The sequence below is a fragment of the Streptomyces sp. Ru72 genome, from assembly GCF_002920635.1.
Taxonomy (GTDB): Bacteria; Actinomycetota; Actinomycetes; order Streptomycetales; family Streptomycetaceae; genus Streptomyces.
On the sequence record NZ_PQSR01000021.1, the window covers coordinates 57,672 to 100,138 of the forward strand.

General features: G+C 68.7%; 36 protein-coding genes and 8 pseudogenes (1 of these 44 only partly in view). 30 read left to right on the forward strand and 14 right to left on the reverse strand.

All coding sequences use genetic code 11. The features are described 5' to 3' along the window. A protein-coding gene (locus C3488_RS13170; RefSeq protein WP_103839582.1) for a LuxR family transcriptional regulator crosses the window boundary here: on the reverse strand, window positions 1–2,782 show its 5' portion. Its footprint begins 65 nt before the window's first position; 2,782 of the gene's 2,847 nt are visible here — the first part of the coding sequence; its start codon is at window positions 2,780–2,782; its stop codon lies beyond the left edge, outside the window. 494 nt (window positions 2,783–3,276) lie between these two features. Here C3488_RS13170 and C3488_RS13175 point away from each other — a divergent pair, with 494 nt between their 5' ends. The 3 genes from C3488_RS13175 (at window position 3,277) to C3488_RS13185 (ending at window position 6,522) form a co-directional block, all read left to right on the forward strand. Continuing rightward, window positions 3,277–4,659 (forward strand): SMI1/KNR4 family protein, encoded by a 1,383-nt coding sequence (locus C3488_RS13175; RefSeq protein WP_103839583.1) that lies wholly within the window; start codon window positions 3,277–3,279, stop codon window positions 4,657–4,659. A 503-nt stretch (window positions 4,660–5,162) separates the two neighbouring features. Further along, window positions 5,163–5,840, forward strand: coding sequence for an AAA family ATPase (locus tag C3488_RS13180; protein ID WP_181138997.1), 678 nt, complete (start codon window positions 5,163–5,165; stop codon window positions 5,838–5,840). A 214-nt stretch (window positions 5,841–6,054) separates the two neighbouring features. Continuing rightward, window positions 6,055–6,522, forward strand: coding sequence for an SUKH-3 domain-containing protein (locus C3488_RS13185; protein ID WP_181138998.1), 468 nt, complete (start codon window positions 6,055–6,057; stop codon window positions 6,520–6,522). 295 nt (window positions 6,523–6,817) lie between these two features. Here the strand turns inward: C3488_RS13185 and C3488_RS13190 are convergent. Continuing rightward, window positions 6,818–6,958, reverse strand: a pseudogene (locus C3488_RS13190) (IS701 family transposase); the annotation flags it as partial. Window positions 6,959–6,966: 8 nt separating this feature from the next. On the opposite strand from C3488_RS13190, the pseudogene C3488_RS13195 reads away from it, so the two are divergent. The 3 pseudogenes from C3488_RS13195 to C3488_RS13205 all read left to right on the forward strand — a co-directional run. Beyond that, a pseudogene (locus C3488_RS13195) lies at window positions 6,967–7,178 on the forward strand (IS5/IS1182 family transposase); the annotation flags it as partial. Between the two features lie 327 nt (window positions 7,179–7,505). After that, window positions 7,506–8,300: pseudogene (locus tag C3488_RS13200) on the forward strand (IS110 family transposase); the annotation flags it as partial. Then, window positions 8,249–8,758, forward strand: a pseudogene (locus tag C3488_RS13205) (IS5 family transposase); the annotation flags it as partial. The pseudogenes C3488_RS13200 and C3488_RS13205, both read left to right, overlap by 52 nt. Before the next feature lie 127 nt (window positions 8,759–8,885). On the opposite strand, the gene C3488_RS13210 reads toward C3488_RS13205, so the two are convergent. Then, window positions 8,886–9,536 (reverse strand): MOSC domain-containing protein, encoded by a 651-nt coding sequence (locus tag C3488_RS13210; protein ID WP_103839585.1) that lies wholly within the window; start codon window positions 9,534–9,536, stop codon window positions 8,886–8,888. Between the two features lie 134 nt (window positions 9,537–9,670). Here C3488_RS13210 and C3488_RS13215 point away from each other — a divergent pair, with 134 nt between their 5' ends. From C3488_RS13215 to C3488_RS13245, 6 genes are all read left to right on the forward strand, one after another. After that, window positions 9,671–9,925 (forward strand): hypothetical protein, encoded by a 255-nt coding sequence (locus tag C3488_RS13215; RefSeq protein WP_146067858.1) that lies wholly within the window; start codon window positions 9,671–9,673, stop codon window positions 9,923–9,925. Between the two features lie 476 nt (window positions 9,926–10,401). Then, window positions 10,402–11,694 carry a hypothetical protein gene (locus C3488_RS13220; RefSeq protein ID WP_258053396.1) on the forward strand — a complete coding sequence of 431 codons (1,293 nt, stop codon included), beginning with the start codon at window positions 10,402–10,404 and terminating at the stop codon, window positions 11,692–11,694. 299 nt (window positions 11,695–11,993) lie between these two features. Continuing rightward, window positions 11,994–12,221, forward strand: a complete 228-nt coding sequence (locus C3488_RS13230) for a transposase (RefSeq protein ID WP_181138999.1) — start codon at window positions 11,994–11,996, stop codon at window positions 12,219–12,221. Beyond that, window positions 12,194–12,394 (forward strand): hypothetical protein, encoded by a 201-nt coding sequence (locus C3488_RS42555; protein ID WP_103839589.1) that lies wholly within the window; start codon window positions 12,194–12,196, stop codon window positions 12,392–12,394. Before C3488_RS13230 ends, C3488_RS42555 begins: the two co-directional genes overlap by 28 nt. Before the next feature lie 162 nt (window positions 12,395–12,556). Then, entirely contained in the window at window positions 12,557–13,315 is a 759-nt protein-coding gene (locus tag C3488_RS13240; RefSeq protein WP_103839615.1) for a PIG-L family deacetylase, read from the forward strand. A 199-nt stretch (window positions 13,316–13,514) separates the two neighbouring features. Further along, window positions 13,515–14,717, forward strand: a complete 1,203-nt coding sequence (locus C3488_RS13245; protein ID WP_103839590.1) for a serpin family protein — start codon at window positions 13,515–13,517, stop codon at window positions 14,715–14,717. Window positions 14,718–14,932: 215 nt separating this feature from the next. On the opposite strand, the gene C3488_RS13250 is transcribed toward C3488_RS13245, so the two are convergent. After that, on the reverse strand, window positions 14,933–15,868 hold the full coding sequence (locus C3488_RS13250; RefSeq protein WP_103839591.1) for an ADP-ribosylglycohydrolase family protein: 936 nt from the start codon (window positions 15,866–15,868) through the stop codon (window positions 14,933–14,935). Window positions 15,869–16,299: 431 nt separating this feature from the next. Here C3488_RS13250 and C3488_RS13255 point away from each other — a divergent pair, with 431 nt between their 5' ends. Next, complete coding sequence (locus C3488_RS13255; protein ID WP_103839616.1) at window positions 16,300–16,827, forward strand: DinB family protein; 528 nt, start codon at window positions 16,300–16,302, stop codon at window positions 16,825–16,827. A 654-nt stretch (window positions 16,828–17,481) separates the two neighbouring features. Continuing rightward, a complete protein-coding gene (locus C3488_RS13260; RefSeq protein WP_146067859.1) occupies window positions 17,482–18,048 on the forward strand; it encodes a hypothetical protein in 567 nt (188 codons plus the stop codon). A 297-nt stretch (window positions 18,049–18,345) separates the two neighbouring features. On the opposite strand, the gene C3488_RS13265 is transcribed toward C3488_RS13260, so the two are convergent. Further along, a complete protein-coding gene (locus C3488_RS13265; RefSeq protein ID WP_146067860.1) occupies window positions 18,346–18,774 on the reverse strand; it encodes a hypothetical protein in 429 nt (142 codons plus the stop codon). Between the two features lie 202 nt (window positions 18,775–18,976). Between C3488_RS13265 and C3488_RS13270 the strand changes: the two genes are divergently transcribed. From C3488_RS13270 to C3488_RS13295, 5 genes are all read left to right on the forward strand, one after another. Next, window positions 18,977–20,521, forward strand: a complete 1,545-nt coding sequence (locus tag C3488_RS13270; RefSeq protein WP_103839594.1) for an SMI1/KNR4 family protein — start codon at window positions 18,977–18,979, stop codon at window positions 20,519–20,521. An 87-nt stretch (window positions 20,522–20,608) separates the two neighbouring features. After that, complete coding sequence (locus tag C3488_RS40480) at window positions 20,609–20,875, forward strand: hypothetical protein (RefSeq protein ID WP_181139000.1); 267 nt, start codon at window positions 20,609–20,611, stop codon at window positions 20,873–20,875. Window positions 20,876–20,902: 27 nt separating this feature from the next. After that, entirely contained in the window at window positions 20,903–21,673 is a 771-nt protein-coding gene (locus C3488_RS13280) for an SDR family NAD(P)-dependent oxidoreductase (protein WP_103839595.1), read from the forward strand. A 29-nt stretch (window positions 21,674–21,702) separates the two neighbouring features. Beyond that, window positions 21,703–22,074, forward strand: a complete 372-nt coding sequence (locus C3488_RS13285) for a MerR family transcriptional regulator (RefSeq protein ID WP_103839617.1) — start codon at window positions 21,703–21,705, stop codon at window positions 22,072–22,074. A gap of 1,120 nt (window positions 22,075–23,194) precedes the next feature. Continuing rightward, window positions 23,195–24,187 carry an aminoglycoside phosphotransferase family protein gene (locus tag C3488_RS13295; protein WP_103839597.1) on the forward strand — a complete coding sequence of 331 codons (993 nt, stop codon included), beginning with the start codon at window positions 23,195–23,197 and terminating at the stop codon, window positions 24,185–24,187. Here C3488_RS13295 and C3488_RS41525 read toward each other — a convergent pair. Continuing rightward, window positions 24,106–24,693 (reverse strand): DUF6193 family natural product biosynthesis protein, encoded by a 588-nt coding sequence (locus C3488_RS41525; RefSeq protein WP_258053397.1) that lies wholly within the window; start codon window positions 24,691–24,693, stop codon window positions 24,106–24,108. The genes C3488_RS13295 and C3488_RS41525 overlap by 82 nt on opposite strands. Before the next feature lie 541 nt (window positions 24,694–25,234). Continuing rightward, complete coding sequence (locus tag C3488_RS13305; RefSeq protein ID WP_258053398.1) at window positions 25,235–26,002, reverse strand: tetratricopeptide repeat protein; 768 nt, start codon at window positions 26,000–26,002, stop codon at window positions 25,235–25,237. A 315-nt stretch (window positions 26,003–26,317) separates the two neighbouring features. Between C3488_RS13305 and C3488_RS13310 the strand changes: the two genes are divergently transcribed. Next, window positions 26,318–26,548, forward strand: coding sequence for a hypothetical protein (locus C3488_RS13310; protein WP_103839599.1), 231 nt, complete (start codon window positions 26,318–26,320; stop codon window positions 26,546–26,548). After that, complete coding sequence (locus C3488_RS13315) at window positions 26,545–26,784, forward strand: hypothetical protein (protein WP_103839600.1); 240 nt, start codon at window positions 26,545–26,547, stop codon at window positions 26,782–26,784. The genes C3488_RS13310 and C3488_RS13315 overlap by 4 nt, the downstream gene beginning before the upstream one ends. Window positions 26,785–27,208: 424 nt before the next feature. Here the strand turns inward: C3488_RS13315 and C3488_RS13320 are convergent, their stop codons facing one another. Next, a complete protein-coding gene (locus C3488_RS13320) occupies window positions 27,209–28,114 on the reverse strand; it encodes an AraC family transcriptional regulator (RefSeq protein WP_103839601.1) in 906 nt (301 codons plus the stop codon). Window positions 28,115–28,233: 119 nt separating this feature from the next. Here C3488_RS13320 and C3488_RS13325 point away from each other — a divergent pair, with 119 nt between their 5' ends. Continuing rightward, window positions 28,234–29,250, forward strand: coding sequence for an aldo/keto reductase (locus C3488_RS13325; protein WP_258053399.1), 1,017 nt, complete (start codon window positions 28,234–28,236; stop codon window positions 29,248–29,250). Window positions 29,251–29,270: 20 nt separating this feature from the next. Further along, complete coding sequence (locus C3488_RS13330; protein WP_258053400.1) at window positions 29,271–29,780, forward strand: glycoside hydrolase family 97 C-terminal domain-containing protein; 510 nt, start codon at window positions 29,271–29,273, stop codon at window positions 29,778–29,780. Window positions 29,781–29,843: 63 nt separating this feature from the next. Here the strand turns inward: C3488_RS13330 and C3488_RS13335 are convergent, their stop codons facing one another. Then, window positions 29,844–31,274, reverse strand: a complete 1,431-nt coding sequence (locus C3488_RS13335) for a glycoside hydrolase family 43 protein (RefSeq protein ID WP_103839603.1) — start codon at window positions 31,272–31,274, stop codon at window positions 29,844–29,846. Between the two features lie 357 nt (window positions 31,275–31,631). Between C3488_RS13335 and C3488_RS13340 the strand changes: the two genes are divergently transcribed. Continuing rightward, window positions 31,632–33,947 (forward strand): family 43 glycosylhydrolase, encoded by a 2,316-nt coding sequence (locus tag C3488_RS13340; protein ID WP_374955414.1) that lies wholly within the window; start codon window positions 31,632–31,634, stop codon window positions 33,945–33,947. Between the two features lie 23 nt (window positions 33,948–33,970). On the opposite strand, the pseudogene C3488_RS13345 reads toward C3488_RS13340, so the two are convergent. Together C3488_RS13345 and C3488_RS13350 are read right to left on the reverse strand one after the other, a co-directional pair. Then, window positions 33,971–34,137: pseudogene (locus C3488_RS13345) on the reverse strand (transposase family protein); the annotation flags it as partial. A gap of 392 nt (window positions 34,138–34,529) precedes the next feature. Next, complete coding sequence (locus tag C3488_RS13350; RefSeq protein WP_181139001.1) at window positions 34,530–35,243, reverse strand: hypothetical protein; 714 nt, start codon at window positions 35,241–35,243, stop codon at window positions 34,530–34,532. 931 nt (window positions 35,244–36,174) lie between these two features. Between C3488_RS13350 and C3488_RS13355 the strand changes: the two genes are divergently transcribed. Both C3488_RS13355 and C3488_RS13360 read left to right on the forward strand, forming a co-directional pair. Next, window positions 36,175–37,212: a LacI family DNA-binding transcriptional regulator gene (locus C3488_RS13355; protein ID WP_374955415.1), complete on the forward strand. Its 1,038-nt coding sequence runs from the start codon at window positions 36,175–36,177 to the stop codon at window positions 37,210–37,212. A 341-nt stretch (window positions 37,213–37,553) separates the two neighbouring features. Next, a complete protein-coding gene (locus tag C3488_RS13360) occupies window positions 37,554–37,970 on the forward strand; it encodes a pyridoxamine 5'-phosphate oxidase family protein (protein ID WP_103839606.1) in 417 nt (138 codons plus the stop codon). On the opposite strand, the pseudogene C3488_RS42560 reads toward C3488_RS13360, so the two are convergent. Next, window positions 37,948–38,176 (reverse strand): annotated as a pseudogene (locus C3488_RS42560) (ATP-binding protein); the annotation flags it as partial. The gene C3488_RS13360 and the pseudogene C3488_RS42560 sit on opposite strands and share 23 nt — an antisense overlap. On the opposite strand from C3488_RS42560, the pseudogene C3488_RS42565 reads away from it, so the two are divergent. The 3 genes and pseudogenes from C3488_RS42565 to C3488_RS13375 all read left to right on the forward strand — a co-directional run. Then, window positions 38,163–38,351, forward strand: a pseudogene (locus tag C3488_RS42565) (transposase); the annotation flags it as partial. The pseudogenes C3488_RS42560 and C3488_RS42565 sit on opposite strands and share 14 nt — an antisense overlap. A gap of 156 nt (window positions 38,352–38,507) precedes the next feature. Continuing rightward, complete coding sequence (locus C3488_RS13370; RefSeq protein ID WP_103839608.1) at window positions 38,508–39,194, forward strand: response regulator transcription factor; 687 nt, start codon at window positions 38,508–38,510, stop codon at window positions 39,192–39,194. After that, on the forward strand, window positions 39,191–40,489 hold the full coding sequence (locus C3488_RS13375; RefSeq protein ID WP_103839609.1) for a HAMP domain-containing sensor histidine kinase: 1,299 nt from the start codon (window positions 39,191–39,193) through the stop codon (window positions 40,487–40,489). The genes C3488_RS13370 and C3488_RS13375 overlap by 4 nt, the downstream gene beginning before the upstream one ends. On the opposite strand, the gene C3488_RS13380 is transcribed toward C3488_RS13375, so the two are convergent. Further along, window positions 40,455–40,955, reverse strand: a complete 501-nt coding sequence (locus C3488_RS13380; RefSeq protein ID WP_103839610.1) for an SgcJ/EcaC family oxidoreductase — start codon at window positions 40,953–40,955, stop codon at window positions 40,455–40,457. The two genes, C3488_RS13375 and C3488_RS13380, sit on opposite strands and share 35 nt — an antisense overlap. 217 nt (window positions 40,956–41,172) lie before the next feature. Between C3488_RS13380 and C3488_RS13385 the strand changes: the two are divergent. Beyond that, window positions 41,173–41,344: pseudogene (locus C3488_RS13385) on the forward strand (IS5/IS1182 family transposase); the annotation flags it as partial. A 30-nt stretch (window positions 41,345–41,374) separates the two neighbouring features. Here the strand turns inward: C3488_RS13385 and C3488_RS13390 are convergent. Next, window positions 41,375–42,424 carry a LacI family DNA-binding transcriptional regulator gene (locus tag C3488_RS13390; protein ID WP_103839620.1) on the reverse strand — a complete coding sequence of 350 codons (1,050 nt, stop codon included), beginning with the start codon at window positions 42,422–42,424 and terminating at the stop codon, window positions 41,375–41,377. Window positions 42,425–42,467 lie beyond the last annotated feature (43 nt).

A 42,467-nucleotide genomic window follows, 5' to 3' on the forward strand; every position in this document is an offset into this window, starting at 1 on the left:
TGTTGAAGGCGTGCCGCAGGTGCGAACTGACCGTGTGCGGGGAGATGCCCAGGTGTTCGGCGGTCCGGCCGTTCGTCAGTCCTTGGGCCACCAGACGGACCACCGCCACCTCCGAAGCGGTCAGTTCGGGCCAGGCGGCGGCGAGCCTCTGGGACGATGTACGGCGCCGAGGGGCTCCGATGGCACGCAGGCGGCGGCGGACGCGCGCGGCATCCCGCTCTGCGCCCGCTCGCGTGTAGAGGTTGAGCGCGGCGTCCAGGTGCGGGACGGCCTCGGCGGTGTGCCGCGAGGCGAGCTTTCGGCCCGCGTCTTCGAGCGCGGAGGCTTTGGGCAGCAGCCGGGAAATGCCCTCGTACAGCTCGACAGCGCGCAACAGGGCGGCGAGGTCGTTGTCGAGCAACCCGCGGGCGTGCGTGGCGGCAGCAGCCAGGATCGGGAAGCGGGGATTGCGCTCCGCCCGGAGCTCGGCTGCCCGTACCGCTTCGGCGGCGGGCTCGGTCGCGCCTGCCCGCAGTGCCATGCGGACGAAGACGACCGTGTCGGCGGGATCGTCGGGACTCGCCAACGAGGGACCCACCACGCCGAACGTGCTGACCGCCTCGGACAGGACTTCCATGGCCTGATCGGGACGGCCCTCGTAGTCCGCGACCAGCGCCAGCAGCCAAGAGCCCACATTGCGCACCAGGAGAGCCGGATCGGCGATCATGCGGTGTCGCACCTGGGCGGCATGGGCCCGGACCGCCTCGTGGTCGTCGGTGTGCAGGGCGACACGCAGGAGCGTGTAGAGGACGGTCGCATCGGCGAAGTTGCCCAGGCCGAGGTCCTGGGCCATGGCCGCGGTCGCTTCGGCTTCTGCCCGTGCGTCCTCCAGCCGGCCGGCGTCCAGAAGGACCCGGCACCGGTTGCTCAGCCACAGGCTCATCGCTGCGGCCTGTCCCTGCCGCCGCGTCTCGCGGATGCCGGAAGCGGACTCCTCCAGTGCCTCCTCCACGCGGCCCGCCGCGTTCAGCAAGAACGCCTTCCACAGGGCCTCCGGCACCCACAACGAGTTCGCGATACCCACGTCGGCGGCCAGGGAAGCCGCCTCCTCGGCGAGGCCGAAGGCCCTGTCCCAGTCCATCCGGTAGAACCACACGACCGAATCGACCGCGACCGCAGTCGCCCGGGCAACCCGGTCCCCGGCCTCAGCGGCGGCGTCCAGGGCCTCGGCCACCGCGTCGGCGGTCGCCTGGAAGTCCCCGACCATCGAGAGGTTCAGGCACTCCAGAGCCAGCAGTTGGGCCCGCAACGTGGGTGCCACGCCGGGCAGCGAGGCTCCGGCACGCGCCTGCCGGACGGCCTCGGTGAAGTCGTACTGGCTGGACACCCGGGCGAGCCCCAGACGGACTTGTGCCTCGGCCTCCGGCAACATGGTTCCGGGCAGCGCGGCGGCGGCGAGTTCCCGGCCCTGAGCTGCCTGGCCGGCCTGCCAGGACAGCAGTACCGTCTCCGCGATGATCAGGGGACGCTCAGCGGCCGACCCGACCGTGAGTTCCAGGGCGCGGCGGCTGAGTTCCAGGGCCGACGACGCAGCAGACGCCGACAATTCCGCAGCGGCCTGCCGCAGCAGCTTCACAGCTGCCCAGTCGCCTGCCTCGGCACTGTCCGCGAGCAGGGCGGCCACCTCGGTCACCGGCGCGCCACGCTGCATCAGGGCGTCGGCCGCATGCCGCCGCACCGCTTTGCGCACCGCCACCGGAAGACCGGCCTCGACAGCTTCACGGAACAGGTCGTGACGGAACAGCAGTCGCTCGCCCTCTTCGACGAACAGCGACGCGTCCAGCGCTTCCTGAACCGGCTCGATCAGTGCCGCGGTCGGCGTGCCGAGCAACTCGGCCAGAAGACCGACGGTGACCGTACGGCCCACCGCGGCGGCGGCCCGTACGACCTCCCTGGCCGAAGGAGAGAGCTGATCGAGGTGCCGACGCACCGAACTCCGGAAACCCGTCGGCAGGGCCGGCCCCGTCAGCACCGCCAAGCCGTCCGTGACGGTCACAGCCTGCTCCTCGCGCATGCTGCGCAACAGCTCCACCACCAACAAGGGCACGCCACCGGCGCGCCGCACCACACCCAAGGTGGCCTCATCGGGCACGGCTCCCAGCACATCCTCGGCGATCCCCGCGACTGCGGTCTCCGGCAGCGGACCGAGCGGGAGCCGATGCCCCCCGATGCTCTCCAGGTGATCGATCAACGTACGGACGCCCGGCGCGACCGCGGCGCTGCGCACGGTCACCACCCACAGGATCGCGTGCGACGACAACCGGGCCGACAGGGTCCGCAGCGCCAGCAGTGTCACGTCGTCCAGCCATTGGACATCGTCCATCGTGACCACCAGTGGCGTGTCCAGCGCCACTTGCTCGAGCCGGTCCTGCAGCTCCTGCAGCAGCCAGAAACGCTGTTCGGGTGCCGCGGCCAGATGCCGCAGTCGGTCCACGTCGAACAACGAACCGGAGCCCGTCGACAGCCCCTCGAGCAGCGGTCCGAGCGGCACGAACTGGCCGTCGGGATCCGCGCCTCCCCGGAACAGGCGCAGCCTGCGGTCGACCGCCATGCGCTGCACTTCCGCGAGCAGACGCGTCTTGCCGCTCCCGGGGGGACCTTCGATGCACACGATGCCGCCACGGCCTTCGGCCAGCGCATCGAAACGTGCACTGAGGAAGGCGAGCTCCTCGTCACGGCCCAGTACACGTGGTTGCACCCCGACGGCACGAGTCGACATCAGCGGCTGCAGGAAGCGGTCCAACGCGGTCTCCGTTACACATCGAGGCAGGCACGACAACCGGCGCGCCGCACGGGTGCAGCATGCCATGCCATCACCCTGGGAAACCGTCCTGATCGGATTTCTGCCGGTTGCATCGCTGGCCGACCGCCACCAGGTGGCGGTCGTCGCCCAGGTACCGGGGTGCCGCACGAGCTGATCCGCCGGACTGCACGGCGCAGCGATCAGACAGCCGCCGGCCGGGACGAACGCCCGAACCGCCGGCCACGACCGCCGCGCACCTCTGAACGTCGCGCACCGTCAGCACTTCGACCGTTGCCCCAGACGACTCGGGCAGTGGTGCAGCGGCAGCACGCCGGATCCGGAGGGTCCAGCGGGCCGTGGTCGGCGGCTTCCGCAGGTTTCTCGCCGTTCAAGGCCACATGGTCGGCGAGGCCGAGCGCCGTTGGGGAAGGAGGCTGTCAGTGCCTCCCGTGATAATCGCCTCGCCACGTTACCGCGCCGATCGGAGGCACCTGTTGTCCACACTCCATGAGTTCACGACCTGGGAGCCTCTGCTGCACATCCTGCGATCCGCTCACACCGCGACGCCGGGCGCTCTGGGCGGTCACGTCGCCGGACGGATCGGCACCCACGCGTACAGCATGCCGATGCCACGGGGCACGATGTTCACCATGCACGGGCAGGCGTCCGGCGCGGCGGCCAGACGACCCGAGTTCGACGCCGTGCAGCGGGTGCAGGGCGCGCTGGTGGAGACCGACGCCGACGGCGCCTCCTTCGTGGCCCGGATGTCCCCGGACGGCCCGGCCGTACTGCACTTGCTCGACTTCGGGCCAGCCGTGGAGCCCGAGGTCAGCGGGCCGCTCCCGGGTGCGCTCATACTGGTCGAAGGCGCTGTACCCGAGCCCTGGCGCCGGCTGCCCGATCCGGTGCCCGACGCGAAGCCCTCGCCGGCCGCGGATCCGGCAGCACTGGAGAGCTTCCTGCGCGAACGCCTCCCCGACGCCATCGGCGCGACCGAGGAGGAGATCGCCACGGCGGAGGCGCGCCTCGGGATACCGCTGCCCGACGAGCTCAAGGCGCTCTACCGGGTGACGCGGGCCCGGTGGGACGACCCGGCCGACGACGAAGCGATGTGGCACCTCATGGAGACGGTGACCTGCGAACTGCTCCCCCTGGACGAGCTGTACGTCGCCGACGCGCCCTCCCGGCACTCCCCGTGGCGGTTCGCGGCGATGGAGACGGTCGGTACGCCGCCGGGTGCCGCGGTGCAGGGGCTGGTCGGATCGCCGGGCTGGATCGTCTTCGGCGACAGCGACGGCGACCGGCTCGCGGTCGACCTGACGCCGGGGCCAGCCGGGCACACGGGGCAGATCATCGTGCTCAGCCACGAGGAGAGCGTCGGCGCGGGCCTGGTCGCCGGCTCCCTCACAGAACTGATGCTCCGCCTGCCCGTGCAGCGCCGCGCCGCCCCGCGGACGGAGGAACCGCCTGCCGCGGCCCGGGTCAACATCCGCGGCCTGAAGAGCGTCGAGGCAGCCGCGCACCCCGCGCTGGAAGTCCTGAGCATCGGCGTTTGGGAGGGCGAACCGCTCAGCCTGGAGCCCGTCGTGGACCTGCCGCGTCTGCGGACCCTTAGCGCCTACCCGGGCACGCTCGCCGACCCGCTGGAGATCTCCCGGCTCACCGGCCTGGAGTTCCTGGCGCTCTGCCCGCAGGACTGGCGTGTGCTCCTGGACGCCGACATGGTCCCGCGCAGCCTGCTGGCCGCCGGCATCGAGGTGCGCAACGACGTCGATCCCCTGCCGGTCGTGGACCTCGCCAACGAGATCCTTGCCCGCTGGGACCGCCCCTTGATCACCCGCACCACCCTGGAGGGCGGCCTCGGCCCCGTGCCGTAGCCCATGCCGGCCGGGCCAGCGGGGGAACGGCGTCAGCCATGCGCGGGCTACACGGGCCAGTGTGCGCGGCAACCCCCGTTCTTCCGCTTCTCGCGCGCTAGCCGGTTGTAGCCCTGGCAGATCTTCGAGATCCGGCCGTGCGCGGCGATCACCGCTCGTTGCTTCTACGACGGATACCGCATCACGCGACCCGGGCGGGTTTGCTTACCTCTGCCGGCAACTACCAGTTACCGTCGAACATTCATGGGACGCCTTTTAGCGAACGACTATCTGCACTGTCTCTGAGCGAGAGCACATGTTGGTGGGTTCCGGCATAACTCGTCGTCCGGAGAGCGCGGGGATATCGGTGAGAAGTAAGAGCACTTGAAGCGGCGCGGTAGGCGACCCCGGATCGCAGCACCTATGGCCACCTCCTGCCGCCCACTCACTGAGTGGGTGGGCATGGCCCGGCACCACGGATAAGTCGGTGGCCACACAGTGCACCGTCCGCGTAGCTTCGGGTGATGGCCGAAGAATCCGTTGCCGTTCCCGCTGTTCCCACCCTTCTCTACATCGTCGGGCCGCCTGCCGTGGGCAAGATGACCGTCGGCCAGGAGATCGCCGGCCGCACGGGGCTTCGCTTGTTCCACAACCACATGGCCATCGAGCCGGTCCTGCGGTTCTTCGACTTCGGCAGCCCACCGTTCCGGAGGCTCGTCGGTGAGTTCCGGCGGAATCTGATCGAAGAGGTCGCCGCGAGCGATCTGCCTGGCCTGATCTTCACATTCGTATGGGCCTTCGACGACCCGGACGATCAGCGCACGCTTGAGGAGTACGCACAGCCGTTCCACCAGCGCGGTGGTCGAGTGATCTACCTTGAACTGGAGGCAGACCAAGAGGCGCGCCTGCAACGCAATGAGGGCGCCTCCCGGCTCGAGGAGAAGCCGTCCAAGCGGGACGTCGAGAGATCACGGCGCCTCCTGCTGGAGTTGGACGGCCAGCTCCGACTCAGCTCGGGCGGAGCGTTCGACCATCGCGCCGACTTCCTACGGATCAACAACACGCATGCGTCACCAGGGGCCGTTGCTGAACAAGCCATCGATTACTTCGGGCTCCAGCCGCAGCGGCCTGTGGGTTCCGATCCCGGTTCCGCTGGCACCGGAGGACCGATCGAGGTGACCGGCACCAAAGTGATCAACTGACACGATGGCACGGTACCTGTGCCGCCGGGGTCAGTGGCTGCCAGACGCATGCCCGGTGGTGTCAGATCTCAACGACATCTCACGGCCATGTGATCGACAAGTGATGCGCTCTCAGGCTCTGGTCCATTTTGTGGAGCGGTCACACGCTGTCTCTCTCGGCCCGGCCGCTGAGATGATCGCCCTCATACTTCAGTTGGCGGGAGCTGGGTCTGTCATGAGTGAATGGTCGCCGGAGGTGCTTGAGGTCTTGGAGGCTTCCGGGTGGACGACGGGCAGGCGGGTCGACACGACTGGCTGGCGGTCCATGTTCGAAGGGGTCGGCATCGTCATGCACGATGCTGCTGAGACGTTCCTCCAGGAGTTCGGGGGGCTGACCGTGAGCATCGGTGGCCCGGGAATCAGCTGCGCCCGCGAACCATTCGCACTGGACCCGGAGCTGGCTTGGGGAGAGGATGACCGGTTCTCCGAGTGGAGCGACTCCTTGGGAAGGCGTCTCTTCCCGCTCGGCGAGCTCGATCACGGCCGATTCTTTCTCGGCATCGATGAGGGCAGTGAGATCTGCCTTGTCGAGACCTGGGCCGCCAGCTTCGGGCCAATGCCGCACGCCCTCGAAAATCTGATCCTCGGCGTGAGGCCCCGCAGGATCGATGACGACCACAGGCAGGCTGACCAGGCCCGCTGACACGGTTGCTCGGCGAGCAGGACGCGCTTGCGGAGGAGTTCCAATCCCGCGCGAACATCTGGCGCTTGAGCATCTTGACCCGGTTGACATGAGGCCCGCGCAGCATCTACCGCAACCTTCAGCGCAACATCAAGCGCAACAGATGCCGCAGCCGCTGGGGACCTCGCCGTCCCGGTCCTCCCGCAGCACGTCAGCGCGGTTCTGGGTGCGTGCGACCCGATGAGGAAGAAGGTGGCGAGCCCTCTGGGGCTGAGTTCGCTACGCTGCGCCTACTGTTGCGCGACCCGGCGAAGAGTGCCCGGCCTTCGAGGTGGTCCGGGCCCAGGCCGTGCTTGAGTTCGCGGTAGTCCTGCTCGATGCGCCAGCGGATCTCTGCCAGGCGGACGAGGTCCGCGACCGGGGTGTCCTCGGGCAGGTCGGACAGCCAGAACCGGGTTGCTCCGGGTGAGGGCCTGGCGCCGACTGCGGGACGGGCCTGATGCGGGCGTCTGGCCATGGCTGCACACGGCCCTGCTCACCGAGTTGCGCCGCGCTGATCTGCTGGCCCTAGACGACTGCGCCGTGGACGGATCGCACGTCAGGGCCCTCAAAGGGGGGATCACGTCTGCCCTTCGCCCGTCGACCGCTCTCGGCCCGGCTCCAAGCACCACCTAATGGGGAGTTACGAGGCTGGTGAAGCCTGAAGCACCCCCGGGACCGGAGCCCTTTGATCAGACGGGTTCGCCAGCCTCGTGTCGTGGCGGCGGCGCGAACGCGATCGAGTCGAGGATGTTCGTGGTCTGAGCCGCTCGCGAGGAACACCTCCCAGATCACCGGGAGCCTTCAAGCTCCGGAAAAGACTGAGGACCTCGCGGGTAGCTGGAGTCACGAACGGCTAATCGGATGCTGGGCCGTCAGAGCCCTTCCATTAGGGAGTCGCGTGCCTCCACGGCTGTGACCAGCAAGCGAGAGGTGCAATCGGAGGAAGGACGCGAGACAACCCCATGAAGATCTTCTGCGGTATCGACGGGGCCAGCGACCACCACGACATCGCCCTCATCGATGCCGACGGCACGCTGGTGGCCCGGGCCAGGATCGCTGACGACGCCACCGGCCTTCAACAACTGCTGGATCTTCTGGCCGAACACGGGGACACCCCCGAAACCCGCATACCAGCCGCCATCGAGACGTCCCGAGGATTGGTGGTGGCCTGCCTGCGAGCCACCGGCCGCCCCGTCTATGCGATCAACCCGATGGCAGCGTCCCGATACCGTGAACGCCACACCATCGCACGCAAGAAGTCAGACCACCTCGATGCCATGGTCCTCGCCAACATTTTGCGCACCGACGCCGCGGCACACCGGACGCTGCCTGCCGACACCGAACTCGCCCAGGCCATCGCCGTCTTGGCACGCGCCCAGCAGGACGCGGTCTGGGATCGCACACAGGCTGCCAACAAACTGCGGTCCCACCTGCGCGAATACTTCCCCGGCTATCTCGCCGTCGTCCAGCCGCTGCTCGGTGGCCTATGCTCATCCGTCGCCCGCGCGCTGCTGGCAGCCGCCCCCACCCCGGCCCGAGCGGCCCGACTGACCAAGACCCAGCTGCGGGCCGCACTGAAGAAGCCGGACGCCAACGCAGGATCGAGGCCGACCAGCGCGGACGAGCTCGCCGAAGCCGCAGTGGCGGCTTTTGAGGCACACCCGGACGCCGACGTCATCACCAGCTTTCCAGGACTTGGCTCCCTCACCGGCGCCCGTGTGCTCGCCGAGATCGGAGACGACCGATCCCGCTTTGCCGACGCCCGGGCCCTCAAGTCCTACGCCGGAGCCGCACCGGTGACCCGGGCATCCGGCAAGGATGTCTGATCACCGACGGACACGGAACCCCGCTTGCCGTCACTCTCACCGGCGGCAACCGACACGACGTCACCCAGTTCCTGCCACGGCTGGACGCCGTCCCGCCCATCCGGGGACGGCGCGGACGCCCCCGTCGCAAGCCTCGCTGCCTCTACGCTGACCGAGGCTACGACTTCGACAAGTACCGCCGTCTGCTGTGGAAGCGCGGCATCAAGCCCGTGATCGCCCGCCGCGGCATCGCACACGGGGCCGGTCTTGGCGAAGTGCGTTGGGTGGTCGAGCGTGCCTTCGCCTGGCTGCACCAGTTCAGGCGACTACGTACCCGCTACGAGTGCCGGGCCGACCTCCACCAGGGCCTGCTCGAGCTCGCCTGCTCGATCATCTGCTTCCGACGACTTTGTAGATCATGTGAAACGATCAGTTACGTGAAGTGCGGTCGCGAGGGAGTCCAGCTCTGTCTTCACACACCGACGTTGCACTCCCTCGTCTCATGCGGGCAGACGATCTTCTGAAGAAATCGATCACTCACGTGGTCGAGCGCCTGCGAGCCAGTTCCCTTTCCCCCTCGGGCAGCGCGTCAGCGACCAGCAGCCGTGGCAGTAGGTCCGGCTCGAGTGTCATCGCGCGGAAGACGAGCGCGACGGTCACGTCGTGGTCGGGCCGGTACACGATCTCGACGGGGTCGGAAGCCCGGATGTCTCCCGGCTCGATCACGCGCAGATAGGCGCCCGGCACCGCGGCCTGGGTAAACCGCTTGATCCAACCCTCTCGCTCCAGCCATCCCTGGAACGTCGCACATGGGATCCTCGCGCACGACACCTCCAGGACCACATCCGGCCCGATGCGCCAACGCTCCCCGATCAGTGCGCCGTTGACATCGAGGCCGAGGGTCGTGAGGTTCTCCCCGAAGACGCCGTTGGCAAGCGGCCTCCCCAGCTCGGCCTCCCACTCGTCGAGATCCTCGCGGCCATAGGCGTAGACAGCCTGATCGGAACCGCCATGGTGCTTCACGTCGTAGACGCGGTCGCCTACGAGACCGACCTCGCCGGTGCCCTTGGGACCGGGGGCGATGACGGCGACCGGACCATCAACAGGCCGCTTGTCGATGCCTGTCGCGCTGAGGCCCTTCCAAGGGTTGGGTCGAGGCTTGCCGACATTGACGGAGAGCAGCTTCATGCGCGCGACGGTACGGACCTCTGCACGCGGGGGCCACTCATTTTCTGCCACCCCCTGGAATCGATCATCTAGTACTCCAGTGTGGCTTCGTGATCGCGGCGATGGTGTCAGAGGCGCCCCTTACTGTGACGGGCATGGGCTATGACGTGCACATCACCAGGCGTACGCCGTGGTGGGAGGATGAGGGCGAGCAGATCACGACGCAGGAGTGGGCGGCGGTGGTCGCTGCCGACCCGGAACTGGAGATGGTTCAGGTGGCCCGGGTTTCCCCGCGAGGCCAGGACGCGGTGTTGGAATACCGGCATGAGTGGCTGGCCCAGATGGTCACCACCCAGAACGGGACCCTCACGGCGCCTGGTTGGACTGGGGAGAGGGGCAGATCGTGGTGAAGCACCCGGATGAACTTCTTCTCAAGACGATGCGGGAGATAGCCGGGGCGCTGGGGGCGCGCGTCCAGGGCGACGACTGTGAGTACTACGACGAGTAAACGCTGTCCGCCCGCAGCAGGAACGGCCACCGCGTGATGCGTACCTGGGCACTGGAGACCCCCAGCGCTACTTCCTCATCTACGGCACACAAGTCCCCGGTAACCATCCTTCTCCGGACTGCGAGGGGTGGAAGGCGGCGGAGAGTAGATGGCGGATCTCCGGGACGGTCGGTGTTACGGGCTCGAGGCTGTGGAGACGTCCTGGGTACGGTCGTGGACGTGAACGTGTAGACCGGCCGGCAGAAACAGCCGTGTCGCGCCACGCAGTTGCTGCAGCAGCCGGGCCCCGGTTCCGCAACCCGGGCCGCCAGGAAGGAGCGGGCACACTCGTCCCCGCTCTGTCTGTTTCCTGTGGTTGCTGATGTAGCGTCAGCGCTCATGAACAGAATCATGTACGGGACAAACCCCCGGTGGATCGGGGCGGTCGGCGCGTTTCTGGCCCTGCTGCTCTCGGCGGTCACCCTCTCCGTGGCTCATCCGGCGGCGGCCGCCTCCGTCCTGGCCCCGATCGACCCCAGCGGGTTCACGATGCGGGCGGGAGACTTCACGAACCGCGGCGCCGCGATCCAGCAGATCGAGGCGTCGGGGAGCGTCTCCGTGCGCACCTCGCCCGACCAGGTGCTCGCCGACGGCGGTCACGCCGGTCGGGCGGCACTGTGCCACGACACCAACCTCGACGGCTCACTGAAGTACGACGGTTTCTGCTGGGACCAGGCCGACGACACCTCCGCCGTCTGGACGCCCCAGGGACTGACCGGTTCGCACGACGCCCAGCCGAGCGGCACCTGGAACGGGCACTATCTCTACATCGCCTCCTGGCACTACACCGACAACGACTATGCGCGGATCACCATCGCTGAGTCGACCGGCACCTCGGTCACCTACCAGCACGTGTTGCTGGTCGACCCGTACTCCACCGGCAGCGGCCACACCTTCCGCCCGGTGGGCGGGGCCGGCGACCGGTCCGGGATGGACGTGCTGAGCGGCCATGCGGACGGTGTCACCTGGTACGGCAACAAGCTCTTCGTCGCCACCGGGCACCAGATGCAGGTCTACGACCTGCGGCACCTGTGGAAGATGAGCGACACCTCCACCGACCAGGTCGGCATCCTGGGCAACGGCAAGTCCTCGGCCCGCTACCACAACTGGGCGCTGCCCATGGTCGGCATCTACTTCACCGGCAACACGGGTGACCCCTGCGACGCCACGCGGCCGTGCCTGACCTCGCTCAGCCTGGACCGCACATCTTCACCGGACGCCCTGGTCACCTCGCAGATCGCCACCAAGGGCGGTGGGCCGCTGATCCGTTGGCCGCTGAACGCGAGCACGGCGCTCCCGGACACCGACACCGCGAACGACTACACCGGGACCGTCACGGCCATCGGTGCCTACACCGTGCCGATCTGGAAGGTGCAGGGAGCCGCCACGGACGGCACCTATTACTACTTCAGCGGAGAGTGCCCCGAGACGGCGGGCACCACCGACTCCGACGTGCCGTACTGCATCCACCGGGCGCTGCCGGGCGCCGCGCCGCACGTCCTCACCCATGCCCCGCCGCTGACCCAGAACCTCTCCTACGCCCCGTCGTCCGGACGCCTGTGGGGGCTCAACGAGCGGGAGAACACCACCACCGGGAAGCGAGTGGTCTTCTCCCTGGTACCACCCGCCTGAGGACAGCCGGGTACACCCCCGTCGAGCACACGAAGGCGGATTCCCCCTGGTCGCGCTGGCCGAGGGCAAGGAGCATGGCCACCGTGCCGGCCCACCACGGCTCCGTGGCCACTCGCTCGGCGCCCACGCCCTGACCGCGACACAGAGGGTGGTCAACGGCCTGCTGATGATGCGCGAGACCCGCAAGGTCGCGGCTGCTCCGGCAACACCCGCCCCGCAGCCCGCCTAGGGCGCGGATCGGGTCGTGATCAATCCGTGGGTTCCCCCGTTCCAGGCCCTGGCCCGGTAAGCCGTCGTGCGTGACGCGCGCGCAACTGACGGACGAAGAATGCGAGTTCATCGAGCCGCACCTGCCGATCAGGGAGTACGGCCCGCACCCCAAGACCCTGCGGCAGCAGTTCGAGGGCGTGACCGGGCGGTTCCGGACCGGCGGGCAGTGGCGGGAGATACCGAGCGAGTTCGGCGTCTCAACCGCTTCCGCCAGTGGCGTGACGTCGGCGTGTTCGATGCCCTGCTGGAGGACCTGATCGCGGAGACGGCGAAGCGGGACGAGGCGGATCTGTCCCTGGTCGGCATCGACTCCACCACCGCACGCGCCCACCACGACGCCGTCGGGATGTTCACGCCCGCGTACGGCAGGTCATCGACGAAGTACACCCCGAACTCGGGCGTAGCTCCGCCCGACCGGTGCGTATCGTGACGCACAGCCTGGGTGGCGTCATCGCCGTTGACATGGCCACCGCCACGGTACCCTGAGCGGTCCCGCCGGTGCGGGGCAAGGGCGGCCGGCCCCGGTGCCGCCCGGGCGTCGTTCCCGGTGACATACGATCAGGCTCCCTTCGAGCGAGAGGGTGGTTTGTTCATGCCCGTGCCGAGCCTGCTCGCGGTTTTCGCTCATCCGGACGACGAGTCGTTGTCGGCCGGGGGAGTGCTCGCCCGCCACGCAGCTGCGGGGGCGCGGACCGCTGTCGTCACGGCCACCTGGGCCGCGGACACCCCGCGGGCTGCGGAGCTCGCCGAGGCACTGCGGATCCTCGGCGCCGGCACGCCACGGATGCTCGGCTACGCCGATGCACGTGTACCCGAGTCGGCCCCGGGCTGCGCGCGGTTCTGCGATGCGCCACTCGACGAGGTGGTGCGCCGGTTGGTGGCGCACGTCCGTGACTTCCGCCCGGACATCATGGTCACCCATGACGCATACGGCGGGCTGCCCGGTCACCCAGATCACGTGCACACCCACCGGGTGACCATGCTCGCAGCGCAAGCGGCTGGACTTGGACAGCTCTACCCGGAGGCCGGTGCCCCCTGGCAGCCGCGTGCCCTCTACCTGGCCACGCACCCGCACTCGGCCGTGCCGGCGCTGAGAGACGTGATCGGCGCGCGCAGGGCGGTGTACAGCGTTCGGGACGAACAGGTCACCGCAACTGTCGATGTCCGCTCTTGGCTGGAGAAGAAGATTGCCGCGGTGCTGGCGCATCGCTCCCAGGTGGAACGGGGAGCCCTGCCTGGGGTGATTGCCAGCCTTCCGCCGGATGCGCGGGAGCGGCTGTTCGCCACCGAGTGGTACATCCGTCACGCTCCCATGACTGCGGCACCGGCCCAGACGGAACTGACCGCCTGACCACGCGGATCATTCGTGAGGAAGGCGGCCACGCCTTGCCGGTGGCGGCGTCGCGTCCCTGGCAACCTCAGCGAAAGCAGATTGCCTCCATCTTGGTTTCCCTGGACGATCTGGGCGGGACGATGGGCCGGGCGGCGGCGGCGAACGCTGACTGACGTACGGCTGGGCGCATCGTAGGCGCGCTGACGATGGGGGCGGAATGGGGGTCGCGAGGGCGACGGTCCGTGCGGTGAACGGGCTGACCGCGCGGTGGGCGGGTGTCTTGGAGGGCGGCACGGCGTTCTCGGCGGCGGGGGTGTGGCCGCTGCTGGCCCACCTGGCCGACGGGGCTGAGGGTGCGGCGCGGGCCGAGCTGGCGGAGGCTCTCGGGTTGCCCGCCGGGCAAGCGGCGGGGGCCGCACGCGCATTGCTCGCCGCAATGAGCGCCATGGGGGGACTGGACACGGCCCTGGGGCTGTGGACGAAGCGCACGCTCAAGCTGCGGGACGAGTGGGAGGCGGGCCTGCCGGCCGACGCTCACGGGGTACTCACCGGGGACCCTGCGGCCGACCACCGGGCGCTGGACGCCTGGACCGTGAAGCGAACCGGCGGGCTGATCGACCGAATGCCGGTCACGCTGGACGAGAACACCGAGATGGTGCTGGCGAGCGCGCTGGCCCTACGTACGAAGTGGCTGAGCCCATTCCATGAGGTGGAGTTGGAGACGGCGTACGAGCCCTGGGCCACCGAGCCGCGGCTGGGTCTGTGGCGCTCCAGTGCCGTGCTGGACCGTATCGGGGTGGCGGACACGCCCGGCGGACACGTCACCGAGCTGAAGGTGCTGGGGAACAACGCCCTGGACGTGCACCTGTTGCTCGGCGAGGAGGGCATGACGCCGGGGCGGGTTCTCGGGGCGGGGGTCGACATCCTCGCCGGCCGGCACGCGGTCGTTCCAGGGCCGCAGTTGCCCTACGGGAACGTGGGACCCGGCCTGCGGGCGGAGAAGGTGCGCTGCACGCGGCCAGAGCCGCCGTCGCTGGACGTGACAACCGTGGCGTACGACATGGCGGCGGGCCACGATCTGCTGAAGCTGCACCGGTTGTTCGGGCTCACCACGGCGCGGGACGCCTCTCGCGGGCACTTCCCCGGCGTCAGCGGCTTCCCGCTCGCCATCGGGTCGGCCGAGCAGAGCACGAGGGCGAAGTTCGGCGCGTTGGGTTTCGAGGCCGCCGCGGTGACGGCGTTCGGCGCAGTGGGCGGGGGCGTGCCCGACCTCCGCTACGTCACCACCAGGATCAGCGCCGCCTTCGACCGGCCCTTCGGCTTCCTTGCCCTGCACCGCCACACGCGGCTGGTGCTGGCGGCCGGCTGGGTCACCGATCCGCTGCCGTCCCCCGAGTACGAGTGGGAGGACGAGCCGTGATTCCGCAATGCCTCGCCGATGGGTCCCTGTCCGACCCGGCGACGAGATCCACGGACAGGGCTCGCCCTTCACGCGGAGCGGATTACGCGCGCCGGGTCTGGCACCCGGATGCCGCACGCAAAGGATGACAGACGATTGCCGCGGCTGCTCGAACGCCGGCCGGTCCCGCTCCCACACCACCGGCTCGCCGTTCATGCGGGCGACCACGCCTGTCTTCAACGGCCCTCTTCGAGGCGGTGTGCAAGGTGGAGCAGATCTGCCAGGCGCAGCACCCGTCCGTCGAATCCTGGGAGAGGAACATGGAGCGGCTGGGTCCAGTGGGCGGGGATTGCATCCAGCCCGTAGTACGCCCCCGCGAGGCCTCCGGTCACGGCGGCGACGGTGTCCGTGTCACCGCCGAGGTCGATCGCCGCGCGTATCGCGTCTTCGAAGCTGGTGGTGGTGCGCAGGGCCCAGACGGCGGAGCCCAGGCAGGGCCAGACGGCACCGTTGAACTCGGTCGCCTGATCGGGGTGCCAGTCGGGCGCGAGGACGGTGGCGTAGCGGCCGCGGTGGTCGGGGTGGACGAGGGCCAGGATGTCCGGGAGCGCGGCGAGGGGATCGGTGTCCTCGAACGTGACGCGGATGAGTTCGTGGAAGATCGCGGTGCCTTCCCAGGCCGTGCGGTCACCGTGGGTGAGGGCGGCGATGCGGCGGGCCGCGTCCATGGTGGCTTCTTGGCCGGCGGCCGCGAAGTGGACCGCGGAGGTCGATGCCCGCATCAAGGAGCCGTTTCCCGCTGCTCGTTGGTTGACCTGGAAATGGATTGCGGCGGCGAGGTCCCAGGGCATGCCGTTGGTCAGGACGTCTTCGGTCTGCAAGCCGATGTCCTTCGGTTCTGAGGCTGCCCACCGCTGGAAGCGGGCGAAAATGTCCGGCAGATCCAGTCCGCCCCGCTCCAGGAGCGACTCCGCGACCAGGACGGCCATCTGCGTGTCGTCAGTGGCCTCGCCGGGGTCCCAGCCACCGCCTCCGCACATCTCGCCACCGGCACCAGGCGCGGGAAACCGCGCGGAGAACGCTCCCTGGGGACCGAACTCGAAGGGGCCGCCCAGGGCGTCACCCACCGCTGAGCCGACGACGGCGCCAGCGGCCCGCTGAATCCGCTCCATCCGCGCAGGTTATCCGTGCCGCACCGACGGCCGCTCGGCCTTATTCCTTTTCGGCTCTCCGAACCATCGGCGACGAACGCCTCTTGTCTACGGAGGCGCGCTGCCTGAGACGCTCTGGGTCTGAGACACCCGTACAGGTCGCACAACACCGTCCAGCGCGGTCGCGTCCGGTAGCTCACGGTCCCAGCCACGATCTCGGGAATCGACGCTGCCATCTCGGTGCCGCACCTGGAGCGCAGCGCGACCCGACCCGCGTCGACGGAGAGCAGCGCCCTGAAGCCTTCGTTCTCCAGACTTTGACGTGTGTCGTGAGACGTGAGACATGAGACATGGTGGTGCGCGTCGCTGGCTCGCCTTGCAGATGGATGGGACTGTGTTCGTCGCCAGCGAAGACGACCGTGGGCCATGCCTGCGGCTGCGAGGGTATGTGCATGAATACGACACCGGATGGACGACCTATCCCGCCCGCGCATGCCGACGAGCGCGCCATGCTGGAAGCATGGCTGGACTTTCACCGTGCGACGCTCGCCCTGAAGTGTTCGGGCCTCAAAGACGATCAATTACGGATTGCTGCAGCGTCACCCTCGTCGATGACGCTGCTCGGGCTCGTTCAGCACATGGCTGAAGTGGAGCGCAACTGGTTCCAGCGTGTATTCGCAGGTCAGGATGTGGCGCCGGTTTTCGAGGAGAGCAACCTCGACGGTTTCAGGCTTCAGCCGGAACGAGGACTGGATGAGGCGATGAATGCCTGGCAATCGGAGATCGCCCGGGGCCGCGAACTGATTGCCGACGCATCGCTGGACGACGACGGGCGCCTGCCCGAACAGGAAGCGGGTCACATCGGCGACCAGGGAGTCTCCCTGCGCTGGATCATGGTGCACATGATCGAGGAGTACGCACGTCACAACGGTCATGCCGATCTCATCAGAGAACAGATCGACGGAGCTACTGGCGCATGAGATGTGCTAGTCCCGCATCAGGCAACGTTTGCCCTGACGGTACGGTCGGGGCATGGATGTCAGCGGCCAGCCAACTCTTGATGAGATCGAAGATCGCTTCGTTGAGCTTGTTCGCGAGTCGGCTGTCCCGGGACGAGGCTGACCGCTGGGCGGCGAGGTGGGTGCTAGAGGACGGAATCGTCTGGGACGACCTGTCCTGGTGGCGCTGAACTGCCTCTGCCAAATCGATCGCGAGCCTGGAACGCCTCGCCGCCTTGGCGGGCCGGGAGGCCGCCTGTACGGCGGAGGCTGCGGACGCCGCCGCTGGCAGCGAGGAGGCCGTCCACCAAGGCTCGAAGTCCCTCGAGTAGATATCCTGCAGCGGCTCGCCCGGCCGGTCGGCCTGCTGTCACCGGACATGCCGACCGGCACACACCGACAGGAACCGACTGATCGGTGAAAGCGCGCTTGCGGCACTCTGCTTGGATACGGGGGATGACGACGAGTTCTCCTGTGCCCCGCACAGACGACGCCGATTCCGACCGCCTGAGGGCCCTCCTGGAACGTGCTGCCACGGGCCGGGACAGTCAGGCCTGGAGCGACCTCTGGACGGAGCTCTTCCACAACGGCTCTCTGGATGTCGCCCATCCGCTAGTTCTTCGCACGCTGGCCGACATGGCGCAGGCCGACAGAGCCGACACGGCCGCTACTGCCCTGCACCTAGCCGGTGCCCTTCTCGTCCAGGCCGACCAGCGGTACGAGACCCGGAAGCTGCGGCACCAATACGCGCCGGAAGTCGCACGCCTCCTGGGCGCCGCAAACCGGTGGCGACCGCTCACCGCCGACCGGAACGACTACTGCTATCTGATTGAGGCGGTCCTGAACCTGGAAGGCGACATCCACTGGGCGGAGGACCTGATTTGGGGCCTCGTCAGCGAGGAGTACGAGCTCGAGTGCCCCGCTCCTGACGGGTGCGCGTCGCTGTGGATGATCATCGGAGAGCGGGGCTTCTTCAGCGCGGCGGAAGATTACGCCCTCACCGACGACGTCGAGACCTTCCCTCTCCATCCGGCCGACCCCCGCGCCCTGGAAGGTCTCGGCCGGCGCCTCTACGACCTTGCCCTGGCAGACGGTCACCAGGAAGTGGCGCGCGCCTTGACTTATGCCTTCGGCGAGGCTACCTGTCCGGAGTGCGAGCAGCGTTTCTCCGTCGTGGGGCAGGTCATTGCCTGTTCCAGCTGAAAACCGCGCTGGGTCGTGAGGTTTTGAACCCCTGAGCCCTTCGTCCCAAAGCAACTTGGCTGGGCGCTCGATCTTGGACGAGTGCGCTTCTCACCTGCGGCGACAGCCCACGGGCGTTCGTGGTTGTCCGCTGTGTGTGGGCGTTGTCACGCAGTTAGGCACTCGCCTTCCCACTGGGCGGTGTCGTGGGCCCGCGCGCCACGCGCTGTTCGGTCAGGAGCTCAGGCCGCTGCTCGATTTTGGCTGTGGGTGCCGAACACGCACTCGGTGGAGTCTCAATGGGCGAGTCAAGCGCTGTCATGGGTCGTCAGGGGCGCTGTAGGTCCTCAGAGTGGGCATTGGCTGCTGCCACGTACCGGCCAGTTCTCCGAGGGCCTCGCGTGCCAACTGGCGGACTGCGAGCCATCCTGCGTCGGTCGTCAGCGCCTCATACGTCCACCTGGCGGCGTGCTCAGGCCCGCTCATCGCGTCGAGGATCGCGTCAATGTGTGAGAGGCGCGACGCCATGACGGCACCGATACGGCCGGTCTCGGTAAGCACCAGGATCGCTCCCCTGGCGTTTTCATAGTCCAAGGCCAGGTCGTCGGTTTCGAGGCGGTACCTGTCGAGCCACGCGATCTGATCCTCGGCATCTGCGGCGAGCGTCGTGAGGGTCGAGATCAGGTACTTCGATGCGCTTGTTTCGGACAGCCTCTGCTCGTTCATTCCCCTCCCATCGGCGATCATTGGACCATGCGGTTGGCGGAGTCTTGACGCGCTAGTCAGAACTTCGCCTGCTGTCATGCGTCGTCGGCGGCGTCCTTGGCAAGCAGGGCCAAGGCGTCGTTGTGGAACCGGCGTTGGCGCTGACTCGTCGGCGCCGGGTGCCGGTCGCTTTGTCGCAGCCTGCTGACATGATCGTCCGAACAGTGCGGACGCGAGGGCGGGTATGGACCTGACGGTGGACCAGGTGGCACGGCAGATCACGGCGGAGGTCGCCGCCCAGGCGCCGGAGGGCTGGACGGAGTGCGTGCTGCGGGGGCACGCGAGCCGGAGGGGCGTCGGCCTGTCCGGCGGCGGGTACGTGGTGCCGAGCCGTCCGGGCTTCTTCTCCGGGATGCCGTTCCCGCACCAGAGCCTCGCCTCACTGGCGTCCTGGTTCCGTGACACCCACGGCTGGGAGGCCATCGTCCTGGAGTTGACCTGCCGCCCGTCGGGCGCCTTCGAGCTGGTGGTGTTCAGGGACACGCTGCAGCCCGGGGGCGGCCCCGAGGACGGCTGGACACTGACCATCGATCCCGGCTTCCAACCGTCCGAACCGGGCGCGGCCGACGGCGCAGAACCGTCCGAGCTGCGCCAGGCCGGGGACCCGGCGGAGGCGGTCGAGCGGTTGCGGGCCGTACTCCGGCAGCAGGCCGAACGCTTCGGCGTAAAAACGGAGATGCCACCGCCCGTCACCGAGGCTCAGCTCGTCGCCGCCGAGCGCCACCTCGGCCGACCGCTGCCCGCGGACCTGCGGGCGCTCTACCTGGAGACAGACGGGGATGGCGGCAGCGAGGCGCTGGCCGGATACTGCTGGCTGCCGCTCGACGGGGCCATGGCCGAGCGCGACGACTACATCGGAGTGCCGACCTGGTTCGGCTGGAAGCTCGGCTGGCGTCAGGTGATCTTCGACGCCGACCCGCCGAACACCGTGCGCCGTTGCTCGGGGCATCCGGGCTGGCTTCCGTTCGCCACTTGGTTCGACGGCAACTTCCTTGCCGTAGACCTCGCGCCTGCCGCAGACGGCCGCCCCGGCCAGGTGATCGAGGTCGGCCGCGACTTCAACGACGGCCCGCGCTATGTCGCTTCCTCGGTCACCGCCTGGCTCGGCCAGGCTCTGGGCCGGCCCGATCCACACGCCCCGCAGGAGTCCGGCGACGGCCCTCGCCAGTTGGTGGTCTCAGCCCTGGACGAGCGGCTTGCGCCGGGTGTCCAGGCGATCCATCTCAATGACGCCCCGTCGCCCGTCGACCTCGGCCCGCTCTCCGCCACCCCGCGCCTGCGGCGCCTGCATCTCAACCGATGCGCCACCACCGACCTGTCACCCGTGGCACTACTCCCCGTCGAGGACCTGGCCATCGACCTCGCTCCCGAGGCCGACCTCATCCCGCTCGCCGGTCACCCGCACCTCGCCTCGCTCGCCGTCGGCTCCGAGACCCCGATCGACCTCGCTCCGCTGCGCACCCTCCCTGCGCTGCGCTCTCTCGACCTGTCCCGTTGCCCCACGCCGGACTTGGCGTTGCTGGCCGATCTCCCCGGCCTGCGCTACCTCGCCCTCTCCGGCACCCAGTGGACAGCCCTGATCACCGCCGGCCGCCTGCCCGCCCACCTTGCCGCCGCTCGCCTGGCCGGAGCCCCGCCCCTCACCGCCGCCCTCGACCTGCTTGCCGCCCTCGGCGTCGACACCTCCACCGCCTACCGCTTCTCCGGCACCGTCGAGGACGCCTCCTAACGCTGTGACCACATCGGTCTACCACGTTGGTGCCGACGCACCCTCGGCCGGCTGGATGTCGTGAGGCGTTCAACCCGGAAGGGGACGATGGCAGAGCCGGTCAGAATCCGCAGGCGCACGGACCAGGAAGGGCAGCAGTTACAGGGGATCGTGCGCCAACCCGATCGAGGCCCCCTTCGGATCCGGCGGCAGTTCATCGTCGCCGACTCGAGCCACCGCAACCACGCCACCCGGACCCGGGTCCTGCAGACCTACCTGCGCTGGCGTAATCAGAACGCCCGGTACCGCGACATCCTCGCCGCGGGCAACGGAAGGAGCGTGCTCGCCTCTGCAGCGGGAGGGGGCGCCGCTTGACCTTGCCGCTGGCGGCAGGGTTGAACGATGACCGGCATGGACAGCAGCACCGCACCTCACATCAGCAGGATCGTCGCCGTCACCGGGGCCGGCACCGGGATCGGCCGGGCGACCGCCCGGGCCTTCGCCGCGGAGGGCGCCCACGTCCTCGCCATCGGCCGACGGGCCGAACCGCTCAGCGAGACCGCCGCCGGGCACGACCGAATCACCCCGTTGGCTGCCGACATCACTGCCGACGGCGGGCCCGAGCTGATCGTCCGGACCGCGCTGGAGATGCACGGCCGGTTGGACGTGCTGGTCAACAATGCCGGCATCGTGCACAGTGGCGCCCTCGGCGCACTCACGCCGGAGATGATCACGTCCCAGCTTGCCACCAACCTAACCGCACCCATCCTGCTGGCCCAGGCCGCGCTGCCGTCCCTGGAGGCGTCCGGCGGAGTGATCGTCAACGTGAGTACGTCGGTGGGGCAGCGGGCCTGGCCGGGCAGCTCGGTCTACGCAGCGACCAAGACCGCGCTGGAGCTGCTGACGCGCAGTTGGGCGGTCGAGCTGGCACCGCGCAGGGTCCGAGTGGTGGCGGTCGCGCCCGGCGCGATCGACACCCCGATCGGCGAGCATCAGGGACTGACACCGGAGCGGATGGCCGCAGTACGGGAGTGGCAGCTGGCGCACACGCCGCTGGGCCGGATCGGCCGACCTGAGGAGGTGGCCTGGGCGATCACCCAGCTTGCCGCACCAGCCGCGTCGTTCGTCACCGGGGTAGTACTCCCGGTCGACGGTGGGGCGGTCGTGGCGTGATAGGAGTTGTACCCGGGAGGGTGGAGCACGTGCAGATCGGTGAGCTGGCCAAGGCAACCGGGGCGACCGCCCGTGCGCTGCGGCACTACGAGCAGGCGGGGTTGATCTCTTCGGAGCGGGCCCCCAACGGTTACCGCGTCTATGACGAGCGGGCGGTGGTGCGGGTCCGCAACATTCGCTACCTCCTGGCCGCCGGGCTCACCCTGGACGACGCGCAGGTCTTCCTGCCATGTCTAAACGCAGACGTGACCACGGCGCCGCCGTCCGACAAGGGCATCCGGGTCGCAGTGGAGCGACTGGCGGTCCTCAACGAACGCATCGCCGCCCAGACCGCGGTCCGGGACCGCCTCCAGGCCGCACTGCGCCAGGCAACCAGTGACCGGATCCGGCCAGTGGCCTGAGCGCCCGCCGCACAACAGCGGAGCCCCTCAAAGCCCGCTGTGGCCACATGCCGTGACTGCAGACCCTCACTCATTGAGGGATGCGCGACTGCGATGACGCGAGATCGTCAGTTCCGAGGCGCCGGGGCTGCCTTCGGCGCCCCAAGGTGTTGCCGAAACTCACCACATTCAGCCCCCCCCGAACCGTGCTTACTCCGCTACTTGGCTGCCTTGCCGCACTGCGGGCTTGAGGAGTGGGTGGAAGGGCGTTGCGGATGTCCTGCAGTGCTGCCCCACGGTGGTCTTCGCGCAGACCACAGCGGATGCGCCTGGTGCGCAGGTCGGGGACGAACGAGTCCAGGACGACGCGGCGGAAGCGGCGGCGCTGGGCGGGGGTGAGGTGCTGGAGGTCGACGGTGAAGCGAGGGAGTGTCTCGTACGGGGGCACGGTGTCCTCCGGGCAGCACGACCGAAGCCCCCGGCGCGTGCCGGGGGCTGATGGGTGGTCGTCCGTATAGGCCGGTGTGTGGTGCTCATTGGTGTCGGTCGGGTGGTTGTCCGGGTGTTGCCGGAGAGCGATGACACTGGCTCGTCGGCCGGAGCCGCTTCCCGCCTGGCGGGACGTGCGGCTGATCGTCCTTTCACCGCAGGTCAGAGCCGTGTGGCGTGGTCTCCGTGATGGATATCCAGCTGATCACCGCCGGGCAGATGTACCGCTACTTTCCCTGTCAAGTCAGTGTGTTCAGATGCGACCGCTCGGGGCGGGGCGGTAGGCGCGGGGAGCCTCTGCCGAGGACACGGTGCGGTCAGAGCCGTGGCATGAGTGGTTACGGGGGTCTTGTTCAGGTGATGCTTTCGAAGAATGCACGGCACTCAGTAACGGCTTGTCGCGCGAGGGTCAAGGCGTCCATCTGTCCTCGGCTCCATCGGGATCGCGCGACTTCACTGTGAATTCCGCTCGCCGGGCGGGCCGGGGGCGACGTAAACCTCGACAGTTTATCGACGAGTGGGGTGTTGCCCTTGTTGAAGACGTCGCTTGCGAGCTTGATCGCGGTGTGCTGATCCCTGATCTTCAGGACCGTGTCGGGCAGGACGACTAATTCGCTTGCCGCTGGGGTGGCGGACGGGTTGAGTGACGGCTATGAACCTGACACAGGCGGCCGAGCGGCTCGGGTTGGGGCAGTTGCTGGATGCCCCGCTGCTGCTCAAGGATGACGAGCAGAGCCCGGTGTGGAAGGCCGTTACTGACTCCGGCTCATGGGTGGTGAAGATCGCCCAGCCCTGGGGTGACTTCTGGCTGCCCATGGCTGCCCAGGCAGGGGCGCTTGAAGCCGCCGCGTGGGAGAGCGGTGTCGCGATGCCCGAGCCGCAATCGACGACTCTGGGAGAAGCGGGTCTGTGGCGACCGATCGGGGACGGTGCCTACGCCCGTGCGGTGCGCTTCGTCGAGGGCGCGCATCCCACCGCGCCGACGTCCGAACCGTTGGCGGCATGGGCCGGCGGGCTCGTCGCAGACCTTGCACGGTGCGCGATTCCAGCCGACCCGACAGTCCACGGCGACTACCGGTCGAACTCCCAGGAAGAGTGGGAGGAATGGTTCGCTCAGGCCGAACGCCTCGAGGTCCTCAGCGCCGAGCATGTCCGCATCCTCAAGCTTTCGCTGGAGAAGGCCGAGGCCATGATCGAAGATCAGCAGGACTTGTGGCGATCCAAGGTGGTCATGCACCGCGACATCCGGCACCAGAACATTCTGACCGGCTCCGGTGGACCGGTGCTGTTGGACTTCGATGCCGCCGGGGCGCAGGACCCGTGGTGGGAGCTGGTCTTCACCGCTTTCCATCTCGCCGGCTTCGGCCGGCGGTTGGAAGTGCCCGAGCGCCGTATCGTCGAAGCCTGCCTGTCCGGGTATGTCGCTGCGGGAGGGGCGGTCGGGGCGGTCGATGAGTCGGCGTTCACCGGCATGTTCGCCGGACGCGTGGGAGCGGCGGCCTGGCAGCTGTGGATGGCCTGCGGCCACCGGGGCGGGAGTCCGGAGTACCAGGCCGGATTCGCTCAGACACTCAGGGAGTCGGTGAAGGCGATGGCCATGATGCTCAAGGCCATGCCGACCTGGGCCACCTGGCTCAAGGCGTAAGCGGGGACGCTGGGCAAGGCGCCGTCGACAGCCGATCTCACGATGCAGGGCGGCGGCCCGGTCGGAGACGTCCTGGTGTCGTCGTCGCATGCCACCCCACCCGGAATCCTGAAGGGTCGTTCGCCGAGCGCGACCGGGCCCGGGCCCGGCGGCAGATGGCGCACGGCGATTGCCACGGCCTCGTGCGCCGTAGCGAACCGGCCGAGGTCGTCGCTGGCGAGGCTCCTGCCGACCGCGTACGTGCCGTCGCTGTTCGCGAGCAGGCATGGTCCGACGACGGTCAGGCGCGGGCGGGTGGTGGTCGAGAAGCGCAGCGCCCAGTGGCTCGTAAACGAGTAGAGGGCCCGCAGCGCCGGCTCGGCGTGCGCCGCCTCGATCAGGGCCTGGTACGTCTTCTGCCAGGCGTACTCCAGTTCGCCTGCCTCCTGGCGCATGCTCTGCCACTCGGATTCCGTCAACCCCGCGGGATCGTTGTCGGGAACCTCGAACCGCCCGGTCAGGTGCACGACGGGTGAACACCCGGCGGATGTCGTCCAGCGCCGCCCCGTCGTGCCACGCCCGGGCGGCCCTGGCGGCCTGAGCCAGTTCGTCCGTCACGCCGTCGATGAGGGGCATGCCCTGGAAGGGCTCCGTGCCCCGGATCGACCACCGCCGCTCGTGCCGCCACGCGCTGATCGCAGCGGCTCGCGGTGCGGCAGGGTGCTTGCGACGGTCGCGTGGAGCAGCGGGGCGGAATCCAAGGGCGTTACGGGGACAGCACCGAGCCGGCCCTCTGCCCGGAGCGCTGCGGCGAGGCTGTCGCAGGCCGCGACGTCGGGGTACAGGACGGCGGGATCAGCAGTCGTGGGCACGGCTCCCGACTGTGCCCGAGCCGCCGATTCCCGGACAGGCGGCCCGGCCGGTCACGGAAAAGCCGCTGAGAAGCCCTCGGTAGTCCGGCCACACGACTCCCTGCGCTCAACTGGCCAAGTACACGCTCAGCGGCCAGATAGAACGCTCAGGCACAACGTGTCCCCAGCTCCGTCTGTGCCGGCGCGGCACGTTCGGTCAAGTGCCGTTGATGATGCGGTCGAGCAGCGCTCGCGCCTCCGCGGTGCGGCGGTGGTCCCGGCCGAAGGCGGCCAGGCAGGCGTCGTGCGCAGCCGCGGCCCGGGTGCGGGCCTCGGTACCGCGCCCCAGCCCCAGGAAGGCGGTGGCCACGGCCAGCTCCACCGCGCCGGTCTCCGGCCGGCGCTGCCCCTCGGGCAGGCTGCGATGCTGCTCGTCGGCGCGCTCAGCCTCGGCGAGAGCCTCCTCGTAGCGGTCCTGTCCGTTGAGGCTGCGGGCCAGGCCGAGCCGCAGGACCAGGGTGAACCGCGCCGGTACGCCAGGGGCGGTGAGCGCCTCGCGGGCGAGCGTTTCAGCCTCCCGGTGGCGGCCCTGCGCGTTGAGGGCGTAGATCAGTCCGTTGTGGGCGGCCGCCGCTATGAGCGGCATCTCCGGCCCCGTGCCGCGCATCGCGGCCCGGGCAACGGCCGCACACTCCGCCTCACATTCGGCGTGCTGGTCAAGCGCGCTCAGCGCCGTCTGGGCGCGGTCCGAGCGCAGTTTCAGCGTCAGCGGGTGTTCGGCGCCGAAGACCCTGCCGAAGACCGGCAGAACTGCGTCGTATGTGGCGAGGGCCTCGGCGTGGCGGCCCTGGGCGCTCGCCGCGAGAGCGGCGATGCTCAGCGCCAACGGCGCGTGCGGGTCGTCGCGAGGCCGGGACCGGGCCGCGGCCACGGCGCGGGCTTCGGCCTCCGCCTCGGCATAGCGCCCGGCTTCGTACAGGGCCATGACCGGTGGCAAGGGCGATCTCGTCCTCCGCCCGACGTCGTTTCGGCCGCGCGGCCAGAAGAATCTCATGCCCGGAGCATACGGACGCTGCGCACGCGTGCTCGAGGAGAGCTGACCAACGGGGCCCGCGGAGGCCAGGCGGGCAGTGCCAACTCGTAACACACCGGCGTGCGGCAAGTCGTTGAACCATACGTTGAGTGCCAGAGGGGCCAACTGAGATGCAGGCTGGCCAACTGAAGCACTCAGTGGCCGCCATGAGGCGGCTCCGTCGCGTCGGCTTGGCCAGAAAATCGAGCAAGTGGCCTAATTTGGGGCATGGAACATGCCCTCTCTGCCCGCGATCTGATCGAGCTCCAGGTGGACTGGCAGCGCACGTACGCGGCGCTTGCCGTGCCGCGCCCGGTACACACCACGGCACTGCGCCGCCGCCTGCAGGCCCTGTCCGGCCGGCTGCTGTTCCACCCGTACTGGTCCGGCCCGGGCCGTATGCCGGCGGCACGGGTGGAGCTGCGCCGTCAGGCCCGCGCCCTGGAACGGATGCCGTGACGACGCACCTGGTCCGCCTCCGGTTCGAGGCCGACGGCCAGGCGGTCACCGGGGAGTGGGCCGATGGGGCGACCGCCCGCCGTACCTGGCGCGACTGGGTCGGGCTGTACGGCAGCGACGAGGAGGTCGTCATCCGGCTCACCGAGGACTCCGAGGGCGAGCGGGTGCTGATGGCGTGGGAGCGGGGGCGCGTCGTCGAGACCAGCTCGGACGGCGGTCACCGGTCCGAGAGCTAGTGGGTCTTCGTGCCTTCGGCTGAGCCGCCCCCGCCGGAAGTTCGGGTGATCTTGCCCGACGGGCAGAAGTTCTCCGGGGCACCGCGAGCGTGCGGTTCGACTTGACACAGCTCAGAAGCGGTCTGGACGACCATAGCGGGTGCAGCACTTGTGGTGCATGAATGCGCTCCATGACTCACCGGGACGAGGGGGACCGTTAACCGATCGCCGTCGCCTTGCTCGGCGCCTGGTACCGCTTGGCGGCGGTGACGGACGCGGCCTGGTCACCGTCACGAGCCGCTGGTCCTGACGTCAGTTGTCCTGCCGCCGTCGACTGCGGCAATCCGTGGGCTGCTCGCCGCGACCGTCCTGAGTCGCGCCGTCTGGGTCACGGCCGCGATCGCCCGTGCGCCACGGCGCCAGGCGCACCAGGCCAGAGCCCTGATCAGTCACTGTCGCCGACGAGGCGACCCACTGCCACATGATCGCGGAATGTGGTACCGGCGCGCAGGCGGGTGATGTCCTGGACGGGTGGCAGTCCGTAGAAGGCCCGGTATTCGCGGCTGAACTGGGTCGCGCTGGTGTATCCCACGGTGTGGGCGACCTGGGCGGCGGTGGCGTCGCCGGCCAGCAGTCGGCGCCTGGCCGATAGCAGCCGCAGATGTTTCTGATAGCGCAGCGGGCTCATACCGGTGGCAGCCTTGAAACGGCGGTGCAGGGTCGCCGGGCTCATACCGGCCTCGGCGGCGAGCTGGTCGATGCTCACCGGTTCGGCAAAGCGGTCGCCGAGCCAGGTGATGACGCCGCGGATCCGAGTGCTCGGGGCTGCCGCGGCCTGGCGCAGCGCCGGACCGAGCGGGCCGGTCAGCAGCCGGTAGATGATCTCGCTTTCGACGCGCGGCGCCAGGGCCGGAATGTCAGCGGGGGCATCCAGCAGGCGCACCAGGCGGGTCACGGCGTCGATCAATTCAGCGGGCATGTCGGCCGTGACCCGCCAGGCGGGCTCGGCAGCCGGGGGCGGCGCGGCGGGACCGAGTTCCAGCAGCAGTTCGGTAAGGATCTGATTGTCCAGGGCCAGGACCGCCGAGCGGTAGGGCACCTGTTCAAAGATGGCGGTGACCGGCAGTTGCACAGTATTCAGCAGCACCTGGCCGCCGGGCACGCTCCAGCTTTGCGAGCCGGCGACGGTGTGCTTGGCGCCGGCGGCGATGAAGCTCACCATCGGCTCATAGAGCAGACGGCTGGGCGGCAGCAACTCGTCGGTCGCGACCAGCGACAGCCGGGGCACTGCGGTGGTGGTCCACGGGCCGTCGCGGTGGTCGGTGATCGCCTGCGCGAGACGGTCCAGCATACGGTTCCCTCGACTGCTCAGTCCGCGTTCCACACGCTGCCCATGGTGAGACGATCAGGCAATCATACGCGATTGTTGCCCAATGACCTGCGGATACGTGGACCCCTAGCGTCAGGGGCATGAACGCACAGCACGATACAGAGCACGCCATGCCGGTCCGCTCGCTCGGTTCGCAGGGCTTGACCTCTTCAGCGCTGGGCCTGGGCACGATGGGCATGACCATGGGATACGGCCCGGCCGACCCTGATGGCGGGATCGCCGCCATCCGCCGCGCTTTCGAGCTCGGCGTCACTCACTTCGACACCGCCGAACTGTACGGGCTGGGCAGCGGCACGAGCGAGCAACTGCTCGGGCGGGCGGTCAAGGACTTCCGCGACGAGGTGGTCCTGGCCACCAAGTTCGGCTACGACCTCACCGACATGAGCCGCTTCGGCCGCGCCTTCGACAGCCGACCCGAGCGCATCCGCGCGGTCGTAGAGGCAAGCCTGCGGCACCTGAGCACTGACCACATCGATGTCCTCTACCAACACCGGGTCGACCCGAACGTGCCGATCGAGGACGTCGCCGGCACCGTCGGCGAGCTCGTGGCCGAAGGCAAGGTGCGCTTCTTCGGCCTGTCCGAAGCCGGCCCGGACACCATCCGCCGCGCCCACGCCGTCCACCCGGTGTCCGTCCTGCAGACCGAGTACTCGCTGTTCGAACGCTCCGTCGAGGCCGAGGTGCTGCCGACAGTCCGCGAGCTGGGCATCGGCTTCGTCGCCTGCTCCCCGCTCGGCCGCGGCTTCCTGACCGGGACAGCAACGCCTGCCGCCGACTACCCGCCGAACGACATGCGCGCCCACGACGCGCGCTGGCAGCCCGGCAACTACGAAACCAACCAGGCACTGGTCCGTGACCTGGGAGCGATCGCCGAGTGGAAGGGCTGCACAGTGGCCCAGGTGGCGCTCGGCTGGCTGCTGGCCCAAGGCAAGGACATCGTGCCGATCCCGGGCACCCGCAGTGCACAGCGCGTGGCCGAGAACGTCGCCGCCACGCACCTCACCTTCACCCCCGAAGGGCTGGATCTGATCGGCTCGCTCCTGCCGAACGGCGCGGCCGGCGACCGCTACCCCGCGCCGATGATGCCCGCCTGGTAACACCGGGCCGCCACAATGACGTGACAGCAAGAGGTGGGCGGACGGACGCACGTCTTCCGGGCTCGCCCGGGTGTCAGAGGGCCGCCGGCACTGCTTCAGGCCAGGAGAGTCGCCACCGGCCGGACTACAGAGAGTGCGGAGCCCGACCCACCGGTCAGGGACGTTGGTTCAGGGCCCGAGCGAAGTTCTCCAACACCGCCAACCGGCCCGGCCTGCCGTGGTTCGACGCCATCCCCGCCACCTGGGACGAGAGCCGGACCCTCGACGGGGCGATCGGCCAGTACGTCGCGGTCGCCCGCCGCAAGGGCGCCACCTGGTACCTGGGCGCGATGACCAACGAGTCGGCCCGGACGCTGTCGCTCCCGCTGTCCTTCCTCGGCAGCGGCATCTGGACGGCGACGGTCTACGCCGACGGCACACCCGGCACCTACGCCTACCAGACCCCGGTCGTGGTGAGCACCCGGACCGTCACCTCGGCGACCGTGCTCAGCGTGCCATGGCCCCCTCGGGCGGCCAGGCGGTGCTGCTGAAGCCGAGCTGATGAAGGGGTGCCGGCGCTCTCCCAGGGAGAGCGCCGGCACCCCGGTTCCAGTTCAGTTCGTCACGCGGAAGGTCGCATCGCTGCGGGCCGTGGCGGTGGTGATCGGGTCGAGCTTCAGGTAGTAGGCGTAGTGGCGGATGTACCGGTCGGGGTAGTTGTAGGACTGGAACGACGACCAGGTCGAGTCGGCGAGTCCGGGGACCTGACGGAAGGTGGCGTCCGCGGCGAACTGACTGCTGCCGTCGTTGTAGGCCAGCTCGAAGTCGTAGTTGGTGTGGCGCAGGAAGTATCCGGGGTAGTTCACCGACTCGAAGGAGACGGTGCCGGAGCCCGCCAGGCCGGTCCTCAGCCGGAACTTGGCGTCGTCGCTGGTGACGTTCTGGTCGATGCGCACGTCGAAGTTGGTGTGCCGTACGTACCGGTCCTGGAAGTTGTACGACTGGAGCCGGTTGGCCGGGGTGTTGGGCCAGCGGGCGAGCACGCGGCTCTCCTCGGCGGCCGTCAGGTTCATGATCCAGCCGTGGCGCTTCTTGGTGCCGCCCATGTTGTAGCTGGTGGACGCCGGCTTCTGGTAGGCGGCGGGGTTGGACGGGTCGGTCGTCACGACCGGCATGTAGCCGCCGTTGGTGGCGTACTGGTCGAGGTAGAGGCCCCACTTGTTGGTGCCGTTGAACTTCATCCACATCGGGCCCTCGACCTGGGAGCCGGTCAGGCCGATGCCGGAGAGGTCACCGAGCCGGGTCCAGGTCCCCAGGATGGAGTTGCTGCCCTCGAGGGTGATCTGCCCGTCGCCGGAGGCCCGCACGTAGCGGTAGTTGCCCACTCCGGAGGGCACCTCGATGATCTGGGTGTCGATGATCTCCTGGGTGCCGGGGCGGTCGATGTAGATCTGCGGGGAGGTGATGGTGCGGAAGTCGCTGGTGCGGGCGTAGAAGATGCGGTGCTTCGTCGCGCCGTTGAAGGGCACGTTCGTCGCCCAGTACAGGATGTAGCCGTTGGTCTCGGGGTCCCAGATCGCCTCGGGCGCCCAGGCGTTGCGGCCGTCGGGGATCGCGCCGGCGACGTTGAGCAGCCACGGCTTCGACCAGGTGACGAGGTCCGTGGACTCCCACACCACCAGGTTGCGGCTGCCGTTGTTGATGGCGGTGTCCCAGTTCTGCCCGCAGCTGATGCACAGGTCGGTGGCGATGATCCAGTACTTGCTGCCGTCGGGGGATCTCACGAACGCGGGGTCGCGCACCCCTTGTGTACCGACCGTGGAGCGCAGGACCATGCCGCCGCCGTTGAGGTCGTTCCAGTGCAGGCCGTCCGTGCTGTGCGAGAGGTACATCTGCTGATTGGTCGCCCCCTCCCCGGTGAAGTGCACCATCAGGTAGCCCGGATCAGCGGCGGCCGCGCGTTCCGGTGTGGTCAGGACTTGCCCTGTGCAGAGCAGGCAGGCGGCGACGAGTATCGCCGCCAGCCGGGAGAGAAGCGTGCGCATCTACGTTTCCTGTCTTTCTGCAGGTGCCTCAATCGAGGGGGTTCAGCCGTGGCAGAAGGGAACCGATGACCCATCGTTCGATATTTAGAAAGCCCTTCGGAAAATCGTCCAGACGCTATAGGGCTGGCAAAAAGAGTGTCAAGACGTCGGGGTGGTCGACCGTCAGGTAAAACGTCCGCGCAGGTCATTGGTGTTCGGTATATCGGATGTCGTCCGAAAGGTATTGACGCCGACTCGTATCCCAATTCACACTCACGCAGCGCAATGTCATTCGGCGGCACGTCAGCACCTCGGCCAAGACCGCGAGCCGCCCTCTCAGGCATGTCTTCATCACGGGGATGTGAACCCATGCACAGCGTGAGACCTCAGAACCGCCGAAGATTCCGGCGGGGCGCCGCCGCCGTCGTGGTCGCCGCCGCGCTCCTGGCGGGTACGGTCGGTCTGTCAGCTCCCGCCCAGGCAGCGGATGTCACCGACGGTCTGGCGCTCTGGTACAAACTCGACGCGACCTCGGGCACCGTGGCAGTGGACTCCTCGGGCAACGGCCGCAACGGAACCGTCAACGGCACCGCGGGCTGGTCGGGCACAGGGGAGGGACTGACGTTCAACGGCTCCGACACCTACATCAAGGTGCCGGACAACATCATGAGCGGCATGAACTCCATCACCGTCTCGATGGATGTGCAGATCGACGCCGCCCAGGCCACGCCCTACTTCCTCTATGGCTTCGGCAACACCAGCAACGGCGCCGGCAACGGGTACCTCTTCACCACCGGCGACACCTTCCGGACCGCCATCACCTCCGGGGCCCCGTCCACCGAGCAGAACACCCGGACCTCCACCGCGCTGCCGCGCTCGGTCTGGAAGCACGTCACCTACACCCAGACCGGCACCACGGGAGTCCTCTACAGGGACGGCGTGGAGGTGGCCCGCAACACGTCGGTCACCCTCACCCCCGGTTCCATCGGGTCCGGTACCACCACGGCCGACTACATCGGCAAGTCCCTCTTCACCAATGACAAGCTCTTCAAGGGCAAGATGCGCGACTTCCGCGTCTACAACCGCGCGCTGACGCCCGCCGAGGTCCTCATGGTCAGCGGGAACACCACGGGCATCGCCACGGTCACCGACCCCTCACTGAAGATCGCCGCCCTCATCGACGACGCCGACAGCAGGATCACCCTGCCGATGAAGGAGGGCATCGACCTCACCGCGCTCGCCCCGCAGTTCACCCTCGCCCAGGGCTCGTCGATCAGCCCGGCCTCCGGCACCCCGCGCGACTTCACCAACCCCGTGACGTACCAGGTGACCGGCTCCGACGGGACGAAGCGCACCTGGACGGTCTCCGCGCAGATCATGAGGAGCCCGGTCCTGCCGGGGCTCACCGCCGACCCGAACATCGTCCGCTTCGGCGACACGTACTACATCTACCCGACCACGGACGGCTTCGCGGGCTGGAGCGGTACGCAGTTCAAGGCGTACTCGTCCAAGGACCTGGTCCACTGGACTGACCACGGCGTCATCCTCGACCTCGGTCCCGACATCGGCTGGGCCGACAGCCGGGCCTGGGCCCCGACGGCGACCGCGAAGAACGGGAAGTACTACCTCTACTACTCCGCCGACACCAGCATCGGTGTCGCGGTCTCCGACTCGCCCACCGGTCCCTTCAAGGACCCCCTGGGAAAGCCGCTGATCGCCCGCGGCGCCTATGCCGGCCAGATGATCGACCCGGACGTCTTCACCGACGACGACGGCCAGTCCTACCTCTACTTCGGAAACGGTCACGCCTACGTGGTCCCGCTGAACGACGACATGGTCTCGTTCGACGCCTCGAAGGTCACCGAGATCACTCCCAGCGGCTACAACGAGGGCTCCTTCGTCATCAAGCGCAAGGGCACCTACTACCTCATGTGGTCGGAGAACGACACGCGCGACGAGAACTACCGGGTCGCCTACGCCACCGGCACTTCGCCCACCGGGCCCTGGACCAAGCGGGGCGTGATCCTGGAGAAGGACCTTTCGCTCGGTATCAAGGGCACCGGCCACCACTCCGTGGTGCAGGTGCCGGGCACCGACGACTGGTACATCGCCTACCACCGCTTCGCCATCCCCGGCGGTGACGGCACCCACCGAGAAACCACCATCGACAAGCTCACGTTCGACACCGACGGCCTGATCAAGAAGGTCGTCCCCACCCTGAGCAGCATCGACCCCGTCTCGGACGGCACCACCCTGCCCACGAACACCACCCGCTCGCTCCGGTCCGTCAACTTCCCCGGTCGTTACGCCGTCGTGCGCTCGGACAGCCTCGGCTACCTCGACCCGGTGACGTCCTCCAGCACCACGGCGGTCAAGCAGAGCGCCACCTTCACCGTCGTCCCCGGCCTGGCCGACGGAAGCTGCTACTCGTTCCGTGACTCCTCCGGTCGCTATCTGCGCCACAAGGACTTCCGGATCCGCGCCGACGCGAGCAACGGCACGGCGCTCTTCAACAAGGACGCCACCTACTGCGCCCGGCCCGGTTCGGCCACCGGCTCGGTCAGCCTGGAATCGTACAACTACCCCGGCCGCTACATCCGCCACTACAACTACGAACTGCGCCTTGACACCTACCAGGACAACGCCACCTTCCGCGCCGACAGTTACTTCACACCGGTGAGCCCCTGGGCCTGACCGCCGTGCGGCTCGTACAGCGGGGTGCGGTCGACGATGTAGGCGGTGTCCTTACGCGGCCGACGGGCGGCGAGATCGCCAGCAGCGGTGCCAGGTGGTCGACGATGCGGTCGGCTGCGGACTTGGAGATCCCGAATAGCGGCGCCACCTGCCGCAATGTGAGGTTGGTTCGCCCGTACGTGGCCAAAAGCGGCTGATCTCCCTCGGGCCGGCGTTTTCCGGGCTGGTCGGCGGGTGACGGCGTAATCCGCGTGATGGCGGGTGACGTGCAGGGCAGAGGGCTGGCCGCGGTAGAGGCGGCCGCCGTGGTGCTCGGCACGTTCCGGGAGTCGGCGTACAGAGAGCCCGAGCTGACGGGGTTCCCCGCCAGTCTGGAGCGCAGCCTGGCGCGGGGGAGTCGCCGGTCTCCTGATCGCCTCGGGTACTGGTGGCCGTCGCCGGGCCGGGGCGGTCGAGACTGTGACGGTGCCTGTCGCGAAGGCCCCTATCGGGACACGTCCCCGGCCCGGCGGCAGCAAGCGCCGCTCCGAATGAGTGACCGACAGATCAAATTCCAAGGCACGAGGCCAGTCATAGCGCGAGTCAGGCCACCGCTCGGAGCGGCGCCCGATCATCTTCACAGTCATAGCGCACCTTGCTCCGCGGGACGCCGCCCAGCGACTGCAGCGCGTGGACGTGCCCTTCGAAGAAGGCTTCCTGGCCGCAAGAGGCGAAGACGCTCCTCTGCACTTCAATCGGTCGGTGCACGGCGGGTGCTTGCCGTGCCTGCGGAGCGCCCAAGCCTGTCCTACTGGGTCGAGCTCCGCGCCCTCGGGTCCGCTTCCCCTGCCAGCACCTCAGCTTGACGGCGAGCGGGGAAAGCGGTCGCCTAGGACGAAGGCGGCGGGCCAGGTCTCGCTCAGTGGCGTGGACGAGCTGCGGCAGGACGGGGACCAGAGTGCGGGTGCGCTGCTGCATCCGTGCCTGCCGGTGCCGGGTTTCCTTGATGTAGCCGCGGATGTCCGCCTCGCTGATCGGGCAGGGTGCGGCCCAGGTCGCCCAGCGGGCAGGGTCTTCCATCGCCCACTGTGAGAGGTCCAGGTAGAAGGTGCGGACGGCCAGGAACACGGCGTGGGCGGTGCGGCGCGGTCGCCCGTCGGGCAGGACCCGGACGCGTTGCTTCCATGCCTGGGCCACCTCGTCAGGCAGATTGAGCGAGGAGATCGCGGGATGGTGGCGTTGCAGGTCGCCCCAGAACAGGTCGGCCAGCATCTGGGCGTGATTGACCAGGGAGCCGTAGTCCAGACTGCGGATCACTCGGCGATGTAGTGGACGAGCACGTGCGGACCGCGCCGTTGGCGATCGGGTGGCGGTCGATCAGCTCGGCGGGGGTGAGCTGGCCGCGGGCTGGGCCTCGCGCAGGGTCGGTGGAGAGTCCTTCAGACCGCCGATGGAGTGGAGGATGTCGTAGGCGAATCCCGTCGATCACCGGCTTGTAGGGATCCAGCGCTGTGGGCCGCGGCGGCAGCCTCTTCCGTGGCTCCGCCAGGCCGAGTCCACCGCCTTGCGGACCGTTCGCCACGACACAGCGGGGCGTGATCGTGCGGTGCGGATGTACCGGGCCTCCCACCCCCGCAGATCGAGAAGCTCGCTGTCGACCTCGGCGAGCAGGACGTCCGGCCGACCACCGACGAGCGCGCCGAGCTGGTGGCCCCGAGCAAGGAGAACGCCCAGCTCGAGCGGGCGAGGCGGGCGTTGGTGCGCCGTTCCCGGGCGTCAGCTCCGGCCATCCCCACTGGGAGCAGGACAGCCGCGGGGACGCGCCGTGGAGCGAATGAGCGGAGATGCACCGCTGCTCGGCTTCTGCAGCCGAACTCTCAGTCGGTGCCACCAGGGCCGCGGATCATCCGGCTCCACAGGGGCGTCCGGCAGCGCCGAAAAGACGCCGGCCTTTGCCTGCCAGCTGCTGAGCACGCCACGGAACGTCGGGTGGGGTTCGTGCGGTAGAGGGCCCCATCGAGAAGCCACTGCGATCTCCTTTGGCTAGTCCGTTACCGTTAACGTGAACGCTAACGTGATTCTTGCTCAGGGAGCGGATTCCGTCAACGCCCGCCGCCGGACGGCTCACGACCCGCCGGTGGCGTTCCTGTCGCTGCCTTGCTCTCGTGTCGGTGCCGGGCTGGCGATGGCGCGGCAGGCCGGTGAACCTGATTGACTTGGACACAGGGCGGCACAGGAACAGAAGTGAGTGGGCAGCGTGGCCGGACAGCGGGAAACGGAAGACCAGCGGGCGCGGGGTGTGAGAACTGCCAAGCGCGTCACGCTCCGCGACGTCGCTCAGGCGGCAGGCGTGTCCCATCAGACCGTCTCCCGGGCGATCAACGGCAAGGGGGAGATCGACCCGGGGACTCAGCAACGCGTGCTCGAAGTCGCAAGGCAGTTGCGGTACCGGCCCAGCCGGTTCGGCCGGGGGCTGGTCCGCCCGGACGTCATATCCGTCGGGCTCATCGTCCCCGACGTGGTCAACCCTTTCTTCCCGGAGTTCGTGGCAGGAGTGATCGCGGCCGCGGACGAACGCGACTGGCAGGTGCTCGTGGCCAGCACCGAGAACGACCGGTCCCGGGAGCTGGCCCTGGTCCGCTCACTCGGCCAGCAGGTTGACGCTCTGGTCGGCTACATCAGCCATGCCGATGCGCAGCTCGAGCCGTACGTGGGCACCGTGCCGCTGGTCGTGGTCGATCGCGGGCTGGATTCGTCGAACCACGCGTTGGTCCACATCGACACCGCGGCCGGGATCCGGGCCGGGCTGCAACACCTCGTCGACCGGGGTCACCGCCGGATCGGCATGATCGACTGCGAGTGCTTGAGCGCCCCGATGGTCCGGCGCCGCACCTTCCTCGAAGTCGCCCGCGAACATGCGCTGCCCGTCGACGAGGGCTGGATTGTCATGGGTGAGCAGTCCCCGGCCGGGGGCGCCGCCGCGTTCGAGGCGCTGTACGCCGCGCGCCCGGATCTCACTGCCGTGGTCGCCTTCAACGACCTGGTTGCGATCGGCGCGCTCCGGGCCGCCCGCCGGCTCGGCGTCCACGTACCGGACGACTGCGCATTGGTCGGCTACGACGGGCTGAGCGTCGTCGATCTGGTCGACCCGCCACTGACCACCCTCCACCTCGACAAGCGACGGCTGGGCGAGCTGGCCATCCACCAAGTCGAACGACTCCTCGCAGGCGAACTGCCACCCCCTATCGTCCTGACACCGAGCTTGACCGTCCGCGGCACGACGTGACCCACCTTCGGGCCGTGGCGTGACGCTGGACTTGGACGGGACCCTTTGTTCCTCTCGTCACGGCTTCCACGAGCCGCTGAAGCCACTTGCGGTGGCTGTGACGTTGTCCAGCGGCCCCGGTGTGACGTCTTTCAGCGGCCCCAGTTGATGAAGATTCTTTGTGTCTCCTGGACGTCTTCAAGTGACCCCGGGTATTGGTTCGCGCCGGGACCACGTGAGGGGGCTTGCCCTTTTCCTTCGGGGGCTCGGGGCGCCTGAGGCTTTGGTCGTAGGTCGCAGCTCGGTGGTGAAGTGATCGGCAGCAAAGGAAGATCGGTGATGTGGAATCTTCTCGTTTTGATGTGGACGCCTTCCTGCAGCAGCCGCTCACCGCTCGTATCGCGACGAGCGGGCCGGCGGTGCGTCCTGTCTGGTTCCTCTGGGAAGAGGGAGCCTTCTGGACCTTGACAGGCCCTTGGGCCCGGTTGTTCGACCGCGTGAAGGACGACCCGAACGTCGCCCTCGTGGTGGACGAGTGCGATCTCGCGACGGGGTGTGTCCGACAGGTGATCGCTCGGGGCCAGGCCGAGCTTGTGCCCTTTGACGTGCCGAGGGGGCGGCGCAAGCTCGCCCGCTATTTGGGTGCGGACGAGGCTTTGTGGGACGAGCGTTTCGTGCACTACCTGCACGATGATCCCGGCGAACGAGGCACGATGTGGCTGCGTTTGGTGCCTGCCTCGCTCACCGCGACGGATCTCAGCTACTCCGTGGCGTCGTGACGGTGTCCTTCGCGGCGTCGTTCTTCTGCGCCTTCGTGCGGGCGAGGCGGTAGGACTCGGTTCCGGTCTCGATAAAGGTGGCGTTGAACGTGAGGCGGTCCACGCTCGCCGCGCAGAGCCGTGGATCGGTGGAAGTCCGGCTCCGGCCAGTGAACGCCTCGTTGGAAAGCGATCGCGACGCAGTTCGACTGATCGCGGGCGGTGATCGACTCCTTTCACCTGCGGGCGGCCCGGCGGGGCCCAAAAGCGGGCCCAGCCCCGGTCGACCGCGCACGGCCGGGCAGCAAGCACCACGTCCTCACCGATGGCCAGGGCATCTCGCTCGCGGTGTCGCTGACCGGCGGCAACCGTAGCCACGCGGCCGGCATGGTCCCCATGATGCCGACCTCCATTACCTGTCCGCGGTGCAGTGAAGGAGCCGTCGCTGTCCCGGTTGTCGCGGCTGACCCTGGCGTGCCCGGTGCCGCATCCGTGACCCTGACGGTCCTGGTACAACCGGGCACCTGTTAATCAAGATTCAAGCATTAGGGTGCGACCGTGCGTGTACTCCTGGTGGAAGACGACGAGCCGGTCGCCGAGTCGCTCCGGCGCGGGCTCAAACGGTACGGCTATGACGTGGAGTGGGTCACCACGGGCGCGGCGGCGCTGGCCCACTCGGGCCCCTACGACGTCGTACTCCTTGATCTCGGGCTGCCGGACACCGACGGCCTCGACGTCTGCAAGGCGCTTCGTGCCCGCGGCGACGTGCCGATCATCGTGATCAGCGCCCGCAGCGAGGAGACGGACCGCGTGGTGGGGCTGGAACTGGGCGCCGACGACTACGTCTCCAAGCCCTTCGGCGTCCGGGAGGTCATAGCGCGCATACGCGCGGTGATGCGCCGTCTGCAGCCGCGTACCTCCGCGGCGGAGACCGGTCCGGAGCGGTACGGCCTCCGGCTGACCGTCGACCGCAGGGCTGCCCGCGTCCACCTGGACGGCGAGGAGGTGGCACTCGCTCCCAAGGAGTACGACCTGCTGGCCTTCCTCACCGAGGAGCCGGGAGCCCTGATGTCGCGTGAGCAGATCATGGAAGCGGTCTGGGACGCCAACTGGTTCGGCCCGACCAAGACGCTCGACGTGCATGTGGCGGCGCTCAGACGCAAGCTGGCGGGTGCGATCGTGATCGAGGCGGTGAGGGGCGTCGGGTTCCGTCTGGTGATCCCTGAGGGCGACACCGCGCCATGATCCGCCAGCTGATCGTCAGTTACGTCCTGCTGGTGGCCGTCGCTCTCGCCGCGTTCACCGTGCCGGTGGCCTTCACACTGACCGCGCAGCTGCGCGGGGACACCGAGGAGTCCGTACGGCGCGAGGCGAAGACCATGGCGCTGCTCCTGGCTGACGGGGGCGACGACGCTCGGGTGGCCCTGGACCGCATCGCGGCGGCCTATGCGCGCCAGACACCCGGCCGGGTCGACGTGCTGCCCTCCTCGGCGGCGCCCACCGGTACCACCGACCACTGGGGCAGCGGCGCGTTGCAGGTGACGGTCCCGGCGAAGGCGGCCGACGGGCACCTGGTGGGCGCCGTCCGGATCACGTACCCGACCCGCGACCTCACCCGTCGGCTCTGGCAGATCTGGGGTTTCAGGGCGGCCCTCGCGGTCGCCGTCCTCGGGGTGGCGGCGCTGATCGGCGCCGTGGTGGCCCGCCGTCTGACCCGGCCGCTGCGCCAGCTCAACGACATGGCGAGCAGGTTCAGTGACGGCGACCTGACGGCCAGGTCCCCTGTGACCGGCCCCCAGGAGACCCAGACCTTGGCCCGCACGCTGAACCAGGCCGGGGAGCGGCTTGACACGTTGATCGCCTCCCAGCGCATCTTCGTGGCGGACGCCTCCCACCAGCTCAGGACCCCGCTCACCGCGCTGAGACTGTCGCTGGACAACATCGCGGACGGCGTGGACGACGAGTTCGTGAAGGAGGACGTGGAGCAGGCGACGGCCGAGGTGGTGCGGATGAGCCGGCTGGTGAACGGTCTGCTGGTGCTGGCGCGGGCGGAGGCGAAGGTCGCGGCGGCGGAGCCGCTGGCGCTGAAGGAGATCATCGCCGAACGCCTCGCTGTGTGGAGGCCGGCCGCCGACGAACGCGGAGTCACCATCGCGCTCGGGGGAAGTGTCGACGACCGGCTGCTGGTGCTGGCCGGCCCGGGCAATCTGGACCAGGTGCTGGACAACGTGCTCTCCAACGCCCTGGAGGTCTCACCGGACGGCGGCACGATCACCTTCCGGGTGGAGTCCGGGGGCGACGAGGTGGTGCTGTCGGTGCTGGACGAGGGACCGGGCATGACGGATGCGGAGAAGTCCCGGGCGTTCGACCGTTTCTGGCGCGGTCAGGGCCTCACCGGGCGCTCCGGCTCGGGCCTCGGCCTCTCCGTCGTCAAGCAGTTGGTGACGGACGACGGCGGCACGGTGGTCCTGCGGGACGCGCCCGGAGGCGGGCTGTGCGTGGTGATCAGCCTTCGGGCATCGCCGAGGAGTGGTGGTTGACGATCAGCCAATTGCCGTTGGGCTGCTTCTCGTACTCGTAGGTGTAGCGGGCCTCGACGGTCCTCTTCGTGCCCGTCTTCGGGTCGACGACCGTGAACTGGTAGACGCCGGTGTCGATGGCGGAGTTCCCATCGAGGACCTTGACGATGGTTCTGATCTTCTTGCCGACCGGCTTCTTGCGCAGGAAGTGCTGGAAGTAGTCCTCGATCTCGGCGTGGCTGGTGCGGATCTTGTTGGAGACGGTGGGCAGCAGGACGGCGTCGTTCGCGTAGCGGTCGGCCACCTTCTTCGGGTCGCCGGTCTTCAACGCGGCGTTCCAGCCCTCGAAGAGGGCGGTGATCTCCGCCTTGGTGGGCCTTGCGTCCGGGTGGCGGGGGCCGGCCGCGCTGACGCCGGCCACGGTGAGGGTGGTGACGACGGCGGTGGCGGTGGCGAGGCCGACGCGTATGCGGGTCTTACGGGTCATCGCTTCTCCAGTGCGCTCGAGCTGGGGTTTGTGGGTTTCTCCCTCTCTTCGGGAGTGACTCCAGACTCGCGAACCACCGGTCAGGGCCCGTGCAGCGGGCATAAAGGATGCGCCCAGCACTCGTACAATTCGCGCACCCGGATCGCGCCGTAGTGGCGGCGCCACCACCACTACGGCCACGGCCTCATCGTCGTCCGTGATCCCTCCCAGCCGCTCCCGCCGTGGGCCTCGGGTCCGACGGCCCGCCAAGCTCCACGCGGACAAGGGTTATGACTACGACCACCTGCGGAGATGGCTCCGCAAAACGAGGCGTCCGCCACCGGATTGCCCGCATGGGCATCGACTCGTCCCAGCGGCTTGGGCGGCACCGCTGGGTGGTCGAGCGCTCAAGTCCGGCCCAGTGGGGGACCGTTCACCAATCAGGCGGATGCCCGTACGACAAGGCGAGTCGGGGTGACCATGGAGGACAGCGAGTGGCCGCTGTCTCCCGACGGGGACTTCTCCGGCGCGCGGTTGAACAGCACCCGTGCCATCAGGCGTCCCATGCCCTCGATGTCCTGGTGCACGGTGGTCAGGGGCGGCGACGTCGCTTCGGCGATGGGCGCCAGGTCGTCGAAGCCGACGACGGCCACATCCGCCGGCACACTGCGGCCCCGTTCCCGCAGCACCCGCAGGGCACCGGATGCCATGAGGTCCGAGGCGACGAAGACCGCGTCCAGATCCGGGCACCGATCGAGAAGCAGGGTCATGGCGTCGGCTCCGCCCTGCAGCGTGAAGTCGCCCTCTGCGATCAGCCGGGGCGGGGCGTCCGGGAGCACATCGCGGTAGCCCTCCAGACGGTCGATCGCGGAAGCCTGGTTGAGAGGCCCGGTGATGGATCCGATGTGTCGGCGGCCCCGTGACGTGAGGTATCGGACGGCTTCCCTGGCTCCGCCGCGGTTGTCGGCGTCGACGTAGGTGTAGCCGTGGCTGCGGTGTCCCGAGCCGATGACCGGGCGGCCGCCGAAGACGGCGGGAAGGCCCATCTGCTCGACCATGCCCGGCAATGGGTCGTCGGCTCGCAGCGAGAACAGCAGCGCGCCATCCACGTGGCCGCCGCCCAGGAAGTTGCCCACGCGCGGATAGTCGTCCGGCTCCTCGATGAACAGCAGCACCGGCTGCGCTCCTTGCTGGACGAGTTCCTGCCGGATGCCACGGAGATGGCAGTCGAAATAGGGGTCCACGAAGAGCCGGTTCTGAGGTTCGGTGACCACAACGGCGACAGCGTTGTTGCGGCGGGTGACCAGGCTGCGGGCGGCTTGGTTGGGTACGTAGCCGAGTTCGGCGACCACTGTTCGGACGCGTTCGGCGACCGCGGCTCGCACCCTTGGCTCACCGTTGATCACACGCGACACGGTGGACTTCGAAACCCCTGCCCTGCGCGCTACGTCCTCGAGTGTCGGGCGTTGTCCGTTCGGTCGCTCAGTCAACACCGTCTCCACTGGGAGGGCAGTTCATCGGGCGTTGGACAGG

Bases quoted from the DNA above. Each gene is read 5' to 3' on its own strand.
- C3488_RS13180 (WP_181138997.1), top strand. From the start codon at position 5,163: ATGGCCGAAGAATCCGTTGCCGTTCCCGCTGTTCCCACCCTTCTCTAC.
- C3488_RS13185 (WP_181138998.1), top strand. From the start codon at position 6,055: ATGAGTGAATGGTCGCCGGAGGTGCTTGAGGTCTTGGAGGCTTCCGGG.
- C3488_RS13210 (WP_103839585.1), bottom strand. From the start codon at position 9,536: ATGAAGCTGCTCTCCGTCAATGTCGGCAAGCCTCGACCCAACCCTTGG.
- C3488_RS13215 (WP_146067858.1), top strand. From the start codon at position 9,671: ATGGGCTATGACGTGCACATCACCAGGCGTACGCCGTGGTGGGAGGAT.
- C3488_RS13220 (WP_258053396.1), top strand. From the start codon at position 10,402: ATGAACAGAATCATGTACGGGACAAACCCCCGGTGGATCGGGGCGGTC.
- C3488_RS13240 (WP_103839615.1), top strand. From the start codon at position 12,557: ATGCCCGTGCCGAGCCTGCTCGCGGTTTTCGCTCATCCGGACGACGAG.
- C3488_RS13245 (WP_103839590.1), top strand. From the start codon at position 13,515: ATGGGGGTCGCGAGGGCGACGGTCCGTGCGGTGAACGGGCTGACCGCG.
- C3488_RS13250 (WP_103839591.1), bottom strand. From the start codon at position 15,868: ATGGAGCGGATTCAGCGGGCCGCTGGCGCCGTCGTCGGCTCAGCGGTG.
- C3488_RS13255 (WP_103839616.1), top strand. From the start codon at position 16,300: ATGAATACGACACCGGATGGACGACCTATCCCGCCCGCGCATGCCGAC.
- C3488_RS13260 (WP_146067859.1), top strand. From the start codon at position 17,482: ATGGCGCAGGCCGACAGAGCCGACACGGCCGCTACTGCCCTGCACCTA.
- C3488_RS13265 (WP_146067860.1), bottom strand. From the start codon at position 18,774: ATGATCGCCGATGGGAGGGGAATGAACGAGCAGAGGCTGTCCGAAACA.
- C3488_RS13270 (WP_103839594.1), top strand. From the start codon at position 18,977: ATGGACCTGACGGTGGACCAGGTGGCACGGCAGATCACGGCGGAGGTC.
- C3488_RS40480 (WP_181139000.1), top strand. From the start codon at position 20,609: ATGGCAGAGCCGGTCAGAATCCGCAGGCGCACGGACCAGGAAGGGCAG.
- C3488_RS13280 (WP_103839595.1), top strand. From the start codon at position 20,903: ATGACCGGCATGGACAGCAGCACCGCACCTCACATCAGCAGGATCGTC.
- C3488_RS13295 (WP_103839597.1), top strand. From the start codon at position 23,195: ATGAACCTGACACAGGCGGCCGAGCGGCTCGGGTTGGGGCAGTTGCTG.
- C3488_RS13305 (WP_258053398.1), bottom strand. From the start codon at position 26,002: ATGGCCCTGTACGAAGCCGGGCGCTATGCCGAGGCGGAGGCCGAAGCC.
- C3488_RS13310 (WP_103839599.1), top strand. From the start codon at position 26,318: ATGGAACATGCCCTCTCTGCCCGCGATCTGATCGAGCTCCAGGTGGAC.
- C3488_RS13320 (WP_103839601.1), bottom strand. From the start codon at position 28,114: ATGCTGGACCGTCTCGCGCAGGCGATCACCGACCACCGCGACGGCCCG.
- C3488_RS13325 (WP_258053399.1), top strand. From the start codon at position 28,234: ATGAACGCACAGCACGATACAGAGCACGCCATGCCGGTCCGCTCGCTC.
- C3488_RS13335 (WP_103839603.1), bottom strand. From the start codon at position 31,274: ATGCGCACGCTTCTCTCCCGGCTGGCGGCGATACTCGTCGCCGCCTGC.
- C3488_RS13375 (WP_103839609.1), top strand. From the start codon at position 39,191: ATGATCCGCCAGCTGATCGTCAGTTACGTCCTGCTGGTGGCCGTCGCT.
- C3488_RS13380 (WP_103839610.1), bottom strand. From the start codon at position 40,955: ATGACCCGTAAGACCCGCATACGCGTCGGCCTCGCCACCGCCACCGCC.